This window comes from Sphingopyxis sp. HIX, assembly GCF_001468285.1.
Lineage (GTDB): Bacteria > Pseudomonadota > Alphaproteobacteria > Sphingomonadales > Sphingomonadaceae > Sphingopyxis.
This window is the reverse complement of the sequence record NZ_LNSB01000049.1, coordinates 1-40,768: the sequence shown is the minus strand read 5'-3', so window position 1 is coordinate 40,768 and position 40,768 is coordinate 1. Positions and strand designations below refer to the sequence as shown.

The following is a 40,768-nucleotide window of genomic DNA, read 5'->3' as shown; positions in this document are numbered from 1 at the left end:
TAACTTGTCCGCCGCCGCCATCCCCATCCCCCTCCAGGCCGACACCCCCGCCAAGCCCTCCGCGCGCCGCCTGTTCGGCCTCTACCTCCTGCTCGGTTTCTCGGCCGGCCTGCCCTTCTACATGTTCAACGCGGTGCTCACGCTGCGCCTGTCGAAGCATGGCGTCGACATCGTCATCATCGGCTTCTTCGCGTGGATCGCGCTGCTGCCGACCTTCAAATTCGCCTGGGCGCCGCTCGTCGAGCGCTACGACATCCCCGGCTTCGCGCGTTTCTGGGGGCGAAGGCGCGGGTGGATCATGCTGTCGCAGCTCGGCATCTTCCTCTCGATGGTCGCGATGGCCTTCACCTCGAGCGACAAGAGCCTGCCGCTCACCGCGCTCTTCGCGATCCTGCTCGCCTTCTGGACGACGACGCTCGAGGTCGCCGCCGACGGCTGGCGCATCGAGCTCGCTCCCAGCCAGGCCGAACAGGCGCCGATCGTCGCCGCGAACCTCTGGGGCTATCGCAGCGCGATGGTCGCTGCAGGAAGCGGCGCGATCCTGGTGGCGGCCTGGGCCGACTGGACCTGGGCCTATCTCGTCATCGCGGTCGCGGCCTTCGCCCCCTTCCCGATCCTCGCCGCGATGCGGCCCGACCAGCCAGGCACATCCGGCCGCGGCGCCGCGCTGATCAAGGGCGTGTCGGCCAGCCTGCTCATCCTGCTCGCCGCGACTCTCGCCACCGCGGCCATCGGTTGGGTACTGCTGTCGGCCGCCGAGGGCGCGGGCATTTCGGCGAAGACCAACGTCACCCCCGTCGTGCTCGCGATCGCGCTACTGCCCTTCGTCGCACTCGCGCTCGCGCTCCCGCGCATCAACCGCCTGCCCGCCGAGCTCTTAGCCCGCAAGTCGGGCTTTGCCGCGGCCTATGTCGAGATCTTCTGGCGCTACGGCTATGCGGTGCTCGCGTTGCTCGGCTTCGTCTCGCTCTACCGCATGGGCGACGTGCTCACGCTGACATTGTCGCACCCGCTATGGAACGAGCGCGGCTACAGCTTGCACCAGATCGGCGTCGCCGACGGCGTCGTCGCCTTGTCGGCGAGCATGGCGGGGGTCGCGCTCGGCGGCTGGCTGTCGACGCGGCTGTCGCTCGGCTGGACGCTCGGCATCGGCGCGGTCACCGCTGCGCTCGGCAACTGGATCTACGTCTGGCTCTGGCACAGCGAGCCCGCGTCCTTCATCCTCTACACCGCGGTCGCGGTCGACCAGTTCGGCAACGGCTTCGCGGGCGCGGTGTTCGTCGTCTATCTCTCGATGCTGGTCAGCCCGAAATATCCGGGCGCGCAATATGCCCTGCTCTCGGGCTTCGCCTTCCTGCTGCCGCGCCTGCTCGCCGGCGCCTCGGGATCGATGCAGACCCAGATCGGCTATGACGGCTTTTTCCTGCTCTCGGGCGCACTCAGCTTCGCGGCGATCTTCCTGCTCCCCGTCATCGTGCGCGTGAAGGGACGTACGGCATGAGCATCGACGCCGTCTGCGAAGCGGGCTTCGCCCCCGCGCTAGAAGCGACGCAAAACGGCCGCATCCCCGGCGCCGCGCTCGGCGTCGTCAGCGCCGACGGGACAAGCGCGGTGCGCTTCGCGGGCATGGCCGCGCTCGTCCCCGAGCGCGAGGCACTGACGCGCGAGCACTGGTTCGACCTCGCCTCGCTCAGCAAGGTGATCGCGACGACGGTGATGATCCTGACGCTGGCGGAGCAGGGGCGGCTCGACCTCGACCGGCCGCTGACCGACGCGATCCCCGACCTTCGCCAATATGACGTCGCAAATGCCGCCGAGCGGCGCCTGACCTTCCGCGACTGCCTGATGCACCGCAGCTTCCTGCCCGCGGTCGAACCCATCTACACCTATGGCGATGATCCCGCACGGCTGCGCGCCTTCGTCCTCCAGCGCGAATGGCGCCGCGGCCCGCCCCTCTATTCGGACATCAATTTCATTCTGCTCGGCATCGCGATCGAGCGCCTCACCGGCGCGCCGCTGTCGGCCTGGCCGCTCGGCGAAGGCCTCGGCTTCGGTCCGCCGCCCGGTCCCGCGGTCGCCACCGAAAATTGCAGCTGGCGCGGACGCGTGATGAAGGGCGAGGTGCACGACGAGAATGCCTATGCGCTCGGCGGCGCGCCCGGTCATGCCGGGATGTTCGGCACCGTCGACGGCGTGCTCGGCTTCGCGCGCGCGCTGGTGGCGGGTGAGATCCTGTCGCCCGCGATGATGGCCGAGATTCGCACCGCGGGCGAACGCCCCCGCAGTTGCGGCTGGGAACGGGCCTTCGCCGGATGGCACGGCGGCGACGCCTGCTCGGCCGATACGATCGGCCACACCGGCTTCACCGGCACCGGCCTCTGGATCGATTTCGAACGCGGCCTCGCCTGGACCTTGCTCACCAACCGGGTCCACCCGACCCGCCACGCCGACAGCGGCATCGTGGCGCTCCGCCCCGCCGTGGGCGCGCGCATCATTTCAGCATGGGACGAACGGACATAATATGACGCCAAAGATCGCACGCTTCGCCCTCGCTTCGGCGCTCGCGCTGTCGCTTTCGCTGACCGCGGCGAGCGCGCAGACCAATCCGGCGCCCGTCCCCTTGCAGGCGACGGTCGAACAGAAGCTCGCCGAGGGCCCGCCGGGTTCGCGCTTCGGCATGCTCGTCACGACGATGGACGGCGAAATCCTCGTGTCGATCGCCCCCGACCAGCGCTTCATCCCCGCGTCGAACACCAAGATGTTCACCACCGCGATCGCCTATGCCGAACTGCCGCTGCTGCAACAGACCGCCAAGGGCACCGGCGTCCGCCTCGAACAGGCGGGCGGCGCGACCGACGTCGTGCTCCACGGCCGCGGCGATGCGCTCCTGTCGAGCGCCGACGACTGCAAGACCGACTGCCTGCAGGTCCTCGCCGATGCGGTCGCGGCGAAGACACGCCACGTCCGCAACATCACCGGCGACGACAGCTGGTTCCCCGACGAACGCTGGAGCCCCGGCATGAGCTGGAACAACATCCAGTCCCGCTACGGCACCGGCACCTCGGCGCTGACGCTCGACGACAATGAGCTGGTGGTGAAGCTCAAGCCCGGCGCGATCGGCGCTGCGCCCACGATCGACGCGCCCGGCTATTTCACCATCGAAAATCGCGTCACCACCGTCGCGGGCAAGGAGGAGGATATTGAGGCCGACCGCATGCCGAACAGCCGCGTCCTCCGCCTGACCGGTACCGTCGGCGCCGAGGCTGCGCCGCTGACCTTGCGCTACGGCATCGACGACCCCGCGCATTATGCCGCTTGGCGCCTCCGCGAACTGCTGCGCGCACGCGGAGTGAAGGTCGATGGCGAGATCGCGGTCCGCCACCGTCCGCTGGCCGCCACCGACGATCCCGAGAAGCGCAAGGGCGCCCCCGCCACCCTGCCGACCGAACCCGCGATGCTCGCCGAACTGCCCGCGCCCTCGCTCGCCGAGAATATGATCCGTATCAACAAGGAGAGCCAGAATCTCCATACCGAACTGATGCTGCGCCGCGTGTCGCGCCACGCCGGCAGCGGCTCGATCGCCGACGGGCAGGCGGTGATGCACCGCGTGATGACCGCAGCCGGGCTGCCTGAGACCGGCTATCACTTCGCCGACGGGTCGGGCATGTCGAGCTACAACCGCATCAGCCCGCGCGCCGCAGTCGGCCTGCTGAGCTGGATATCGCGCCAGCCGTGGAGCATGGCGTGGCGCGAGACGCTGCCGATCGCCGGGCGCGACGGCACGCTGCAAAGCCGCTTCAAGGGCACGATTTTGGAAGGCAAGCTCTTCGCCAAGACCGGGTCGCTCAACGCGTCGCGCGCGCTGTCGGGCTATCTCACGACGCGCAGCGGCAAGACGCTCATCTTCTCGGCGCTGGCGAACGACATGCCCGAGGACACCGACAGCCAGGCCACTGCCGCGGTCGATCGCGCGCTGGTCGCGATCGCCGAGGCGCTTTAGGTCCCTACCCTAAGCAGGTGTCAGGACCAGCCGCGCGGCGGCGTGGCGGTCGACCGCCGCCTTGCTGTACCAGAGCGGCTGCATCGTCCCCGCGAGCCATAGCGGGTAGAAGTCGCGATAGCGCGGCGAGCGCGGGTCGGCCGACTGGCCGGGCAGCAGCAGGAAGCGGCTGTTGTCCCACGCGCCGACGTCGGCGACGAACAAATAGCTCGCGCCGTGCGACACGTCGAAATTGCGGCGCGCGTTGAAGCCGCGCGCCATCGGCGTGTTCCAGTCGCCGCCCGAGCGGCCGCCCATGATCTTCGGGAAAGCCGCCGCGATCGCGCGGTTCGACGCCGCGAGCGGATGCTCGATCGTCACGCGGTGCAGGTCGCCCCATTGCCAGCCCGCCGGATCGGGCCCGCCGAGCTCGATCGCCTTTCTCCACCCGGCGACCAGCGCGCCGTCGACCAGCGCATCGCGCGCCGCCGCGGGATCCTCGCCCAGCCTTTTGTCGCGCTCCGCCAGCATGCGCAGCATCTCGGCGAGGTTGAGCGACGTCACCAGGTCGCGCGCCGCGGCGGGCACGACGCGTTCGTACACCGCGGTCGAGAGCAAAGGCAGCACCATCTCGTAGAGCAACGCCGCGCCGCTATTCGCCTCGATCCCGCAATCCCAGCGCTTGAGCAGCGCCGCCGCGTCCGCCGCCTCGGCCGACGGAGCGGCTGGGAGCAGCTTGACCAGCGCGCGCGCGGGCAGCGACTGGACATCGTGCTGCAGCGCGATGCTGTCCTCGATCCGGTGTTTCGGCTGCGCGCGCAGCACCTCGGCGCAGCGATCGTAGCGGAAGGGATCGCTCCAGCTGAAGCTGATGATCCGCTCGCGATACGGATAATCCTTCGGCAGGTTCATCTGGTTGGCCGAGGCGAACCAGCCTTCCGCGGGGTTATAGACGTGCGGCATATCCTCGACCGGCAGGATGCCCGTCCAGTCATAGTCGCCGTCGCCGGGCGCGGGGAACAGCCCGTCGTGCTTCGGCCGCCGCGGGGTGAAACCGATCGTCTGCCACCCGGTGTTGCCGTCGATGTCGGCATAATGGAAATTGGTCGGCGAGACGTGCAGCTCGAACGCTTTGCGCAGCGACGCCCAATCGGTCGACAGGTTGATCGCGATCATCGCGAAGCGCGCATTGGCGCCGGGCAGCATCGCGACGGTGGCGAAGGCGACCGCGCGGCTGCGCGCCGCATCTTCCGACACGATGGGGCGACCATCGGCGTAGCGCAGGATGACGCGCTCGGCCGGCGCGCCCTTGACGAGGATTTCCTCCTCGAAACTCTCGAACGCCTTCCACTCACCCTTGTGCCAGTAACGGCCCGGATCGCCGTCTTGCGTGCGCAGGATGAACAGGTCGGTCTGGTCGATGTGGAAATTGGTGCGGCCGAAGGCGAAGCGATCGGTGTGCCCCTGCATGATCCCCGGCAGCCCCGGGGCGCCGGCGCCGATGACGTCGAGCCCGGGCGCCGACAGGTGACACATATGCCGCGGGCTCGACCGCCCGATGCCGAGATGCGGGTCGTTCGCGAGGATCGGGCGCCCCGTCGCGGTGCGCGAGGGCGACACGGTCCAGGCGTTGCTGCCCTGCGCGAAGCGGTCCTGTCGGCGCGCGTCGGGGTCGAGCCACGCGGCTTCCTGCAGCGGCTCGAAGCCCCCCGGCCGGTTGGCGGGGTCGAGCACGCCGAGGTCGGCTTCGCTCACCGCCGCGGTGTCGAGCCCGTCGGGCACGGTGAACGACCAGGCGGGGCGCAGCGGCGCCATCAACTGATCGGCCTCGAGCAGCCCGCGCGCGTGGAGCTGCGCGCGGCGCACTTCGTCGTCGGCGTCGCCCATGCCGATACCGCGGCCCCGCACCAGATCGCGCACGTCCCAGCGCAGCGGGCTGATCCCCAATATCCCATATTCGAGCGGCAGCAACGACGGGTCGGCGGCCAGCTCGTCGATCCGCGCGTTCACCCCCGCGACATAGCCCTCGGCGCATTCGAGCACCTCGGGCGGCAGCGCCGCCAGCTCGGCTTCGATGTCGCCGCGATAGAGGAAGAGCCGCGCCGCCTTGTCGGCCGCGACGAAGCGCGGGCCGAAGGATTCGGCCATCCGCCCCATGTCGCGGCGACGTTCCATGTCGATCTGGAACAGCCGGTCGCGCGCGACCAGATAGCCCTGCCCGAAAAAGGCATCGTGCCTGGAGGCGGCGCGGACATGCGGCACGCCCAATTCGTCCTCGACCACCTCGATCGGCGCGCGCGCGCCAGCCAGGCTGATTTTTTGCGTCGCGCCCTTGACCCGCGGTTTGGCGAACAGGCTGCCCGGCATCGCGACGAGCGCGGCCGAAGCCAGCAAGAATGCACGGCGCTGGATCAACAGGCCCTCCCCGAAAGTGAATGACGATCGCGAAACAAAACCCTATCGCAGCCCCCTGCCGCGGCCCCATAACAAGCGGGGCGCCGCCTATAACTGCAAGCTATCCGCATTATGGCGCCGCGCGGCAACCCCATACCCCCAGGCTATATGTCCATATCGCAAGGTTAGCAGCGGAGCAGTTGACCGGCTGCAACCACCCTGTAACCTCGCCTCACGAAGCCGGACATCCGCGGCCCCCGGTCGCGGCCTTTGCCGGCCGGTTACGGTGACTATCCAAGAAAATAACAGGACGGAGCGACGCTCCGCCAGGCGGACAGGTGGGACGACAGGGCGGACCAAAGGCACGCGGCAAGCGACGTGCGGTTCGGCCCCAGGGCAACAAAGGGGACGGTAATATGCGTAATATTGGACGAGTTCGCGGGTCGCTGGGCCGCAATATCGGGTTCGGCGCGGCGATGACCGCGTTGGCGCTGGTTCACAGCGTCCCGGCCATGGCGCAGGAAACGCCGCCGCAGGAAGAAAGCGACGAGGCGGCCTCGGGCGATCAGATCATCGTCACCGGCTCGCGCATCGCGCGCGACGGCTTCAAGGCGCCGACCCCGGTCATCGTGCTGACGCAGGAGGATATCCAGAACACCTCGCCGTCGAACAATATCGCCGACTTCGTCAACCAGCTGCCGCAGCTCGCGGGCTCGACCAAGCCGGCCAACTCGCGCCTCAATATCTCCAACGGCTCGGCAGGCATCAACGCGCTCAACCTGCGCAACCTGGGCGAGAGCCGCGTGCTCGTGCTGGTCGACGGCCGCCGTTCGGTCGGTTCCACGATCTTCGGCTGGGTCGACATCAACACCATCCCGCAGGCGCTGATCGAACGCGTCGAGCTGGTCACCGGCGGCGCGTCGTCGGCCTATGGTTCGGACGCGGTCACCGGCGTCGTCAACTTCATCCTCAACAAGAAGATGGAGGGGCTGCGCATCACCGGCGACGTGGGGATCACCCATGTCGGCGACGGCTTCAACTATTCGGGCAGCATCGCGGGCGGCAAGTCGTTCGCCGACGGCCGCGGCCATGTCGTCTTCAATGCCGAGATCGCGCATCAGGACGGCATCTACGAGGTCGACCCGAACGACCGGCCGTGGAACCACAAGGGCTATCTGGCCTTCGCCAACCCGGCCTATACCGCGACCAACGGTCAGCCCGCCTTCATCACCTTCCGCGAGAATGCGGGGCAGACCAACCAGGCGCCGGGCGGCTTCATCACCGGCTCGGCGGGCAACAACAACGCGCTGCGCGGCCTCTATTTCGGCCAGAACGGCCAGGTCATCCCGTTCCAATATGGCTCGTTCAACTCGCCCGCGCTCGGCGGCGCCGCCGCCGTCACGCGCACGGTCGGCGGCGACTGGCGCGTCAACGATTCGGGCCGCCGCATCGGCCTTGCGCCGAAGGACGACCGCTACGGCTTCTATGGCCGCCTCAGCTTCGACGTGTCGGACGGCGTGACTTTGTTCGCCGAGGGATCGTTCAACAAGCAGGAGGTCTTCTTCAACGCCGGCCCGAACCTCGGTTCGGCGACGCTCAACACCACCGGCTGTACGGTCGTCCCGACCCCGATCACCTGTAACGCCTTCGCGCTGCAGACGCTCGGCGCGCAGCGGCTCGCGGGCGTCACCAGTGTCAGCATCACGACCACGGCGGCCGACCTTCCCTTCCGCGGCATCAACAACAAGCGCCAGGTCCAGCGCTACGTCATCGGCGCCGAGGGCGAATTCGACGCCTTCGGCAAGTCGGCGCGCTGGGACGTCTACGGCCAATATGGCCGCTCCGACGTGCGCGAACAGCTGCGCAACATCATGCACGTCGCCAAGATGACCGCCGCGACCAACGCGGCCTTTGCGCAGGCCGGCAACCCGCGCAATTATGCGGTCGGCTCGATCCAGTGCCTGATCAACGTCGATCCCGATCCGGCGAACGACGATCCGAGCTGCGTGCCGCTCAACCGCCTCGGGATCGGCGTCGCCGACCCGGCGGCCATCGACTATGTGCTCGGCGATCCGTTCCGCAAGCAGGTGCTGGAACAATATGTCACCGGCGCCAACCTGTCGCTGACCCCCTTCGCCACCTGGGCGGGCGACGTCAGCATCGCGGTCGGCGGCGAATATCGCGAGGAAAAGATCCGCGGCAGTGTGCCCGCCGAGTTCCAGCCGATCATCAATCCCAACGGCACCACCTCGAACCGCTGGTCGGTCGGCAACTACCTGCCCTTCCGCGGCAGCTATAATGTGAAGGAAGCCTATCTCGAAACGCTGATCCCGCTGGGCTTCGGGCTCGAATTCAACGGCGCGGTGCGCGCGACCGACTATTCGACCTCGGGCTATGTCACGACCTGGAAACTGGGCGCGACCTGGGCGCCCATCGACGATATCCGCCTGCGCGTCACGCGCTCGCGCGACATTCGCGCGCCGAACCTGAACGAGCTTTTCCAGGCCGGCACCGCGAACAGCGATTCGGTGCGCAACCCCGCCTTCACCCCCGATCTCGCCAATGGCCCGCAGTTCTTCCCCTATTCGGGGCTGACCACGGGCAACCCCGCGCTCGAGCCCGAAAAGGCCGATTCGTGGAACATCGGCGGCGTGATCACCCCGCGCTTCCTGCCGGGCTTCCAGGCGTCGGTCGATTATTTCCGCATCGATCTCGAGGATGCGATCGACTCGATCAGCGCGCAGGAAGTGGTCAATCGCTGCAACGAAGGCATCCAGGCCTTCTGCGACGCGATCACCACCGATCCGGTGCGCTCGACCCCGGCCGTGCCCTATCTGCTGATCCGCACCCAGCCCTTCAACTATGTGCGCCGGCTGGTGCGCGGCATCGACTTCGACGCCGCCTATCGCCTGCCCGTGGGCGAAGACAGCAGCATCACGCTCAAGGGAACCGCGACGCGCTACATCGAGAATCTGTCGGAGACCGGCATCGCCGGGACGACGCCGGTCAACACGGTGGGCGCCAACGGCGGCCAGTTCAGCACGCCCAAGTGGATCTTCCGCGCCAACCTCAATTATTCGACCCCGACCTTCTCCGGCACGGTCACCGGCCGCGGCGTGAGCTCGGGCAAATATCTGGCGAATGCGATCGAATGCACCAGCGGGTGCCCGACCTCGACCAGCCAGTTCCCGACCTATGACAACAACCGCGTCAAGGGCACCTTCTACGTCGACCTCAACCTGACGCAGAAGATCAAGGTCGGTAATGCGTCGGAGGCGGAGTTCTTCTTCAACGTCACCAACCTGTTCGACGCCAACCCGCTGCTGCTCCCCGAAACGGGACTCGCCGCGAACAGCACCTTCTCCGACCTGCTCGGCCGGAGCTACCGTGTGGGCGTGCGCTTCAAGCTCGACTGACGCGGCACGAAGGCAAAAGAAAAAGGGCGGACATAAGTCCGCCCTTTTTGTTTGAGCTCGGCCCCGCGCTCAGGCTTCGGCGAGTTCTTTCGCCAGCGCCTCGAACAGTTCGCGCGTGCCCTCCTCGCGCCCCGCGACATTGCCGTCGTGATAGGCACCCTGCTCGGTCAGCACGAGCCGCGTGCCCGCGCCCTCGTCGAAGAATTCGACCGTCGACAGCGACGACGACAGCGGCGCGCCGCCCATGGTCATCGCATAAGCGAAGATCAGCCGCGCCGCGGGCTCGACGTCGAGATAGGTCGTGTCGTTGGTGATCTCGATGTCGGCGCCCGGCGGGCTGAAGCGACTCGTCTCGACCGCGCCCGGCTTCACCTCGCGCGGCGGGTCATAGGCGTGGACCGTCCAGCCGTCGGACTCGACCAGCCAGCGGCGGCGCGATGCGGCGTCGGTGAAGGCGGCCCAGACGCGCTCGCGCGGCGAGCGATAGCCGCGTTCGACGGAGAAGCTGGCGTGGTGGATGCGGGATTCGGTCATGCTGTCATTCCTTTGCGTCTTCGGGGGTTTCGCCCAGGATATCGCCCAGCCGATCGAGCCGGCGTTCCCAGGCCGTGCGCTGCGCCGTCACCCAGCTTTCGAGCTGGCGCAGCGCCGCGGGGTTCAGCGAGACCGTCCGCACCCGCCCGATCTTCTCGCTGCGCACGACGGCGGCACCTTCCAGGATCGAAAGATGCTGCATCACCGCCTGCAGCGACATCGGAAACCCGCCCGCGAGTTCGCTCACCGAGACGGGCTGCTTCGTCAGCCGCTCGATCATCGCGCGCCGCGTCGGATCGGCGATGGCGTGGAGAATCGGGTCGATCGGGGTCGAATGGTCAAGCATATGCTTTACTAAGCGCGCACACCGATTCGCGTCAAGAAAAAACTCAACCGATCACTTTACTATTGGAGGCCGGTCCGCACGCTAGGCGAAACTGTCGCCCGCATCCGCTTCCTCGCGCGCCAGCTTCGCCGCGCGCCGCGTCTCGCGCAATTTCTCGAGGATGCTCGTACCCTCGCGGCTGCCGCCCGGCTGGAAGCGGTGGTCCATGCCCGCCGACAGGTCGCCGCCCGCCATCTGCGCGCCCAGCCGCACCTCGTCGAGATGGCGCAGCGCGGCTTCGACATCCTCGATCTCGCGCCGGTCTATATCCAGTTGCTCAAGCGCCATCAGCCCCAGCGCGATCGAGCTTTCGAACACCTCGCGTACCGCGCTGGTCACGCCCGCACCGTCGATCGCGATCAGCTGGCGGCGGTCGAACACGCGGGTCAGGATCTTCGCGTGCGGAAAGGCCTCGACCACCGGGCGCAGCGCCTCGGCGTCGACGCTGCGGTCGTCGATGCAATAGACGATCAGCTTCGCCTCGTCGGCGCCCGCACGGCGGAGCAGGTCGAGCCGCAGCCCGTCGCCGAAATAGACCTTGGTGTCGAAGCGCTCGGACAGCTCGATCTGGCTCGGCTTCTTGTCGATCAAGGTCACCGAGCAATCGACCGCGTGCAGCATCTGCGACACGATCTGCCCGAAACGGCCGTAGCCGATGACCAGCGCCGACCCGCGCGGCGCATGTTCGGGCCCCGCGAGTTCCCTGCCGCTCTTGTCGGGCGCGAACTCCAGGTTGCGCGCGAACAGCATCAGGAAGGGCGTCGAGACCATCGACAGCGTCACCACCGCGCTGAACAGGCTGGCGGCCTCGGGCGCGATCAGCAGCGCGTCGGCCGCCTGGGTGAAGAGCAGGAAGCCGAATTCGCCGCCCTGGCTGAGCAGCAGCCCTAGCCCCAGCGCCGCGCGCCACCCCATGCCGTAGACGCGCGCGATGCCCGTGAGCACTGCGACCTTGACTACGACCAGCCCCGCGGCGAGGCCGAGCACGAGCAGCGGCCGTTCGAGTACTGCGCCGACGTCGAGCACCATGCCGACCGCGAGGAAGAAGAGCCCGAGCAGGATCAGGCGGAAGGGTTCGACATCGGCCTCGATCTCGTGCCGGTACGGCGAATCGGCGAGCATCACCCCCGCGATGAACGCGCCGAGCGCGGTCGAGAGGTGCAGGCTGTGCATGAAAGCCGCGCTCGCGAGCACGACGAGCAGCCCGACGACGACGAACAATTCGCGCTCGCCATAGCGCCCCACGAGGCGCAGCAGCGGGTTGAGCACGAAGCGCCCGACGAGCACCAGCGCGGCGATCGCGCCGACGGTGTAGAGCGCCATCTGCCACCCCGGCGGCGCCGAGGGGTCGGCGGGTGCGCGCGACAGCGCCGCGACGATGGTGATCATCGGCACGATCGCGAGGTCCTGGAACAGCAGGATCGAAAAGGCCTTTTCGCCGAAGGGCGAGTTGATCGTCCCCGAGCTCTTGAGGCTGGGCAGCACCTGCGCGGTCGACGACAAAGCGAGCGGCAGCCCGAGCGCGAGCGCCGCCTGCCAACTGAAGCCCAAAGTCGCGAGGATCAGCGCGGTGAGGATCAGCCCGCTCACCACCACCTGCGCCATGCCCAGCCCGAAGATCGCACGGCGCAGGTCCCACAAGCGGCGCGGATGCAGCTCGAGCCCGACGAGGAAGAGCAGGAAGGCGATGCCGATCTCGGCAAAGGCGAGCTTCGATTCGCCGCCGCCGACCAGCCCCAGCCCGTGCGGCCCAACGAGCGCGCCGGCGATCAGATAACCGAGCACCGCGCCGAGCCCCAGCCGGCGGAAGATCATCACGAACAAAGTCGCGACCCCGAGCAGGATCGCGCCCTCGAAGAGCAAGGTATCGGTCGCGGTCTCGCCCGCCTTTTCGGCGGCGATGTTCGACGCTGCGGTCGCGAACAGCAACAGGCTCACGCCCGCGCCGCCTGCGGCTCGAGCGCCGCGATCGCCGCGTCGAAGGGCAGCAGGATCGCGCCGTGCCGCGCGGGATAATCCTTCGCGGGCGCGAGCAGGTCGAACCCCGGCCAGTCGGGCCGATCGCCGCCGCCGCCGAACCAGCCCGCGATCGCCGCGCGCGCCGCGCGGATGTCCTCCAGCCCCTTGCCCGCCGCGTGGCGCGCGAGCAGCGACGCCGACGCCTGGCCCAGCGCGCACGCCTCGACATGCATGCCGACGGCGGTCACGCGCCCCGCATCGTCGGTGTCGAGATCGAGCAGGATGCGGCTGCCGCAGAGCGGCGCGCGCAGCGACGCATGATGGCGCGCGCGCGGCAGCGGCAGATATTCGGCGGTCGCAACCGCGAGCGACAAGATGTCGCGGTTATAGAGCGGCGCGCTCATTTCGCGCCCGCAGCGGGTGCGTCCCCCTTGTCGTCGGCGCCGCCATTGGCTTTGGCCTCGCGCGCCGCCGCGCGGCGCTCGGCGATCACCTTGCTCATCGCCGAACTCGTCGCGTTGAGCGCCGGATAGGTGCGGCTGTCGGTCATCCACGCGGGCCGCTGGGCATTGCCGTAGCCGATGTCGTAGAGCAAAGTGACCAGCATGAAGCCGATCGTCGCGATCAACAGCCCCTTGATCGCGCCGAACCCCGCACCGAGCCCACGGTCGAAACCGCCGACGATCGACGCGCGGCTGCGCTGCCCCATCGCGCGCGATCCCCATTTGGCGAGCGCGAACACCCCGCCGAACAGGATCACGAAGGCGAGCACCGCGGCGCCGCCCTCGGTCCCGACCCAGCCCGCGACCAGCCCGGTCACCGTGCCGTGGAGCAGGCGCACCGCGAGGATCGCGAGCACCCAGGCGAGCAATGTCGTCACCTCCTGCACCAGCCCACGCGAAAAACCGAGCACCGCCGAGCCGCCGACCAGCAGCAACACGAGCACATCCAGAGCCGTCAAACTTCCCATGTGCCGGTCGCTAGTCGCGCCCGAGCATCAGGTCAACGAGTTCGCCGAGTCGGGCGAAACCGGTGACCGAAATCCCGCCGGTGCCCTTCATCCCCTTGGGGCCCCAACCGGTCGAAAAGCCGAGCTTTGCCGCCTCGCGAAGCCGCAGCCCATCGTGCGCCACCGGACGCACCTCGCCCGACAAGGACAGCTCGCCGAAGACGATCGCGTCCGACGGCACCGGCCGCTCGCTGAACGCCGAAATCAGCGCCGCGGCGACCGCGAGGTCGGCCGCGGGATCGGTGAGCCGATAGCCCCCCGCGATGTTGAGATAGACCTCCGCGCCTCCCAGTTGCAGCCCGCAGCGCGCCTCCAGGACCGCGAGCACCATCGCCAGCCGCCCGCTGTCCCAGCCGACCACGGCGCGGCGCGGGGTCGCCCCGCTCGCCAGCCTTACAGTCAGCGCCTGCACTTCGACCAGCACCGGCCGCGTGCCTTCCAGTGCCGGGAACACCACCGACCCCGGCACGTCGCGGCTGCGGTCGGTCAGGAACAGGCTCGACGGGTTGGCGACCTCGCCCAGCCCGCCTTCGCCCATCGCGAACACCCCGATCTCGTCGGTGCCGCCGAAGCGGTTCTTCACCGCGCGCAGGATGCGATATTGATGGCTGCGCTCGCCCTCGAAGGCGAGCACGGTGTCGACCATATGTTCGAGCACGCGCGGCCCCGCGATCGTCCCGTCCTTGGTGACATGGCCGACGAGCACCAGCGCCGCGCCGCTGTCCTTGGCGAAGCGGATCAATTCCTGCGCCGAGGCGCGCACTTGGCTGACCGTCCCCGGCGCGCCCTCGATCAGGTCGCTGTGCATCGTCTGGATCGAATCGATGACGACGAAGTCGGGGTCGCTGCTCCCCAGCGTCGCCAATATGTCGCGCACCGAGGTCGCGCTCGCCAGCGCCACCGGCGCCTTGCCGAGCCCCAGCCTTTGCGCGCGCAGCCGCACCTGCGCCGCCGCTTCTTCGCCGCTGATATAGACCACCGACTTGCCCGCGAGTGCGAGCCGCCCCGCCGCCTGCAACAGCAAGGTCGACTTGCCGATCCCCGGGTCGCCGCCGATCAGCGTCGCCGACCCCGCCACGAAGCCACCGCCCAGCGCGCGGTCGAACTCGGCGATCCCGCACAGCATCCGCTCAGGCATGACGCTGTCGGCGTCCAATGTTTCGAGCGCGATCGTGCGCCCGCCCTTGCTCAGGTCGTGCTTCGCCGAAAAGACGCTCTCGCCCGCTTCCTCGACCAGCGTGTTCCACTCGCCGCAATCGGCGCATTGCCCCTGCCAGCGATAGGTGACAGAGCCGCAATTCTGGCAGACATATTGACGCTTCGCTTTGGCCATGCCGTCCGCTTAATCGGAACAAAGGCGGAACGCTACTAGATTCGGGAGAATGACGATGACCGCCCTGCTCACCGACCGCCGTATGCTGCTGTCGGGCCTCGCGCTCGCGCCGATCCTGACCCTGCCCGGCTGCGCCAGCCTGCCGGGTTTCAGCCTGGCCGACGCGATCCGCGAATTGCTCTCCCTCTCGTCGGAGCGCGCCTTCGCGTTGCTCCTGAAGCCGGGCGGCTTCTACGACAGCCAGGTCGCGCGCATCGACCTGCCGCCGCAGCTCGGAGGGAGCGGCGCCTCGTCGATCGTCGCGCGCGTGCTCTTGACCGGCGCCTTCAAGACGCGGCTGACCAAACAGGTCAACAGCGCCGCGCGCGAGGGCGCCGAGCGCGCCGCGCCGCTCGTCGCCGACGCGATCCGGAGCATCAGCATCGCCGACGCCGCCGCGATCGTGCGCGGCGGCCCGACCGCGGCGACCGACCTGCTCGAACGGTCGATGGGCCGCAGCCTCGTCGGCGCGATGTTTCCCGGCGTCGATCAAGGGCTCCGCCTCGCCGACAATGCGGTGGTGACCGAAGCGCTGCGCGCCGCGACCGGCATCGATTTTCGCGGGCTGGTGCAGGACGTCAGCGACCGCACTCACGACGGCATCTATCGCGCGATCGGGCAGGAAGAAGCCGCGATCCGCGCCAACCCGCGCGCAACGGGCAGCCCGCTGCTCACCGCCGTCTTTGGCCTCGCGCGCTAGGCGGCTATAGGCGTCTCACGAATCGCCCTCCCAACAGGAAGCCCAGCGCCATGAAATTTTTCGCCGACACCGCCGAAATCGCCGACATCCAGGAACTCGCCGCGACCGGCCTGCTCGACGGGGTGACGACCAACCCCTCGCTGATCGCCAAGTCGGGCCGCGATTTCAAGGAAGTGACGCGCGAGATCTGCGCGCTGACCACCGGCCCCGTCTCGGCCGAAGTCGTCGCGCTCGATCACGCGACGATGATGAAGGAAGCCGAAATCCTCCGCAAGATCGCCCCCAACGTCTGCATCAAGGTGCCGCTGACGATCGACGGCCTCAAGACCTGCAAGGCGCTGACCGGCGACGGCACGATGGTCAATGTCACGCTCTGCTTCTCGGCGGCGCAGGCGCTGCTCGCCGCCAAGGCCGGCGCGACCTTCGTCTCTCCTTTTGTGGGCCGCCACGACGACAATGGCTTCGACGGCATGCAGCTGATCTCGGACATCCGCCTGATCTACGACAATTACGGCTATGAGACCGAGATCCTCGTCGCGAGCGTACGCCACGGCATCCACGTGCTCGAGGCCGCCAAGATCGGCGCCGACGTGATGACCGCGCCGCCGTCGGTCATCAAGGGGCTGTTCAAGCATATCCTGACCGAAAAGGGCATCGAGGGCTTCCTCGCCGACTGGGCCAAGACCGGCCAGTCAATCTAAGGTCCGTCGTTAACAGTTGACGTAAACGTCAACCTGCGTCGATACTCTCCCCGACAAAGGGAGAGATTCGATGACCGACACCGCCGCGCCCGCCGTCCTCAGCGAACGCCGGGGCCATATCTTGATCGTCACGATCAACCGGCCCGAGGCGCGCAACGCGGTCAACGCCGCGGTGCATGTCGGCATCGGCACGGCGCTGGAGGAAGCCGAGAGCGACCCCGAAATCCGCGTCGTCGTGATCACCGGCGCGGGCGAGAAGAGCTTCTGCGCCGGCGCCGACCTCGTCGCCCTCTCGCGCGGCGAGCATCTCGCGCCGAGCGATCCCGCGCAGCAGGCGTGGGGTTTCGCCGGCATGGTGTCGCACCCGATCTCGAAGCCGATCATCGCCGCGGTCAACGGCTTCGCCTTCGGCGGCGGCTGCGAGATCGCGCTGATGAGCGACATCATCGTCGCCGCCGACCATGCGCAATTCGGCCTGCCCGAGGTCAAGGTCGGGCTGTTCGCCGCGGCCGGCGGGGCCTTCCGTCTCGCGCAGCAGCTGCCGCGCAAGCTGGCGATGGAATATATGCTCACCGGCGACCCGATCCCCGCCGCGCGCGCCGCCGAATATGGGCTGGTCAATCATGTCGTCCCGCTCGCCGACCTGCTCCCTACCGCGCTCGCGCTCGCCGAGAAGATCGCGGGCAACGCGCCGCTGTCGGTGCAGGTGTCGAAGCGCGTCGCGCTCGGCATCCAGGACGGCCGCATCGCCTCCGACGCCGCTTATTGGGAGCATAATACGATCGAGCGCAACGCGCTGATGCGCAGCGAGGACGCGCGCGAAGGCCCGCTCGCCTTCGCCCAGAAGCGCAAGCCCGAATGGAAGGCGCGCTGAGATGGGCCAAGAAACCAAAATGACCGATCCCGAACTTATCCCCGTCATCATCGGCGTCGGCCAGGTCAACGACCGGCCCGAAGACCCCGACCAGGGGCTCGACTCGCTCGGCCTGATGGTCGCGGCGCTGAATGTCGCCGCCGCGGACGCCGGCATCTCGCTGACCGAGATCGACAGCCTCGCGATCGTCGACCAGATCAGCTTCCACAGCCTCGGCAAGCTGCCCGAACCGCTCGCCGCGGCGATCGGCGCCAGCCCGAAGATCAACTATCAGTCCGACGCCCCGCACGGCGACACCCCGATCCGCCTGCTCAACGAGGCCGCGAACCGCATCGGCGCGGGCGAGATCAAGCTCGCCGCCATCGTCGGCGCGGAGGCGCTGCGCACCGCCGCCGGCCGCGCCGCCAAGGCGGCGAAGGGCGAGGACAAGAGCTATAATGCGATCCGCCAGGTCGCGACGCGCCGCGAACCCAATTATTCGCAGCTCCACGGCCTGTCGGCGCCGGTCGACGTCTATCCGCTCTACGAAAACGCGACGCGCGCCGCGTGGGGGCAGACGCTGACCGAAGCGCAGGACGAGAGCGCGCAAATCTGGTCGCGCTTCTCCGAGGTCGCCGCCGCCAACGACGGCGCCTGGATCCGCAAGCCCGCCACCCCCGCCGACATCCTCCGCGTCGACGAGCGCAACCGCCCCATCGCCTTCCCCTATTCGAAGCTGATGGTCGCCAATTCGTCGGTGAACCAGGGCGCGGGCTTCATCGTCGCCAGCCTCGCCGAGGCGCGCCGCCGCGGCATCCCCGAGGACCGGCTCATCTACGTCGGCATGGGCGCCGCAGCGAAGGAACCCGCGAATATCCTGTGGCGCGACCGCTACGACGGCAGCGTCAGCATGGAAACCAGCATCAACCGCACCCTCGCGCTCAACGCGATGACGGCGCAGGATTTCGACTTCATTGAACTCTACAGCTGCTTCCCCTGCGTCCCCAAGATGGCGCGCCGCACGCTCGGCTGGCCCGCCGACAAGCCCGCGACGGTGTTCGGCGGCCTGACCTTCGGCGGCGGACCGATCGCCAATTATATGAGCCATGCGGTGGTCTCGATGGTCGAAAAATTGCGCGAGGAAGGCCGCTACGGCTTCCTCTTCGCCAACGGCGGCTTCGCAACCGACAATCATTGCATCGTGCTCGGCAGCGAGCCGATCGCCGCGGCTGCCTTCCCGCAGGACTATGACTATCAGGCTGAAGCCGAGGAGAGGCGCGGCCCCGTGCCCGAACTGGTCAAGGATTATGCCGGCCCCGCGACGATCGAAAGCTACACGGTCTTCTACGGCCGCGACGGCGCCCCGAAAGCCGGGGTGGTCGTCGCGCGCACGCCCGGCAGCCAGCGCACGCTGGCGCATGTCGACGTCGGCGACGCCGCGATGCTGGCCTTTCTGACCGACGGCCAGGCCGAACCGGTCGGCACGGCGGGCGAGGTCGTCGCGCTCGGCGAAGACCGCTTCGGCTGGCGGGCCGCATAGGCGTCGAAATTCGCTCGCCCCCGATCCACTGAGCCGATAGGCTCCACGCGATGAGAAAGCTCCTGCTCCCCGCGGTCCTCGCGGCAGCCACGATTTTCGGCTGCACCCCGGCAACCCCCGCCGAACCGACGATTCAGGAGATGCTGCGCGACCCCGCGGTCGCCGAGTTCGCCGCCTGGCAGCAGAAGCACAAGCTGCCCGCGATCGAACTCGAACCCGCCGGTCCTGCGCCCGCCACCCCCGGCGGCACGCGCATCGGCGGCCCCGTCTGGCTCGCCGCGGGCGAAGCCTGGCCGACCGATGCCGAGGGCAAGCCGATGGCCTTCCTCGCGCAGGTCGATTTCGCCGCGATGCCGCCGCTGCCCGACTATCCGGCCAGCGGCGTGCTGCAATTCTTCATCGCGCGCGACGACCTCTATGGCGCGAATTTCGAGAAGCCCGAGGCAGGCAAGTTCCGCGTCATCTGGCGCGAGACGATGACCGGCCCCGGCAAATTGCACCAAGGACGGCCCGCGGGCGACCGCGGCATCGACGATTATTCGCCGCTCTACGACGCCACGGTCGCGCAGGGCATTGCGCTGAAGCCCGCGCGTAGCGACCAGATGCCCTCGGTCGAATCCTGGCTCGCAGAACGCGACTTGAGCCCGCTGCTGGACGACCGGACCAGGAGCGACCGCATCTATGCCTTCGCCGACAAGCAGCTCGAACTGGCGAGCCAGGGCCATCATGTCGGCGGCCACCCCGGCTTCACCCAGTCCGACTGGCGCGCGGACAAGCCCTATCAGGACGTCGACCGCGTGCTCCTCAACCTGTGGAGCGACGACCACATCATGTGGGGCGACATGGGGCAGGGCCAGTTCATGATCCGGCGCGAAGACCTGCTGAAGCGCGACTTCGGCAAGGTCTTCTACCAATGGGACTGCTACTGAGCGCCACCGCTCAGAGGTCGAACGACACCCCCTGCGCCAGCGGCAGCGCGTCCGAATAATTCACCGTGTTGGTCGCGCGCCGCATATATTGGCGCCAGCTGTCCGACCCGCTCTCGCGCCCGCCGCCGGTCTCCTTCTCGCCGCCGAACGCTCCGCCGATCTCGGCGCCCGAGGTGCCGAGGTTGACATTGGCGATCCCGCAATCGCTGCCCAAGAGGAACCTCTCGGCCTCGCGCATGTCGGTGGTGAAGATCGCCGACGACAGGCCCGCCGCGACCGCATTATGCGCGTCGATCACCGCATCGAGATCGTCGTAGCGCATCACATAGAGGATCGGCGCGAAGGTCTCTTCGAGCACCGGCCCGACCTGCCCCGGCATCTCGACCAGCGCCGGGCGCACATAGAAGCTCGCCCCTTCGCCGACACGCTCGCCGCCTGTCACGACGCCGCCCGCCGCCCTGGCCGCGGCCAGCGCCTCCTGCATCATCTCATAGGCGGCGCGGTCGATCAGCGGCCCGACGAGCACTTCGCCCTCCAGCGGATTGCCGACGCCGACGCTCGCATAAGCCGCCTTCAGCTTGGCAACGAAGCCGTCATGGATGCTGTTGTGCAGGAACAGCCGCCGCGTCGTCGTGCAGCGCTGCCCCGCCGTCCCCATCGCCCCGAACGCCACGCCGCGCAGCGCGAGGTCGAGATCGGCCGACGGCGCGACGATCACGCCATTGTTGCCGCCAAGCTCGAGGATCGCGCGCGCGAACCGCTGCGCCAGCCGCGGCGCCACCGCGCGGCCCATCCGCGTCGAACCCGTCGCCGACAGCAGCGCGACGCGGGCATCGTCGACCAGCGCCTCGCCCGCCTCGCGCCCGCCGATCAGCAATTGCGACAGGCCTTCGGGCGCATCGCCGAAGCGCGCGACCGCGCGCTCGAAGACCGCCTGCGTCGCGAGCGCCGTCAGCGGCGTCTTCTCCGACGGCTTCCACGCCACGCTGTTGCCGCACACGAGCGCGAGCGCCGCATTCCACGCCCACACCGCGACCGGAAAGTTGAACGCCGAAATCACCCCGACGACGCCCAGCGGGTGCCAGACCTCCATCATCCGGTGCCCCGGCCGCTCGGTGGCGATGGTCAGCCCGTAGAGCTGGCGCGACAGCCCGACGGCGAAGTCGCAGATGTCGATCATTTCCTGCACTTCGCCCGCGCCCTCGGACGGGATCTTGCCCGCCTCGATCGTCACCAGCTTCGCCAGATCGTCCTTCGCCGCGCGCAGTTCCTCGCCGAACAGGCGTACCAGTTCGCCGCGGCGCGGCGCCGGCACCTTGCGCCAGACGCGGAAGGCTGCGGTCGCGCCATCGAGCGCTTCGTCGATCGCCGCGGCATCGGCGACGCGCACCGTCGCCACCTGCTCGCCGGTCAGCGGCGTCACCGACGGCATCGATCCCTCGGTCCACGTGCGTCGGTCGACGCCCAGTCCATCGAGCAGCGCCGCGACCTGCTGGCCCATATCAACCATATTCTGTCCCTTCACCGGCGCGTGCGCGCCCTTGCAGTTTGTGGCTCGCGGGTTATCGCAGGCGGCGCACAATGCAAACCGAAAGCGGGAGACTCCAGTGTCCGAATTGCCCCCCTCCGAGCCCTTCGTTCCGGTCCCCGCCGACGCCGCCGCGAACACCCATTGCACCGCCGCCGATTATGACCGTCTCTATCGGCAGAGCGTCGAGGACCCCGACGCTTTCTGGGCCGAACAAGCCAAGCGAATCGACTGGATCACCCCACCCACCAAAATCGCCAACTGGTCCTACGACCCCGTCAGCATCAAATGGTATGAGGACGGCGTCCTCAACCTCTGCCACAACGCCGTCGACCGCCATGTCGCCGCCGGCCATGGGATGCGCACCGCGATCATCTTCGAACCCGACGCCCCCGACGGCGAGACGCGGACGATCAGCTATGCCGCGCTGCTCGCCGACGTCATCCGCATGGCGAACACGCTCAAGAAAATGGGCGTCCGGAAAGGCGACCGCGTCACCATCTACATGCCGATGATCCCCGAGGGTGCGGTGGCGATGCTCGCCTGCGCACGCATCGGCGCGGTGCACAGCGTCGTCTTCGGCGGCTTCTCGCCCGAGGCGATCCACGGCCGGATCGAGGATTGCGCGAGCGACTGGGTGATCTGTGCCGACGAAGGCCTGCGCGGCGGCAAGACCGTCCCCTTGAAGACCAATGTCGACAAGGCGCTCGAACGCACCGACGTGAAGGCGGTGCTCGTCATCGCACACACCGGCGGCGACGTCAGCATGAAGGAAGGCCGCGACCATTGGTACGACGCCTTGTCCGCGGACGTCCCCGCCGACTGCCCGTGCGAACCGATGCAGGCAGAGGATCCGCTCTTCATCCTCTACACCTCGGGCTCGACGGGCAAGCCCAAGGGCGTGCTCCATAGCGTCGGCGGCTACAGCGTCTGGACCGCAACGACCTTCTGGTACGGCTTCGACTATCGTCCCGGCGAAATCTTCTGGTGCAGCGCCGACATCGGCTGGGTCACCGGCCATAGCTACGTCGTCTACGGCCCGCTCCAGAATGGCGCGACGACCCTCATGTTCGAGGGTGTGCCCAACTATCCCGACCACGACCGCTTCTGGCAGGTCGTCGACAAGCATCAGGTCAACATCCTCTACACTGCGCCGACCGCGATCCGCGCGCTGATGCGCGAGGGCGACGATTATGTGACTCGCCACGACCTCTCGTCGATCCGCCTGCTCGGCAGCGTCGGCGAACCGATCAATCCCGAGGCGTGGCGCTGGTATCACCAGACCGTCGGCAAGGGCCGCGTGCCCGTGATCGACACCTGGTGGCAGACCGAAACCGGCGGCATCATGATCACCACGCTTCCGGGCGCGCATGCTATGCAGCCGGGCAGCGCGGGCAAGCCCTTCTTCGGCATCCGCCCCGAACTCGTCGATGCCGAGGGCAACAAGCTCGTCTGCGAAGAAACCGGCGGCGCGGCCGAGGGCAATCTCTGCATCACGCACAGCTGGCCCGGGCAGGCGCGGACGATCTACGGCGATCACCAGCGCTTCGCCGAAACCTATTTCTCGACCTACAAGGGCAAATATTTCACCGGCGACGGCTGCCGCCGCGATGCCGACGGATACTGGCGCATCACCGGCCGCGTCGACGACGTGATCAACGTCTCGGGCCACCGCATGGGCACCGCCGAGGTCGAAAGCGCGCTCGTCCTGCACGAGGATGTCGCCGAAGCCGCGGTCGTCGGCTTCCCGCACGATATCAAGGGCCAGGGCATCTACGCCTATGTGACGCTCAACGCCGGGGTCGAAGCGACCGAGGAAGTCGCCGCGGCGCTGAAGCAGCAGGTACGCAAGGAGATCGGCCCGATCGCGACGCCGGACCATATCCACCTGACCCCCGGCCTGCCCAAGACGCGTTCGGGCAAGATCATGCGCCGCATCCTGCGCAAGATCGCCGAGAATGATTTCGGCTCGCTGGGCGACACCTCGACCCTCGCCGACCCGAGCTTGGTCGATGGCCTGATCGAGGGGCGGAAGAACCGCTAAACCGGCGCTTCGTCGCTCACTCGCACGTCATCGACGGCCGATAGACCTGCATCGCATTGGTCCCGGTATTTCCGCCCAGCGTGATCGCGCCGCCCGGCAGGAAGATGCGCCCACCGATGACCGCGCTGCCCTTCAGCCCGTGCATCGCGATCGGCAGGTCGGGCAGCCGCGTCCAGCGATTCGCGCCGGGATGATAGGCATAGGTCGTCGGCGTCAGCCCCAGCACATGCCCCTTCTCGCCCTCGCCGCCGAACACGAACATGCAGCCCGCGTGCACCGCCCCGGTGATGCCGCCGCGTGGCGCCGGGAGCGGCGCGCCCTTGCTCCAGCGGCGCGTCGCCGGATCGTAGATTTCGACGACATCGACGCGCTCGGCCATCGCGCCCGGCCCTGTACGCCCTCCGGCAACGATGATCTTTCCATCGATCGCCACCATCGCCAGATGATTGCGCTGCGTCGGCAGGTCGGGCAGCTTTTCCCAGCTGTTGGTGGCCGGGTCATAGGCTTCGAAGGCGTGGCCGCCCGGCGGGCGCCCGCCGGCGACATAGATTTTGCCGCCCACCACCGCCTTGCCGCCGCCGCTGCGCGCGGTGGGCATCGACGCGCGCTGCACCCAGCCGCCGACCGCGGGATCGTGCTCCCAGACATGCGCGACGAAAATCTCCGGCCGCCCGCTACTCGCGCCGTCGAGTTCGCCGCCGATGACATAAAGCTTGCCGCCGACCGCGGCGACCATCGTATGATGGATCGGCTGCGGCAGCCGCGGCCCGAGCGACCAGCGGCTCGCGGCCGGGTCGTAGATCTGGACCAGGTTCGACGGCAGCCGCCCGGGCGGATAGCCGCCGAGTACCCAGATCTTGCCGTCCAGCTCGGCCACCGCATGCTCCGAGCGCGCGAGCGGCATCGCGAGGCCCAGGCTCCACCCGTCGAACTCGGGCGCCGATCCCACCGGCGCGCCCGCGCTGACGCGTTCGTTCCATGTTTCGACCAGTTCATTGTCCTGCACCGGCGTCGCCGGTTGCTGCGCCGCCGCGTTCGTCGCGAGCAGCAGCGCCGCGCCCACAGTCATCCTATCGCGCTTCATCATCCTCTCCCGGCCTGCCGCCCCGCGCGTATCGGTGGCGTTTTCGCCATCCGCCTTTTGCCACAATGACTTAAGCGAAGGACGCCGTGGTGTCCGGATCGACGAACGACGGTCCCGCTCGACGAGCGCTATTTCGCCAGCGCCTCGCACAAGCGGTCGGTCGCCAGCGCGATCCGCGATTCGGCGGTTTCGCGATTGGCCGGGCTGTTCTGCACGCCCTGCGTTTCGGTGTTGAACGCCAGCAGGCTCCCCGCGCGCTGGTCGGGGCAGAGGCTGAGATAGGCGCGAAAGCCGTTCTGGTCGCCATTATGGCCGATGAAGCGCACGCCCGCGCTGCGGTCGACAAAGAAGGACAACCCGCTCTGCGTCGTCGTCGCCATGCGGCCCTGCGTGAAATCGGCGCCCGCCGAAATCTGCGGCTGCCACATTTCCTCGAGCGACGAGCGTTTCAGCACGCGATCATAGTCGATGGCCCGCGCCGGATCGCCGAGCAGGAAGGCGGCATAGTTCGCCATGTCGGGCATCGTAGCATTGAGCCCGCCGTTCGACACCGTCACCCCCGTATCGACATCGAAGGGCGCCGCCACGCGCTTGCCGTCCCTCACATAATAGCTGTGCGAGCGGTGCGGCAGCAGGTGCGGCGGCGTATGGTCGAAATAGCTGTCGTGCATCGCCAGTGGTTTCAGGATATTCTTGTCGACATAGACTTCATAATCCTCGCCCGAGAGGCGCTCGATCACCTGCCCCAGATAGACGATGCCGGGGTTCGAATAGCCGAAGCGGCTGCCGGGTTCGAACTCGACCCGCGTATAGGGCAGCATCGCGACCAGCTGCGACCAGCTGGCCGGTTCGAACGGCTGCCAGTCCTGCTCGCGCCACGGCCAGGTGCCGCTGCGGAAGCCCGCGCTGTGGCTCATCAGCTGGCGCAGGGTGATCGCGCCCGTGTCGCCATAAGGATTATGCACCGCGGCAAGTTCGGGCACATATTTGACGATCGGATCGTCGAGCGACAGCAGCCCGCGATCGCGCAGCTGCATGATCGCGATGCCGGTCATCGTCTTGGTCACCGACGCCCAGTGATAGATGGTCCGCGCATCGACCGGGACATGCGCCTCGGCATCCTGTTCGCCGAGATGGTCGGCGGCGACGACGCGCCCGTCGCGCACGAGATAGAAGCTGCTGCCGGCGATCTTTGCGCGGCTCGTTTCGGCGCGATGGAGCTGCCGGAAATCCGCGAGCGCCTTGTCGAACCCCTGCTCGTCGGCCGCCGCGGGATGCGCGGCACCCAGCAGCAATGCGGCAATTATCCAGCGCGCTACCGCCATAAGCTAAGCCGCCACCGCATGCCCGCGGCGCATCGCGAGGATGCGCGCCTCGACCTGATCGAGCGCGTCGAGCGCGGTGACCAGATCGGCGTTGACCGACGCCCCGACCTCGCGGCTCAGCGCATCGCCCGTCGCGAGCAGCTCGCGGAATGTATCGCGGTCGAAGCTCAGCAGCGTCGCTTGCTCGCTCGTGCGGAGCAGCCGGTCGTGCGGCGTCCCCAGCAACAGCGGCGACAGTCCGACCAGCTGGCCCGGCCCAGTGATGGTGAGCTGGTAGACGCCGTCCTTATGCGGCAGCGCGCTGCGCACCGCGCCGCGCACGACGAGCCACAGCCGATCCGATGCCGCGCCGACCGCGGCAAGGTCAGTGTCGGCGGCGAGGTCGACCCGTTCGCCCGCGTCCCAGAACGCCTGCCGCTGCGTGGAGCTCATCTCCGCGCAGCACGGCAACTTCGCGAGAAAGGCTTCGGCCGCGAAATCCTCCTCCACAACCGGAGCCAGCGCGCGCTGCGGGCGCGGCGTGAAGCTGTCGGGCTCATCGGCCAGCAAAGCCGCAATATCGCGCGTCTTGCCCGCGACGCGCTCGGCGATCAGCTCGCCGAGCGCCGCCTGCAACCGCAGCGATGCCGGTTGCAGCCGCGCCAGCGCGGCGCGAAACTGGTCGGCGGGCAGGTACCAGGTCGCCACCGGCCCGCGCGCGATGCCCATCGCCGACCGTTTGAGATCGCGGCCGATCAGCGCCATGTCGCCGATCACCTCGCCCGGCCCGACTTGCGCCAGCAGCGCGAGCCCGCCGCCGGGCAGGCGCTTGCCGATATCGACCCGCCCCTCGTCGATCAGATAGAGCCCCTCGGCGCGCTCGTTCTGGATCAGCAGCGCTTGGCCGTCGGCGAAATGCCGCGGCGAAAAGCCATAGGCGAGCTCGGCGAGTTCGGCCGCATCGAGCCCGGCGAAGAGCGGCGCGTCCGCCAGCTTTGCGGCGGACAGCAGGCTCATCCCAGCGTCGCCCAGGTCGGTGCATGGTCGCTCGCCTTTTCGCGCCCGCGATGATCCTTGTCGACGCCGGCGTCGACCAGCCGGTCGGCGAGCGCGGGGCTCAAGAGCAGGTGGTCGATGCGAAAACCATGATCGCGCTGCCAGCCGCCCGCCTGATAGTCCCAGAAGGTCCACACGCCGCCCGCCGGATGGCGGCTGCGCACCGCGTCGGTCCAGCCGTCGCCGAGCAGGCGGAACCAGGCGTCGCGCGATTCGGGCTGCATCAGCGCGTCGTTCGCCATCGGCCCGCGCGGATCCCAGACGTCGTCGTCGTGGGGAATCACGTTGTAGTCGCCGGTCAGGATCGCCGGGATCTCGGCCGCGAGCAGTTCCTTCGCGCGTTCGCGGAGGCGCGCCATCCAGCGGAGTTTATACTCGAATTTGGGGCCCGGATGCGGATTGCCGTTGGGCAGGTAGATGCACCCGACGCGCAGGCCATGGACATCGGCCTCGAGGTAGCGCGACTGCTCGTCCTCGGCTTCGCCCGCGAGGCCGCGTTGCGTCTCGACAGGCATCGTGCCCTTGGCGAGGATCGCGACGCCGTTGAAGCCCTTTTGCCCGTGATAGAGAAAGCCGTACCCCGCGGCCTCGATCTCCTTCGTCGGCATCGTCTCGTCGCTCGACTTCAGTTCCTGCAGGCAGGCGATGTCGGGCTGGGTTTCCTCGAGCCATTCGATGAGGCGCGGCAGCCGCGCCTTGATGCCGTTGATGTTGAACGTCGCGATTTTCATGCCGCATCTATGGCAGCATGCGGCGCCCCGCGAAAGGCGTCAGATCGAGAAGCTCGACCCGCAACCGCAGCCCGAGGCCGCGTTGGGATTTTCGACCTTGAACGACGATCCGCCGAGCGAATCGACGAAGTCGACGACGCAGCCGCGCACCAGGTCAATGCTGACCGGGTCGACCACCAGCTTCACCCCGTCGGTCTCGGTCACGATGTCGCCCTCATCGATGCTCTCGGCGAGCCCGAAGCGATAGGTGAAGCCCGAACAGCCGCCGCCGTCGACGGCGAGCCGCAGCGCGGCATCGGCCTCGCCCTTGCGGTCGGCGATCCAGCGGACGCGCGCCGCGGCGGCGGGGGACAGGGCGATATCGGAAAGCTGCGTGGCCATGGCGCCAAGATAGGGGGTCGGCGCCCAAATGAAAAGGGCGCCCCGGCTTGAGCCGTTGGGCGCCCTATCCTCTCCGACCCTGGAAACCTGTTTATTCGGGACCGCCCATCGCGGCCTTGTCGCCGGTGATCGCGGCGATCGCCATCGTATCCTGGCGGCAGAAGGGCATCGGGTTGACCGGTGCGCCCTCGATGCGGACTTCATAATGGAGGTGGTTGCCGGTCGAGCGGCCGGTCGAGCCGACATAACCGACGATCTCGCCCTTCTTCACCTGCTGGCCGGGGCGGACGATGTACGAGGACATATGGCCGTAGCGCGTCTGGATCGCGTTGCCATGTTCGATTTCGACATAATTGCCATAGCCGCCGAGGCGCTGGGCGCGGCCGACGATGCCGTCGGCGGTGGCGTAGATCGGGGTGCCGTGCGGCGCCGGGATGTCGATGCCGTTGTGGCGCGCGACCTTGCCGGTGATCGGGTGGACGCGCATGCCGTAGGACGACGAGAGCGACATGTTCTGGATCGGCACGCGCGAGGGGACCGACACGCCCAGGCTCTGCGTCAGCCCGGTGTCGAGGCGCTTCCACGCCTGGAAAATCGCGCGTGCCTCGCTGTCTTCGCCGGTCTGCGGGACGCCCGCATCGAAGCTGTCGTCATCGGGTTCGTCGGGGACGATGATGCCCGCCTCTGCGCTGTTTTCGGCGGCGTGAGCCGCCGGGGCGCTCACGCCCATCAGCGCGGTGGCACAAAAAATCAGCCCAAAATGAAACTTTTGCGCCAGAAGAGTGTTAATCACTTACGACCCCGCATCTGCCTTGTCGCCAATGGTGTTTTTGGAACCATTGGTGCCGGTTTAGTCTGCTCAGGATGATTGATCATCCGCCCGGCAGCCTGTCTGCGGGGACAGGGGTTACGAAGCAACTACGGCGTAGTATTCTTGCGTTAAACCGGCGTCATGGCGCGCTGAGTCGTTGAACGGCGGCTTCAACTGACCCCGAAATCGCGATTTTACGAGGCTTTGCCAGGTTAACGCGGGCGCGAATCCCCTCTCATCGCACGCCCACTCGAACCAGACTGTGCCCGCGCTCACATGACGAATCTCGTCGGTGTAGATGCGCTCCAGGATTCGCGCCGAGGCCTCGTCGCCGGTACCGCGAAAGCGCTCGATCATCGCCGGGGTGACGTCGAGCCCGCGCGCCTCGAGCACCATCGGCACGATCGCCAGCCGCGCCAGCGCATCGTCGCTCGTCTCCTCGGCCGCCTCCCATAGCCCGGCGTGCGCGGGCAGCGCCCCATAATGGCTGCCGAGTTGGCGCAGCCGCCGGTCGATCAGCGCAAAATGCATCGCCTCGTCGGCGGCGACACCGATCCAGTCGTCGACGAAGCCGCGCGGAAACTCGCCGCCGAAGCGCCCGACCAGATCGACCGCGAGGTCGATCGCGACGAATTCGATATGCGCGAGCGCGTGCAGCATCGCGATCCGCCCGCGGTCGGACCCGCCCTTGCGGCGGCGCGGCATCTGGTTCGGCGGCAGCAGTGCGGGCTCGGCAGGCCAGGCGGGCCGGTCGGGCATCGCGACGTCGCAGCGATGCGCGAGCGCGCCCTGCCGCCACGCGCGCGCGAGCCCGCGCGCCGCGCGCCTTTTGGCGTGCGGATCGGCGGTGAGCAGCACCGCGCGCGCGGCTTCGCCGAGGGTGGTCGTCATATTCGCATCCCTAAATCCGTCACCCCGGACTTGATCCGGGGTCCCGCTTCCAGCGGCGTCGACCAGCGGGACCCCGGATCAAGTCCGGGGTGACGAAGGAAATGGCTAAAGCGCCTTCGCCGCCTCCAGCACCGCCTCGGCATGGCCCTTCACACGCACCTTGCGCCATTCCTTGGCGAGCGTGCCGTCGGCACCGAACAGGAAGGTCGACCGCTCGATCCCCATATAGGTCCGCCCGTAATTCTGCTTCTCAACCCAGGTCCCGAAGGCCTCGCACACCGCACCGCCCTCGTCCGAGGCGAGCCGCACGGTCAGCCCATATTTGTCGCGAAACTTGCAGAGTTTCGCGGGCGCATCGCGCGACACCGCCAGCACCTGCGCGTCCAGCTTGGCGAATTCGGGCGCGAGCCGCGTAAAATCCTGCGCCTCGACGGTGCAACCGGGCGTATCGGCCTTGGGGTAGAAATAGACGACCAAAGGCGCGCCCTTCAGCGCGGCCAGGTCGATCGCCGCGCCGTCGGCGTCGAGCAGTGTCACCGCCGGGATGGCGTCTCCGATGCCAAGGGTCATGGCTCAATTCTCCTGCTGATCGGGGCGAATCGACGCCCACCAGTTCGCGATCTCCTGCCGCGCCGCGTCGTGCGCGGCAAGCAGTTGCGGCCAGCCCGGCTCGCCGCACGCCGCCGCGACCAGCTGGCGCGCCGCGGGGGTCGCGGGTTCGCCCTCCGGCGCGGTCAGCCGCAGCATCACGAGCATCCGCGCAAGCAGCCCGTGCGCGTCGCAGATCTCCGCCGGCGCCAGCCCCTCGACCCGCAGGCAGGCGAGCGCCGAGCCGATATTGGGATCGTGGCAACGCCCGCTCTGGAGCTGCGTCACCTGCATCGCGAATTCGAGGTCGACGAGCCCGCCGGGCCCGCCCTTGATGTCGAGCGCGCCCTTGGGCGGTTTGTGCGCGGCCATCTTGGCGCGCATCTCGGCCGCGTCCTGCGCCAGCTTCGCCGGCTCGCGCGGGATCGCGAGCAACGCGTCGATAATGCGCTGCACCGCCGCGCGCGCGCGATCCGAGCCATAGACCGGCCGCGCGCGAAGCAGCGCCATATGCTCCCACGTCCACGCCTCCTCGCACTGGTAGCGTTCGAAGCTGTCGAGCGTCACGACGAGCGGCCCCTGCGCGCCCTGCGGCCGCAGCCTTGTGTCGACCTCGTAGAGCTTGCCCGCGGCGGTCGGCACCGACATCGCCCCGGTGAGCCGCTGCGCGAGACGGTTGTAGTATGTCGTCGCGCCGAGCGGCCGCCGCCCGTCGGATTCGGCGAGATGGTCGCCGGTGAAAAGATAGATGAGGTCGAGGTCCGAGGCATGCGTGAGCGCCCGCCCGCCGAGCCGCCCGAGCGCGAGCACGACCAGCTCGCTGTCGGCGATCCGCCCATGCGCCTCGACGAATTCGGCGACCGTCGCGTCGGCGAGCACCTGCAACGCCGCCTCGGCGAGTTCGGAATAGCCGCAGGCGATCATCATCGGGTCGCTCGCCCCCGCGATCAGCTGCACGCCATAAGCGAAGCGCCGCTCACCGACGCGGTCGCGCACGCGGTCGAGCAATCGCTCGTAATCGAGCCCCGCGAGCCCCGGCGCCCATTCGGAGAGCAGTTCGGCCTTGGTCGCGGGCGCCTCGAACGCGCGCTTGTCGATCAGCCCCTCGATCAGCTCGACGCGCGCGCCGAGCGCCTCGGCGAGCGTCGGGGCGAGCGTCAGCACGCGCACCGCGACCTTGGCCAGCTCTGGCTGCGCCGCGAGCAGGTGGAAGAAGCCTACCGCGCTCGGCAGGCCCGAGACGAGCTTGTCGAAGCGCGTCAGCGCCGCCTCGGGATCGGGCGCCGCGCCCAGCGCCCGCACCAGCCCGGGCAGCACCGTTTCGAGCGCGTCCTGCGCCGCGGGCGTGCGCAGCGCGCGCAGCTTGCCGCCGCGCCATTCGGCGATGGTGCGGAGGGCCGGCTCGGGCGGCTCGAACCCCGCCGCCATCAGCGCGCCCGCGAGCTCACCCTCGTCGCGCGGCAGCCCGCTGGTCGCCGCGCGCTCGAGCACCAGCCGGTCGTAGCAGGCGGCGACATCGGCGGTGACGGGCTCGAGCATCGCAAGCAGCACTGCGCCGTCGGCGTGCCCGTCGAGCCGCGCCACCGCGTCGAGCGCGGCGGGCTGGAGCGGCAGGCAATGCGTCTGCTGGTCCTCGATCATCTGCAGCCGATGCTCGATCCGCCGCAGCACCGCATAATGGCCGGTCAGCCGCGCCGCGATATCGGGGTCGATGCGCCCCGCCTTCGCCAGCGCGGCGAGCGCGTCGACCGTCGCGGGCACGCGCAGCGAAGGATCGCGCCCGCCGTAGATCAGCTGGTGGACCTGCGCGAAAAATTCGATCTCGCGGATACCGCCGCGCCCGCGCTTGAGGTCGTATCCCGGCCCGAACGCCTGCCCCTGCGCAAAATGGTCGCGGATGCGGTCGCTCATCGCGCCGATTTCCTTGAGCTGGCGGAAATCGAGGCTGCGGCGCCAGATGAAGGGCTGGATCGCCGACAGGAATTCGCCCCCCAGCGCGCGGTCGCCCGCCGACGCGCGCGACCGGATGAAGGCGGCCTGCTCCCACGCCAGCGCTTCGGATTCATAATAGGAGATCGCCGCGTTCACCGGCAGCACGATCGGCGTCACCTCGGGATGCGGACGGAGGCGGAGGTCGACGCGCAGCACGTGGCCGTTCGCGGTCCGCGCCGACAATATCTCGGTCATCCGCCGCGCGATGCGTACCGCCGCCTCGGTCGGGTCGTCGCGCTGGCGGCGCGGCATCGTCTCGGGATCGAAGATCAATATCGGGTCGATGTCCGACGAGTAATTGAGCTCATGGCTGCCGAGCTTGCCGAGCGCGATCACCGACAGTCCGCGCGCTTCCTCGTCGGGCGTGCGTTCGGCAAAGGCGGCGGCGAGCGCGGCGTCGCAGGCGGCGTCGGCAAAGGCCGACAGGTGGCGTGTCGTGATCGCGACGTCATGCTCGCTCGACAGGTCGCCGAGCGCGAGCAGCAGCGCGATCCGCCCGCGCCAGTGGCGCAGCGCCGCCATGATGTCGTCGCCGCCCGGCGGCGGCGTCACCGCGGCCAGCGCGGCGTCGGTGCCGTCCCTGAGGAAAAGCGCGACGTCGTCGGGATGGATTTCGGCGAGCCGCGCGAGAAACGGCGCATTGGCGGTCAGGCGATCGAGCGCCGATTGGCGTTGGGACGTCATTATGCGTGGCTATCGCGCGCTACGAGACGCGAGGCAAGGCGATTGGAGACCGTCGCCCCCGCGACAATCGGTTTTCGCAACGTTGCGGGGAACGGCCTCCAGCGGCCCCGCCTTCGCGGGGGCGACGCTTTTGCTTACGCCGGAACCGTGCTCTCGTCGAAGAACAGCACCTGCGAGATCGCCGCGCGCAGCGTCGCGGGCTGATACGGCTTGGTCAGCAGGAACGCCGGCTCGGGGCGGTCGCCGGTCAGCAGCCGTTCGGGGAAGGCCGTGATGAAGATGACCGGCACCTTCACGTCGGACAGAATCTCCTGCACCGCCTCGATCCCCGAGCTGTTGTCGGCGAGTTGGATATCGGCGAGCACGAGGCCGGGCTTGTGCTTTTGCGCTTCGTTGACGGCCTCGGCGTGGGTGGTCGCGACTGCGACGACGTCATGCCCCAGGTCGCGGACGATCATCTCGATGTCCATCGCGATGATCGGCTCGTCCTCGATGATCAGGATGCGCGCGCGCGTCTGGCGCTCGATCTCGTCCATCGCCTGCGCGATGAGGTCGTGCACCGTCGCGGAGTCGCGGCCGATGATCCGCCCGGCCTCGTCTTCGCTGAAACCCTCGACCGCGGTGAGCAGCAGCGCCTGGCGCGCGAGCGACGGAATGCGGCGCAGCCGCGCGTCGGCGATCGCGATGTCGGCGGCGGCGGGCTCGTCGGAGGCGGCGGCCTGCTCGCTCGCCAGCCCGAAATTGTCGTGCACCATGCGGTAGAGCTGGATGCGCAGGTCCGCGCTGCTGTCGACCGCCGTGGGGTTTGCCACCAAGGTCTGCAAAAGGCCCGCGACCAGCGCGTCGCCGCTTTGCTGGCTTCCCGAAATCGCACGGCCATAGCGGCGAAGATAGGGAAGATGCGGCGCGATCGCCTGACCCAATGACATATATTACCTCCTAAAACAGGTCGCTGCCTGCCCCGAAACTCGTGCAAAAACGGGCAAAAGCCGCGCACGCGCCAGCCGCGCCCGAAATTATTGCGCTGTCACGGAACGATTTAACCGCAAATTGGTTTCATGGGGAAGGAACAAAGCGTCATTGCGCTTTGCTCAAGGCGCGGTTAGCAACAGGCCCCATGTCCATTGGATGTCACGATAATGTCGTCTGAAACCGGTTCGCAGCGGAAGGCCACCGGAAAAGACGCCGACAAGAAGATGCCCAAAAAGGCGCAGGACGTGAACATCGCCCTGCGTCGTGCTTACGAATCGGCGATCGAAGAGAATATCCCCGATTCGATGATGGACCTGCTCAACAAGCTGAACTGAGCGCGCCTCAGCCGCCGCCGCGGCGGTAGCGATCCTCGAAATCCGACTGGAAGGCCGCGAAGCGTCCTTCGGCGATCGCGCCGCGCATCCCCGCCATCAGATCCTGGTAGAAGTGCAGATTATGCTGCGTCATCAGCATCGCGCCGAGCATCTCGCCGGCGCGGACGAGGTGGTGCAGATAGGCGCGCGACCAGGTCGTGCACACCGGACAGGCGCACGCCGCATCGAGCGGGCCCTTGTCCTCGGCATGTTTGGCGTTGCGGATGTTGACCGGGCCGAGCGACGTGAACGCCTGCCCGTTGCGCCCCGACCGCGTCGGGAGCACGCAGTCGAACATGTCGACCCCGCGCGCGACCGCCCCCACCAGGTCGTCGGGCTTGCCCACCCCCATCAGATAGCGCGGCTTGTCGGCGGGAAGTTGGCCGGGCGCGAAGTCGAGCACGCCGAACATCGCCTCCTGCCCTTCGCCCACGGCAAGGCCGCCGATCGCATAGCCGTCGAAGCCGATGTCGGTGAGCGCCGCGGCCGAGCGCGCGCGGAGCTTTTCGTCGAGCGATCCCTGCTGGATGCCGAACAGCGCCGACCGCGCGGCATGCTCCTCGCCCGCGTCGAAACCCGCGCGGCTGCGCGCGGCCCAGCGCATCGAGCGCTCCATGCTCGCCGCGGCGCGCTTCGCGTCGACGCCGTTCGGCGGGCATTCGTCGAACGCCATCACGATGTCGCTGCCGAGCAGCCGCTGGATCTCCATCGAACGTTCGGGGGTCAGCATGTGGCGCGATCCGTCGAGGTGACTCTTGAACGCGACCCCCTCCTCGCTCTGCTTGGTCAGCGCCGACAGGCTCATCACCTGATAGCCGCCGCTGTCGGTCAGGATCGGCCGGTCCCAGCCCATGAAATCGTGCAGCCCGCCGAGCCGCGCCATGCGCTCGGCGCCGGGGCGCAGCATCAGGTGATAGGTGTTGCCGAGGATGATGTCGGCGCCCGTCGCGCGCACTTCGGCGGGCCGCATCGCCTTCACCGTCGCGGCGGTGCCGACGGGCATGAAGGCGGGGGTTCGGATCTCGCCGCGCTGCATGGTGATCGTGCCCGTGCGCGCGGCGCCATCGGTCGCGGCGACCGAAAAGGCGAATCTTGTCGTCATGGCGCGCGCCTATGGCGGGCGCGGGGGGAAAAGTCGAGGTGGGGACATATCGCCCTCTCCCCTGAAGGGGAGAGAGCATACTCCCCGTCCCCTACTCCCGCTCATCCTCGCTCGACGGCTCGTCCTCGGCTGCCTTCGCCTTCTCCTTCGGCTTCTCCTTGGCGAAGATCTCCGCGATCTCTTTCTTGCGCGCCTGGCTCAGCCCGTCCTCGGCGGCGGGGAACATCTCTTCTTCCTCCTCCTCGATATGGTGTAGGTAGCGGTGCTTCATCGTACGGAAGCGCGTCAGCCAGCCGGTCGAGGCGAAGTCCATCTCGTAGAGCTCGGTGAGCATCTCGTCGATTTCCTTATGCTCGCTCGCGCTATGCTGGGCGTCTTCGCGGAGGTCGGGCTTGCCCATCATCGTCGCATAGAGCGACAGCTCCTCGGACGCCGCATGCGCGGTCACCTCGACGCGGAACGCCTCGAACAATTGTTCGCGCTCGTCGCTGTCGCCATGCGTTTCGTCGATCCGGTCGAGCAGTTCGCGATGCCGGTCGTGGTCGGCCTTCAGCCGTTCGAAAATCTTGCTTTCCGCCATGATCGTCTCCGTCGTTGGTCGACGGTAGAACGGTCGGCGCCGCGCACGGTTCCGATCAGGGGGCCTTGGGAGCAGGCGGAGTGGGGGGCGGAGCGGCCGCCGGCGCGGGCTGCGTCAGCGGACCGATATATTCGGCGTAGATCGCATTGGCCTTGGCCGCGACGCGGTCGAGCACGTCGTTCTTCTGCCCCGCGAGCAGCCGCTCGCTCGTCGCCTTGCCCTGCGCGTCGCCGAGCAGGTTCGCGACCGAGAACCACGCCGCCGCGGTCTCGCCGTCCTTCGCGACCCCCTGCCCTTCGAGATAGAGCAGCCCGACCCCGAAAAAGGCGTGCGGCTGCCCCGCCTTCGCCGCGGCCTGGTAATATTCCATCGCCTTGGCGTAATCGACTGGTGTGCCGCGCCCGTTGGCGTGCATCACCGCGAGGCTCATCTGCGCCTGCGGATTATTCTGCGCCGCCGCTTTCTGGATCAGCGCCAGCGCCGCGGCGGGATCCTCGGTCACGCCCTCGCCGGTGTCGAGCATGACGCCGAGCCGCCACTGGCACTGGCTGAGCCCCGCGTCGGCGCATTTCTTGTACAGCCCCGCCGCCTTCGCCTTGTCGGCAGTGATATTCTCGCCATTGTCGTAGAACCAGCCGAGCGCGAACTGCCCCTCGACATCGCCCTCGTTCGCTTTCGTCTGCGCGAGCGAAAAGGCCTCGATCGGCTTGTTCGCATCGAGCAGGTTGGCGACCTGTTCGCTCGTCGACGGGCCGGACGATGCGGCGGTGAGCAGGGCCCAGGCCAGCGCAGCGGCACCCAAGGCTTTGATGTTACGAATATCCCTCATGCCGCGCTTGTGACAGCATGGCGGCGAAAGCGCTAGGGCCTGAAAGCGGCCTCGATCATCATTTGCCCGCCCAGTCACTCGTCGTGGTGAAATTGGGCAGCGCGATCCCCGCCTGCTGACTCGCCGCGGCGATCAGATAGGGCGACACGCGGTGCCGCGTGCATAGCCCGCCATTGCCGTCGCTGACCATCGATTGCTCGAACTGGATGCCCTGCTGGTGATTCTTCGAGCGGCGGACGGTCGCGGTGACCAACTGGCCCTCGCCGAAATCGATCACGAACTGCGTGCCCAACGGCACGTTCATGATACCCTCGATAAAGGCGCCGGTCGCCGACAGGTTGCGCATCACGACGGTGTAGCGGTAATTGTCGTGGACCGCGCCGACCTTGCGGAACATCTGGAAACGGTCGTTGCGCTGGCGCGCCGGGCCCGCGGGCTCGATCATCCAGTGGCCCGTCTCGGCATGGCCGAGCAGTTCGGCGTTCGAGACCGACTTGCTGTACACATAGCCCTGCACATGGCTGACGTTCAATTTGCGGATCAGGTCGAGCTGATCGAGCGATTCGATGCCTTCGGCGGTCGTCTCCATCTCCAGCGCCTCGGCCAGCGCGACGATCGCCGCGATGATCGCCCCGTTGCGCGATCCCGGCTCGGTCGCCCCGCGCACGAAGCTCTGGTCGATCTTGATCTTGTCGAACGGCGCCGACTGGAGATAGCCGAGCGACGAATAGCCGGTGCCGAAATCGTCGAGCGCGAGGCGCACGCCCAGCCCCTTCAGCGCCTTGAACATCTGGCTCGTCTCGGCCGAATCGCCCAGGAACACGCTTTCGGTGATCTCGAGCTCGAGCTGCTCGGGCGGCAAGCCGCTGGTCGCGAGCGCGCTGGCGACGACCTTGGGCAGGTCGGGATTGGCGAACTGGATCGGCGACACATTGACCGCGACGCGCATCGCGCCCGGCCAGCTCGCGGCATCGTCGCACGCGCGGCGCAGCACCCATTCGCCGAGCGCCCAGATCAGATTGGCTTCCTCGGCGATCGGGATGAACAAAGCCGGCGAGATCGGGCCGCGCTCGGGGTGCGTCCAGCGCACCAGCGCCTCCATGCCGGTGACGACATTGGTCTTCGCCTTGACGATCGGCTGGTACGACAGCTCCATCTCGCCGCGCGCCAGCGCATCGCGCAAATCCTCCTCGAGCGCGCGGCGATCCTCGGCCGCCTGGTGCAGATCGCTCGAATAGAAGCTGAAGCGCCCGCGCCCGTTGCCCTTGGCGGCATAGAGCGCGAGGTCGGCGTTGCGGACGAGGTTGTCGCTGTTGTCGCCGTCGAAGGGGCTGATCGCGACCCCGACCGACGCGCCGATGATGCAGCGGCTGCCCTCGACCGAATAGGGCTGCGACAGGCTGTTGATGATATCCGACGCCATGTCGCCCAATTTGCCGCGGTCCTCGACGTCGGGCAGGATGATCTGGAACTCGTCGCCGCCGAGGCGACTGACCATCTCCTTGTCGCCGACGATCTTGAGTAGCCGCCCCGCGACCTGCTTGAGCAGCGCGTCGCCCGCGGGGTGGCCCAGCGTGTCGTTGACCTGCTTGAAGCGGTCGAGGTCGAGCAGCATGATCGCGCACGAACGTTGCTGCTGCGCAAAGGCGGCGAGCGTGGTGTCGAGCTTCTTCGAAATGTTGAAGCGATTGGCGAGCCCGGTCAGGCTGTCGTACATCGCGAGCCGCGACGCGTCCTCGGCCGAGCGGCGCTGTTCGGTGATGTCGGTCCCGCTGCCGCGATAGCCGGTGAAGCGGCCGCCGCCGTCGAAGTGCGGCCGCCCCGACACCGCCCACCAGCGGTCGCCCTCGAAGGCGCAGCGCAGCGGCAATTCATCGAATTTGGACTGTTTGGTCAGGAGGAAGGGCAAGGTGCGCTGGCGCTCGCCATGGCTGTCGACGGGCAGGAACAACTCGGCAAAGCTCGCGCCGATCAGCGCGGCGGCGGTGCGCCCCATCTGCTGCGCGACGGTGTCGGTGATATAGGTCAGCCGGCCATTGGCGTCGGTCGACCAGAACCAGCCCTGCCCGCTTTCCTCGTAATTCTGGAGGAGGAGCAGCGCTTCCTTGGTCTGGATGCTGGGCGCGGCCTCGACGCGCGGCGCCGCCGCGCGGCCCGCGCCGAACTTGCCCAGAAATCCTCGCCCGCCGCCGTCTGGCACCGCCCGTTCCCCTTGGTCCTCCGGGCGCAGCGCCGGCCTATGCATGATGCATCGTCATACTGGTCCCCACCAATATGGAGCATTTAGCGGGCAAGGCCTTGAAAATCGGTAAATGGCTAAGGATCGGGCTTAGCCCGGAAGCAGCAGGCTCGCGTCGCCATAGCTGTAGAAGCGATAGCCGTTTTCGATCGCGTGCGCGTAAGCCGCCTGCATCGTCTCCAGCCCCATCAGCGCGCTGACCAGCATGAACAGCGTCGACTTGGGCAGATGGAAATTGGTCATCAGCCCTTCGATCGCCTTGAAGCGATAGCCGGGGGTGATGAAGATCGACGTGTCGCCGGCGAAGGGCGCGATCTGCCCGTCCGCGCCGGCGGCGCTTTCGAGCAGGCGTAGGCTCGTCGTGCCGACGGCGATCAGGCGCCCGCCCGCGGCGCGCACGGCGTTCAGCCGCGCCGCGGTGTCGGGCTCGATGCGGCCCCATTCGGCGTGCATCACATGGTCGTCGGTGTCGTCGGCCTTGACCGGCAGGAAGGTCCCCGCACCAACGTGGAGGGTCAGCGTCTCGCGCCGCACCCCCGCGGCATCGAGCGCGGCGAGCAGTTCGGGCGTGAAATGCAGCGCCGCGGTCGGCGCGGCGACCGCCCCGTCTTCCTTGGCAAACATCGTCTGATAGTCGCTGCGATCCTCGGCATCGGTCGGGCGCTTGCCCGCGATATAAGGAGGGAGCGGCATCGTGCCCGCGCGTTCGAGCAACACTTCCACTGGCTCGTCGCCCGCGAAGGCAAGGACGAAGCTGCCGTCGGCGAGCCTTTGCTCGGCGACCGCCTCCACCCCCGCGCCGAAATCGACGCGCTCGCCGACGCGCAGCCGTTTCGCGTTGCGCACGAAAGCCTGCCAGCGGCGGAGGTCGATGCGCTTGTGGAGCGTCGCACCGATCTTCGCGTCTCCGCGCCGTCCTTCGAGCTGCGCCGGGATCACCCGCGTGTCGTTGAACACCAGGCAGTCGCCCGCGCGCAGCAGCGACGGCAGGTCGCGCACGCCGCAGTCACTCATTTTGGCGCCGCACATCGCCTGCCCCTCGACCACGAGCATCCGCGCCGCGTCGCGCGGGCGCGCGGGGCGGAGCGCGATGCGCGCGTTGGGCAGGTCGAAGTCGAAGGCGTCGACGCGCATCGCGCGCCCTTCCTTACTGGATCGGGGCGTTGAGCTGGTCGGCGGTGATCTCGGCCGGCGCCGGCTGCGTCTCGGTCAGCGCCGAGGCGGGGGGCATCGGCTTGTTGTCGGCGGCGACCGCGACCTGGACCATGCGCGACATCACCGCGGGCGGCTCGCCCTTCTGGATCGCGTCGACATATTGCATGCCCGATACCACACGCCCGAAGGCGGTGTAGCGGCGGTCGAGGCTGAAGCGCGGCTGCAGCATGATGAAGAACTGGCTGTTCGCGCTGTCCTCGCTCTCGGCGCGCGCCATCGACACCGTGCCGCGCAGGTGCGGCGACGCGTTGAATTCGGCCTTGAGGTCGGGGAGCTGCGAGCCGCCCTGCCCGGTCGCGGTCGGATCGCCCGTCTGCGCCATGAAGCCGTCGATCACGCGGTGGAACTTGACCCCGTCATAAAAACCCGCGCGCGCGAGCTGCTTGACGCGCTCGACATGGACCGGCGCGACATTGGGATAGAGCTGGATCACCACCCGGCCGCCGGTCGAGAGGTCGATGTTGAGCATATATTCGGGGTTGTTGATGTACTGGTCGGGCGTCATCGACGGCACCGCTGGGGCCGCCGTCGCCGCGGTCGCATCGGCGGCGGGCGCGGGAGCCTCGGCGGGCGGCGTCACGGGCGCTTCGGG

Annotated in this window: 35 protein-coding genes; 11 read left to right on the top strand and 24 right to left on the bottom strand. The window is 68.2% G+C overall.

Annotation, left to right across the window (positions count from 1 at the left end):
* The 3 genes from ATE62_RS23720 to dacB form a co-directional block, all read left to right on the top strand.
* Window positions 1-1,501: permease (locus ATE62_RS23720; RefSeq protein ID WP_443028874.1), on the top strand; the 1,501-nt coding region annotated here is incomplete at its 5' end.
* Window positions 1,498-2,520 carry a serine hydrolase domain-containing protein gene (locus ATE62_RS19420; protein WP_058809974.1) on the top strand — a complete coding sequence of 341 codons (1,023 nt, stop codon included), beginning with the start codon at window positions 1,498-1,500 and terminating at the stop codon, window positions 2,518-2,520. The genes ATE62_RS23720 and ATE62_RS19420, both read left to right, overlap by 4 nt.
* Before the next feature lies 1 nt (window position 2,521).
* Window positions 2,522-4,000, top strand: coding sequence for a D-alanyl-D-alanine carboxypeptidase/D-alanyl-D-alanine endopeptidase (gene dacB, locus ATE62_RS19415; RefSeq protein ID WP_058809973.1), 1,479 nt, complete (start codon window positions 2,522-2,524; stop codon window positions 3,998-4,000).
* Window positions 4,001-4,009: 9 nt separating this feature from the next.
* On the opposite strand, the gene ATE62_RS19410 is transcribed toward dacB, so the two are convergent.
* Entirely contained in the window at window positions 4,010-6,394 is a 2,385-nt protein-coding gene (locus tag ATE62_RS19410; RefSeq protein WP_058809972.1) for a penicillin acylase family protein, read from the bottom strand.
* A gap of 395 nt (window positions 6,395-6,789) precedes the next feature.
* On the opposite strand from ATE62_RS19410, the gene ATE62_RS19405 reads away from it, so the two are divergent.
* Entirely contained in the window at window positions 6,790-9,789 is a 3,000-nt protein-coding gene (locus ATE62_RS19405; protein ID WP_082662911.1) for a TonB-dependent receptor plug domain-containing protein, read from the top strand.
* Window positions 9,790-9,858: 69 nt separating this feature from the next.
* Here the strand turns inward: ATE62_RS19405 and ATE62_RS19400 are convergent, their stop codons facing one another.
* The 6 genes from ATE62_RS19400 to radA form a co-directional block, all read right to left on the bottom strand.
* Window positions 9,859-10,323: an SRPBCC family protein gene (locus ATE62_RS19400; protein ID WP_058809970.1), complete on the bottom strand. Its 465-nt coding sequence runs from the start codon at window positions 10,321-10,323 to the stop codon at window positions 9,859-9,861.
* Between the two features lie 4 nt (window positions 10,324-10,327).
* Window positions 10,328-10,669, bottom strand: coding sequence for an ArsR/SmtB family transcription factor (locus ATE62_RS19395; protein WP_058809969.1), 342 nt, complete (start codon window positions 10,667-10,669; stop codon window positions 10,328-10,330).
* Window positions 10,670-10,750: 81 nt separating this feature from the next.
* Window positions 10,751-12,610 (bottom strand): cation:proton antiporter domain-containing protein, encoded by a 1,860-nt coding sequence (locus tag ATE62_RS19390; protein WP_156420653.1) that lies wholly within the window; start codon window positions 12,608-12,610, stop codon window positions 10,751-10,753.
* A 32-nt stretch (window positions 12,611-12,642) separates the two neighbouring features.
* On the bottom strand, window positions 12,643-13,071 hold the full coding sequence (locus ATE62_RS19385) for an iron-sulfur cluster assembly scaffold protein (protein ID WP_058809968.1): 429 nt from the start codon (window positions 13,069-13,071) through the stop codon (window positions 12,643-12,645).
* The gene (locus ATE62_RS19380; protein WP_082662910.1) at window positions 13,068-13,637 is read right to left on the bottom strand and encodes a CvpA family protein; all 570 of its coding nucleotides are present in this window, start codon (window positions 13,635-13,637) and stop codon (window positions 13,068-13,070) included. The genes ATE62_RS19385 and ATE62_RS19380 overlap by 4 nt, the downstream gene beginning before the upstream one ends.
* Window positions 13,638-13,647: 10 nt before the next feature.
* Entirely contained in the window at window positions 13,648-15,009 is a 1,362-nt protein-coding gene (radA, locus tag ATE62_RS19375) for a DNA repair protein RadA (protein ID WP_058809966.1), read from the bottom strand.
* A gap of 55 nt (window positions 15,010-15,064) precedes the next feature.
* Between radA and ATE62_RS19370 the strand changes: the two genes are divergently transcribed.
* The 5 genes from ATE62_RS19370 to ATE62_RS19350 all read left to right on the top strand — a co-directional run bounded on the left by ATE62_RS19370 (window position 15,065) and on the right by ATE62_RS19350 (window position 19,771).
* Window positions 15,065-15,748, top strand: a complete 684-nt coding sequence (locus tag ATE62_RS19370; RefSeq protein WP_058809977.1) for a DUF4197 domain-containing protein — start codon at window positions 15,065-15,067, stop codon at window positions 15,746-15,748.
* 50 nt (window positions 15,749-15,798) lie between these two features.
* Window positions 15,799-16,449 carry a fructose-6-phosphate aldolase gene (gene fsa, locus ATE62_RS19365; RefSeq protein WP_058809965.1) on the top strand — a complete coding sequence of 217 codons (651 nt, stop codon included), beginning with the start codon at window positions 15,799-15,801 and terminating at the stop codon, window positions 16,447-16,449.
* Window positions 16,450-16,519: 70 nt separating this feature from the next.
* Window positions 16,520-17,323 carry a crotonase/enoyl-CoA hydratase family protein gene (locus ATE62_RS19360; RefSeq protein WP_058809964.1) on the top strand — a complete coding sequence of 268 codons (804 nt, stop codon included), beginning with the start codon at window positions 16,520-16,522 and terminating at the stop codon, window positions 17,321-17,323.
* A 19-nt stretch (window positions 17,324-17,342) separates the two neighbouring features.
* The gene (locus tag ATE62_RS19355; protein ID WP_058809976.1) at window positions 17,343-18,842 is read left to right on the top strand and encodes an acetyl-CoA acetyltransferase; all 1,500 of its coding nucleotides are present in this window, start codon (window positions 17,343-17,345) and stop codon (window positions 18,840-18,842) included.
* Window positions 18,843-18,892: 50 nt separating this feature from the next.
* Window positions 18,893-19,771: a YwqG family protein gene (locus ATE62_RS19350; protein ID WP_058809963.1), complete on the top strand. Its 879-nt coding sequence runs from the start codon at window positions 18,893-18,895 to the stop codon at window positions 19,769-19,771.
* 10 nt (window positions 19,772-19,781) lie between these two features.
* Here ATE62_RS19350 and amaB read toward each other — a convergent pair whose 3' ends face one another.
* Window positions 19,782-21,272 carry an L-piperidine-6-carboxylate dehydrogenase gene (amaB, locus tag ATE62_RS19345; RefSeq protein ID WP_197411753.1) on the bottom strand — a complete coding sequence of 497 codons (1,491 nt, stop codon included), beginning with the start codon at window positions 21,270-21,272 and terminating at the stop codon, window positions 19,782-19,784.
* A 106-nt stretch (window positions 21,273-21,378) separates the two neighbouring features.
* Between amaB and acs the strand changes: the two genes are divergently transcribed.
* Window positions 21,379-23,343: an acetate--CoA ligase gene (gene acs / locus ATE62_RS19340; RefSeq protein WP_058809962.1), complete on the top strand. Its 1,965-nt coding sequence runs from the start codon at window positions 21,379-21,381 to the stop codon at window positions 23,341-23,343.
* A gap of 16 nt (window positions 23,344-23,359) precedes the next feature.
* On the opposite strand, the gene ATE62_RS19335 is transcribed toward acs, so the two are convergent.
* From ATE62_RS19335 to ATE62_RS19290, 10 genes are all read right to left on the bottom strand, one after another.
* Window positions 23,360-24,430, bottom strand: coding sequence for a Kelch repeat-containing protein (locus ATE62_RS19335; RefSeq protein WP_082662908.1), 1,071 nt, complete (start codon window positions 24,428-24,430; stop codon window positions 23,360-23,362).
* Window positions 24,431-24,555: 125 nt separating this feature from the next.
* A complete protein-coding gene (locus ATE62_RS19330; RefSeq protein ID WP_082662907.1) occupies window positions 24,556-25,752 on the bottom strand; it encodes a serine hydrolase domain-containing protein in 1,197 nt (398 codons plus the stop codon).
* Window positions 25,753-25,755: 3 nt separating this feature from the next.
* A complete protein-coding gene (locus tag ATE62_RS19325; protein WP_058810115.1) occupies window positions 25,756-26,748 on the bottom strand; it encodes a cyclic nucleotide-binding domain-containing protein in 993 nt (330 codons plus the stop codon).
* Window positions 26,745-27,518, bottom strand: a complete 774-nt coding sequence (xth, locus tag ATE62_RS19320; protein WP_058810116.1) for an exodeoxyribonuclease III — start codon at window positions 27,516-27,518, stop codon at window positions 26,745-26,747. The genes ATE62_RS19325 and xth overlap by 4 nt, the downstream gene beginning before the upstream one ends.
* Before the next feature lie 39 nt (window positions 27,519-27,557).
* Complete coding sequence (gene erpA / locus ATE62_RS19315) at window positions 27,558-27,899, bottom strand: iron-sulfur cluster insertion protein ErpA (RefSeq protein ID WP_058810117.1); 342 nt, start codon at window positions 27,897-27,899, stop codon at window positions 27,558-27,560.
* Window positions 27,900-27,990: 91 nt separating this feature from the next.
* Window positions 27,991-28,629 (bottom strand): M23 family metallopeptidase, encoded by a 639-nt coding sequence (locus ATE62_RS19310; RefSeq protein WP_231736321.1) that lies wholly within the window; start codon window positions 28,627-28,629, stop codon window positions 27,991-27,993.
* 177 nt (window positions 28,630-28,806) lie between these two features.
* On the bottom strand, window positions 28,807-29,601 hold the full coding sequence (locus ATE62_RS19305; protein ID WP_058810119.1) for a ferritin-like domain-containing protein: 795 nt from the start codon (window positions 29,599-29,601) through the stop codon (window positions 28,807-28,809).
* 105 nt (window positions 29,602-29,706) lie between these two features.
* A complete protein-coding gene (locus tag ATE62_RS19300; protein WP_058810120.1) occupies window positions 29,707-30,171 on the bottom strand; it encodes a peroxiredoxin in 465 nt (154 codons plus the stop codon).
* Window positions 30,172-30,174: 3 nt separating this feature from the next.
* Entirely contained in the window at window positions 30,175-32,865 is a 2,691-nt protein-coding gene (locus ATE62_RS19295) for a bifunctional [glutamine synthetase] adenylyltransferase/[glutamine synthetase]-adenylyl-L-tyrosine phosphorylase (protein ID WP_058810121.1), read from the bottom strand.
* 134 nt (window positions 32,866-32,999) lie between these two features.
* Window positions 33,000-33,794, bottom strand: coding sequence for a response regulator (locus tag ATE62_RS19290; protein ID WP_058810122.1), 795 nt, complete (start codon window positions 33,792-33,794; stop codon window positions 33,000-33,002).
* 210 nt (window positions 33,795-34,004) lie between these two features.
* Between ATE62_RS19290 and ATE62_RS23715 the strand changes: the two genes are divergently transcribed.
* Window positions 34,005-34,172, top strand: a complete 168-nt coding sequence (locus ATE62_RS23715; RefSeq protein ID WP_197411760.1) for a NepR family anti-sigma factor — start codon at window positions 34,005-34,007, stop codon at window positions 34,170-34,172.
* Between the two features lie 7 nt (window positions 34,173-34,179).
* Here the strand turns inward: ATE62_RS23715 and tgt are convergent, their stop codons facing one another.
* From tgt to ATE62_RS19260, 6 genes are all read right to left on the bottom strand, one after another.
* Window positions 34,180-35,313: a tRNA guanosine(34) transglycosylase Tgt gene (gene tgt, locus ATE62_RS19285; RefSeq protein ID WP_058810124.1), complete on the bottom strand. Its 1,134-nt coding sequence runs from the start codon at window positions 35,311-35,313 to the stop codon at window positions 34,180-34,182.
* Between the two features lie 91 nt (window positions 35,314-35,404).
* On the bottom strand, window positions 35,405-35,893 hold the full coding sequence (locus ATE62_RS19280; protein ID WP_058810125.1) for a hemerythrin domain-containing protein: 489 nt from the start codon (window positions 35,891-35,893) through the stop codon (window positions 35,405-35,407).
* A gap of 55 nt (window positions 35,894-35,948) precedes the next feature.
* Window positions 35,949-36,722 carry a tetratricopeptide repeat protein gene (locus ATE62_RS19275; protein ID WP_082662906.1) on the bottom strand — a complete coding sequence of 258 codons (774 nt, stop codon included), beginning with the start codon at window positions 36,720-36,722 and terminating at the stop codon, window positions 35,949-35,951.
* A gap of 58 nt (window positions 36,723-36,780) precedes the next feature.
* A complete protein-coding gene (locus ATE62_RS19270) occupies window positions 36,781-38,922 on the bottom strand; it encodes an EAL domain-containing protein (protein ID WP_231736320.1) in 2,142 nt (713 codons plus the stop codon).
* A 129-nt stretch (window positions 38,923-39,051) separates the two neighbouring features.
* Window positions 39,052-40,095: a tRNA preQ1(34) S-adenosylmethionine ribosyltransferase-isomerase QueA gene (gene queA / locus ATE62_RS19265; RefSeq protein ID WP_058810128.1), complete on the bottom strand. Its 1,044-nt coding sequence runs from the start codon at window positions 40,093-40,095 to the stop codon at window positions 39,052-39,054.
* A gap of 13 nt (window positions 40,096-40,108) precedes the next feature.
* A partial coding sequence (locus tag ATE62_RS19260; protein WP_058818586.1) for a peptidylprolyl isomerase occupies window positions 40,109-40,768 on the bottom strand: 660 nt, incomplete at its 5' end.

Bases quoted from the DNA above. Each gene is read 5' to 3' on its own strand.
- ATE62_RS19420 (WP_058809974.1), top strand. From the start codon at position 1,498: ATGAGCATCGACGCCGTCTGCGAAGCGGGCTTCGCCCCCGCGCTAGAA.
- dacB (WP_058809973.1), top strand. From the start codon at position 2,522: ATGACGCCAAAGATCGCACGCTTCGCCCTCGCTTCGGCGCTCGCGCTG.
- ATE62_RS19405 (WP_082662911.1), top strand. From the start codon at position 6,790: ATGCGTAATATTGGACGAGTTCGCGGGTCGCTGGGCCGCAATATCGGG.
- ATE62_RS19400 (WP_058809970.1), bottom strand. From the start codon at position 10,323: ATGACCGAATCCCGCATCCACCACGCCAGCTTCTCCGTCGAACGCGGC.
- ATE62_RS19395 (WP_058809969.1), bottom strand. From the start codon at position 10,669: ATGCTTGACCATTCGACCCCGATCGACCCGATTCTCCACGCCATCGCC.
- ATE62_RS19385 (WP_058809968.1), bottom strand. From the start codon at position 13,071: ATGAGCGCGCCGCTCTATAACCGCGACATCTTGTCGCTCGCGGTTGCG.
- ATE62_RS19380 (WP_082662910.1), bottom strand. From the start codon at position 13,637: ATGGGAAGTTTGACGGCTCTGGATGTGCTCGTGTTGCTGCTGGTCGGC.
- radA (WP_058809966.1), bottom strand. From the start codon at position 15,009: ATGGCCAAAGCGAAGCGTCAATATGTCTGCCAGAATTGCGGCTCTGTC.
- ATE62_RS19370 (WP_058809977.1), top strand. From the start codon at position 15,065: ATGACCGCCCTGCTCACCGACCGCCGTATGCTGCTGTCGGGCCTCGCG.
- fsa (WP_058809965.1), top strand. From the start codon at position 15,799: ATGAAATTTTTCGCCGACACCGCCGAAATCGCCGACATCCAGGAACTC.
- ATE62_RS19360 (WP_058809964.1), top strand. From the start codon at position 16,520: ATGACCGACACCGCCGCGCCCGCCGTCCTCAGCGAACGCCGGGGCCAT.
- ATE62_RS19355 (WP_058809976.1), top strand. From the start codon at position 17,343: ATGACCGATCCCGAACTTATCCCCGTCATCATCGGCGTCGGCCAGGTC.
- ATE62_RS19350 (WP_058809963.1), top strand. From the start codon at position 18,893: ATGAGAAAGCTCCTGCTCCCCGCGGTCCTCGCGGCAGCCACGATTTTC.
- amaB (WP_197411753.1), bottom strand. From the start codon at position 21,272: ATGGGCCAGCAGGTCGCGGCGCTGCTCGATGGACTGGGCGTCGACCGA.
- ATE62_RS19335 (WP_082662908.1), bottom strand. From the start codon at position 24,430: ATGATGAAGCGCGATAGGATGACTGTGGGCGCGGCGCTGCTGCTCGCG.
- ATE62_RS19330 (WP_082662907.1), bottom strand. From the start codon at position 25,752: ATGGCGGTAGCGCGCTGGATAATTGCCGCATTGCTGCTGGGTGCCGCG.
- ATE62_RS19325 (WP_058810115.1), bottom strand. From the start codon at position 26,748: ATGAGCCTGCTGTCCGCCGCAAAGCTGGCGGACGCGCCGCTCTTCGCC.
- xth (WP_058810116.1), bottom strand. From the start codon at position 27,518: ATGAAAATCGCGACGTTCAACATCAACGGCATCAAGGCGCGGCTGCCG.
- erpA (WP_058810117.1), bottom strand. From the start codon at position 27,899: ATGGCCACGCAGCTTTCCGATATCGCCCTGTCCCCCGCCGCCGCGGCG.
- ATE62_RS19310 (WP_231736321.1), bottom strand. From the start codon at position 28,629: ATGGGCGTGAGCGCCCCGGCGGCTCACGCCGCCGAAAACAGCGCAGAG.
- ATE62_RS19305 (WP_058810119.1), bottom strand. From the start codon at position 29,601: ATGACGACCACCCTCGGCGAAGCCGCGCGCGCGGTGCTGCTCACCGCC.
- ATE62_RS19300 (WP_058810120.1), bottom strand. From the start codon at position 30,171: ATGACCCTTGGCATCGGAGACGCCATCCCGGCGGTGACACTGCTCGAC.
- ATE62_RS19295 (WP_058810121.1), bottom strand. From the start codon at position 32,865: ATGACGTCCCAACGCCAATCGGCGCTCGATCGCCTGACCGCCAATGCG.
- ATE62_RS19290 (WP_058810122.1), bottom strand. From the start codon at position 33,794: ATGTCATTGGGTCAGGCGATCGCGCCGCATCTTCCCTATCTTCGCCGC.
- ATE62_RS23715 (WP_197411760.1), top strand. From the start codon at position 34,005: ATGTCGTCTGAAACCGGTTCGCAGCGGAAGGCCACCGGAAAAGACGCC.
- tgt (WP_058810124.1), bottom strand. From the start codon at position 35,313: ATGACGACAAGATTCGCCTTTTCGGTCGCCGCGACCGATGGCGCCGCG.
- ATE62_RS19280 (WP_058810125.1), bottom strand. From the start codon at position 35,893: ATGGCGGAAAGCAAGATTTTCGAACGGCTGAAGGCCGACCACGACCGG.
- ATE62_RS19275 (WP_082662906.1), bottom strand. From the start codon at position 36,722: ATGAGGGATATTCGTAACATCAAAGCCTTGGGTGCCGCTGCGCTGGCC.
- queA (WP_058810128.1), bottom strand. From the start codon at position 40,095: ATGCGCGTCGACGCCTTCGACTTCGACCTGCCCAACGCGCGCATCGCG.